The organism is Proteus hauseri, assembly GCF_040139125.1.
GTDB classification, from domain to species: Bacteria; Pseudomonadota; Gammaproteobacteria; order Enterobacterales; family Enterobacteriaceae; genus Proteus; species Proteus hauseri_B.
Window position 1 is genome coordinate 1 of record NZ_JBEEUB010000001.1, and the last position, 57,671, is coordinate 57,671.

The 57,671-nt window shown below is 37.8% G+C and carries 52 protein-coding genes, 1 tRNA gene and 3 pseudogenes (1 of these 56 running past the window's edge); 27 read left to right on the forward strand and 29 right to left on the reverse strand.

What is annotated here, in order from left to right:
• A partial coding sequence (locus ABN099_RS00005; protein ID WP_349461620.1) for a hypothetical protein occupies nucleotides 1-297 on the reverse strand: 297 nt, incomplete at its 3' end.
• A gap of 20 nt (nucleotides 298-317) precedes the next feature.
• A complete protein-coding gene (locus ABN099_RS00010) occupies nucleotides 318-1,925 on the reverse strand; it encodes a ShlB/FhaC/HecB family hemolysin secretion/activation protein (RefSeq protein ID WP_349461621.1) in 1,608 nt (535 codons plus the stop codon).
• A 543-nt stretch (nucleotides 1,926-2,468) separates the two neighbouring features.
• Between ABN099_RS00010 and ABN099_RS00015 the strand changes: the two genes are divergently transcribed.
• The 4 genes from ABN099_RS00015 (at nucleotide 2,469) to ABN099_RS00030 (ending at nucleotide 6,961) form a co-directional block, all read left to right on the forward strand.
• Nucleotides 2,469-4,337 carry an amidohydrolase gene (locus ABN099_RS00015; protein ID WP_349461622.1) on the forward strand — a complete coding sequence of 623 codons (1,869 nt, stop codon included), beginning with the start codon at nucleotides 2,469-2,471 and terminating at the stop codon, nucleotides 4,335-4,337.
• A 70-nt stretch (nucleotides 4,338-4,407) separates the two neighbouring features.
• The gene (locus ABN099_RS00020; RefSeq protein ID WP_349461623.1) at nucleotides 4,408-5,994 is read left to right on the forward strand and encodes an MFS transporter; all 1,587 of its coding nucleotides are present in this window, start codon (nucleotides 4,408-4,410) and stop codon (nucleotides 5,992-5,994) included.
• 180 nt (nucleotides 5,995-6,174) lie between these two features.
• The gene (locus tag ABN099_RS00025) at nucleotides 6,175-6,471 is read left to right on the forward strand and encodes a VF530 family protein (protein WP_349461624.1); all 297 of its coding nucleotides are present in this window, start codon (nucleotides 6,175-6,177) and stop codon (nucleotides 6,469-6,471) included.
• A gap of 109 nt (nucleotides 6,472-6,580) precedes the next feature.
• A complete protein-coding gene (locus ABN099_RS00030; protein ID WP_349461625.1) occupies nucleotides 6,581-6,961 on the forward strand; it encodes a VOC family protein in 381 nt (126 codons plus the stop codon).
• 82 nt (nucleotides 6,962-7,043) lie between these two features.
• Here ABN099_RS00030 and ABN099_RS00035 read toward each other — a convergent pair whose 3' ends face one another.
• Nucleotides 7,044-7,856, reverse strand: coding sequence for a sulfite exporter TauE/SafE family protein (locus ABN099_RS00035; protein WP_349461627.1), 813 nt, complete (start codon nucleotides 7,854-7,856; stop codon nucleotides 7,044-7,046).
• A gap of 143 nt (nucleotides 7,857-7,999) precedes the next feature.
• On the opposite strand from ABN099_RS00035, the gene ABN099_RS00040 reads away from it, so the two are divergent.
• The gene (locus tag ABN099_RS00040) at nucleotides 8,000-8,347 is read left to right on the forward strand and encodes a winged helix-turn-helix domain-containing protein (RefSeq protein WP_349461628.1); all 348 of its coding nucleotides are present in this window, start codon (nucleotides 8,000-8,002) and stop codon (nucleotides 8,345-8,347) included.
• Between the two features lie 88 nt (nucleotides 8,348-8,435).
• On the opposite strand, the gene arsC is transcribed toward ABN099_RS00040, so the two are convergent.
• The 6 genes from arsC to ABN099_RS00070 all read right to left on the reverse strand — a co-directional run bounded on the left by arsC (nucleotide 8,436) and on the right by ABN099_RS00070 (nucleotide 14,043).
• The gene (gene arsC, locus ABN099_RS00045; RefSeq protein ID WP_349461629.1) at nucleotides 8,436-8,861 is read right to left on the reverse strand and encodes a glutaredoxin-dependent arsenate reductase; all 426 of its coding nucleotides are present in this window, start codon (nucleotides 8,859-8,861) and stop codon (nucleotides 8,436-8,438) included.
• Between the two features lie 10 nt (nucleotides 8,862-8,871).
• A complete protein-coding gene (locus ABN099_RS00050) occupies nucleotides 8,872-10,161 on the reverse strand; it encodes an arsenic transporter (protein ID WP_349461630.1) in 1,290 nt (429 codons plus the stop codon).
• Between the two features lie 56 nt (nucleotides 10,162-10,217).
• Nucleotides 10,218-11,972 carry an arsenical pump-driving ATPase gene (gene arsA, locus ABN099_RS00055; protein WP_349461632.1) on the reverse strand — a complete coding sequence of 585 codons (1,755 nt, stop codon included), beginning with the start codon at nucleotides 11,970-11,972 and terminating at the stop codon, nucleotides 10,218-10,220.
• A 13-nt stretch (nucleotides 11,973-11,985) separates the two neighbouring features.
• A complete protein-coding gene (gene arsD, locus ABN099_RS00060; protein WP_349461633.1) occupies nucleotides 11,986-12,351 on the reverse strand; it encodes an arsenite efflux transporter metallochaperone ArsD in 366 nt (121 codons plus the stop codon).
• Nucleotides 12,352-12,398: 47 nt separating this feature from the next.
• Nucleotides 12,399-12,734 (reverse strand): metalloregulator ArsR/SmtB family transcription factor, encoded by a 336-nt coding sequence (locus tag ABN099_RS00065; protein WP_349461634.1) that lies wholly within the window; start codon nucleotides 12,732-12,734, stop codon nucleotides 12,399-12,401.
• A 142-nt stretch (nucleotides 12,735-12,876) separates the two neighbouring features.
• Complete coding sequence (locus ABN099_RS00070) at nucleotides 12,877-14,043, reverse strand: XylR family transcriptional regulator (RefSeq protein WP_349461635.1); 1,167 nt, start codon at nucleotides 14,041-14,043, stop codon at nucleotides 12,877-12,879.
• A 186-nt stretch (nucleotides 14,044-14,229) separates the two neighbouring features.
• Between ABN099_RS00070 and ABN099_RS00075 the strand changes: the two genes are divergently transcribed.
• The 4 genes from ABN099_RS00075 to xylB all read left to right on the forward strand — a co-directional run bounded on the left by ABN099_RS00075 (nucleotide 14,230) and on the right by xylB (nucleotide 19,761).
• The gene (locus tag ABN099_RS00075; RefSeq protein ID WP_349461636.1) at nucleotides 14,230-15,399 is read left to right on the forward strand and encodes a MalY/PatB family protein; all 1,170 of its coding nucleotides are present in this window, start codon (nucleotides 14,230-14,232) and stop codon (nucleotides 15,397-15,399) included.
• A gap of 6 nt (nucleotides 15,400-15,405) precedes the next feature.
• Nucleotides 15,406-16,881, forward strand: a complete 1,476-nt coding sequence (nhaC, locus tag ABN099_RS00080; protein ID WP_349461638.1) for a Na+/H+ antiporter NhaC — start codon at nucleotides 15,406-15,408, stop codon at nucleotides 16,879-16,881.
• Nucleotides 16,882-16,892: 11 nt separating this feature from the next.
• Entirely contained in the window at nucleotides 16,893-18,209 is a 1,317-nt protein-coding gene (gene xylA / locus ABN099_RS00085; protein ID WP_349461639.1) for a xylose isomerase, read from the forward strand.
• A 97-nt stretch (nucleotides 18,210-18,306) separates the two neighbouring features.
• A complete protein-coding gene (gene xylB / locus ABN099_RS00090) occupies nucleotides 18,307-19,761 on the forward strand; it encodes a xylulokinase (RefSeq protein ID WP_349461640.1) in 1,455 nt (484 codons plus the stop codon).
• 84 nt (nucleotides 19,762-19,845) lie between these two features.
• Here xylB and ABN099_RS00095 read toward each other — a convergent pair whose 3' ends face one another.
• The 6 genes from ABN099_RS00095 to yegD form a co-directional block, all read right to left on the reverse strand.
• Nucleotides 19,846-20,058 carry a Fic family protein gene (locus ABN099_RS00095; protein WP_349462222.1) on the reverse strand — a complete coding sequence of 71 codons (213 nt, stop codon included), beginning with the start codon at nucleotides 20,056-20,058 and terminating at the stop codon, nucleotides 19,846-19,848.
• Between the two features lie 6 nt (nucleotides 20,059-20,064).
• The gene (locus ABN099_RS00100; RefSeq protein ID WP_349461641.1) at nucleotides 20,065-20,439 is read right to left on the reverse strand and encodes a Fic/DOC family protein; all 375 of its coding nucleotides are present in this window, start codon (nucleotides 20,437-20,439) and stop codon (nucleotides 20,065-20,067) included.
• A gap of 3 nt (nucleotides 20,440-20,442) precedes the next feature.
• Nucleotides 20,443-20,907, reverse strand: coding sequence for a hypothetical protein (locus ABN099_RS00105; protein ID WP_349461642.1), 465 nt, complete (start codon nucleotides 20,905-20,907; stop codon nucleotides 20,443-20,445).
• A gap of 172 nt (nucleotides 20,908-21,079) precedes the next feature.
• Nucleotides 21,080-21,343: a DUF3811 domain-containing protein gene (locus ABN099_RS00110; RefSeq protein ID WP_349461643.1), complete on the reverse strand. Its 264-nt coding sequence runs from the start codon at nucleotides 21,341-21,343 to the stop codon at nucleotides 21,080-21,082.
• 194 nt (nucleotides 21,344-21,537) lie between these two features.
• The gene (locus tag ABN099_RS00115; protein WP_349461644.1) at nucleotides 21,538-22,563 is read right to left on the reverse strand and encodes a threonine aldolase family protein; all 1,026 of its coding nucleotides are present in this window, start codon (nucleotides 22,561-22,563) and stop codon (nucleotides 21,538-21,540) included.
• Between the two features lie 163 nt (nucleotides 22,564-22,726).
• Nucleotides 22,727-24,079, reverse strand: coding sequence for a molecular chaperone (gene yegD, locus ABN099_RS00120; RefSeq protein WP_349461645.1), 1,353 nt, complete (start codon nucleotides 24,077-24,079; stop codon nucleotides 22,727-22,729).
• Between the two features lie 431 nt (nucleotides 24,080-24,510).
• Between yegD and ABN099_RS00125 the strand changes: the two genes are divergently transcribed.
• Entirely contained in the window at nucleotides 24,511-24,990 is a 480-nt protein-coding gene (locus ABN099_RS00125) for a hypothetical protein (RefSeq protein ID WP_349461646.1), read from the forward strand.
• On the opposite strand, the gene ABN099_RS00130 is transcribed toward ABN099_RS00125, so the two are convergent.
• From ABN099_RS00130 to ABN099_RS00145, 4 genes are all read right to left on the reverse strand, one after another.
• Nucleotides 24,985-25,476: a substrate binding domain-containing protein gene (locus ABN099_RS00130; RefSeq protein ID WP_349462223.1), complete on the reverse strand. Its 492-nt coding sequence runs from the start codon at nucleotides 25,474-25,476 to the stop codon at nucleotides 24,985-24,987. The two genes, ABN099_RS00125 and ABN099_RS00130, sit on opposite strands and share 6 nt — an antisense overlap.
• Before the next feature lie 10 nt (nucleotides 25,477-25,486).
• Nucleotides 25,487-25,891 carry a DUF6122 family protein gene (locus tag ABN099_RS00135; RefSeq protein ID WP_349461647.1) on the reverse strand — a complete coding sequence of 135 codons (405 nt, stop codon included), beginning with the start codon at nucleotides 25,889-25,891 and terminating at the stop codon, nucleotides 25,487-25,489.
• 84 nt (nucleotides 25,892-25,975) lie between these two features.
• Nucleotides 25,976-28,288: a hypothetical protein gene (locus ABN099_RS00140; RefSeq protein ID WP_349461648.1), complete on the reverse strand. Its 2,313-nt coding sequence runs from the start codon at nucleotides 28,286-28,288 to the stop codon at nucleotides 25,976-25,978.
• Between the two features lie 92 nt (nucleotides 28,289-28,380).
• Nucleotides 28,381-28,453: transfer RNA gene (locus ABN099_RS00145), tRNA-Gly, on the reverse strand.
• Nucleotides 28,454-28,783: 330 nt separating this feature from the next.
• On the opposite strand from ABN099_RS00145, the gene mnmH reads away from it, so the two are divergent.
• Nucleotides 28,784-29,872, forward strand: a complete 1,089-nt coding sequence (gene mnmH, locus ABN099_RS00150; RefSeq protein ID WP_349461649.1) for a tRNA 2-selenouridine(34) synthase MnmH — start codon at nucleotides 28,784-28,786, stop codon at nucleotides 29,870-29,872.
• 135 nt (nucleotides 29,873-30,007) lie between these two features.
• Here mnmH and ABN099_RS00155 read toward each other — a convergent pair whose 3' ends face one another.
• Entirely contained in the window at nucleotides 30,008-30,754 is a 747-nt protein-coding gene (locus ABN099_RS00155; RefSeq protein WP_349461650.1) for a DUF4184 family protein, read from the reverse strand.
• A 142-nt stretch (nucleotides 30,755-30,896) separates the two neighbouring features.
• Here ABN099_RS00155 and ABN099_RS00160 point away from each other — a divergent pair.
• Nucleotides 30,897-31,310: pseudogene (locus tag ABN099_RS00160) on the forward strand (recombinase family protein); the annotation flags it as partial.
• Here ABN099_RS00160 and ABN099_RS00165 read toward each other — a convergent pair.
• Nucleotides 31,304-31,381, reverse strand: a pseudogene (locus tag ABN099_RS00165) (IS1 family transposase); the annotation flags it as partial. The pseudogenes ABN099_RS00160 and ABN099_RS00165 sit on opposite strands and share 7 nt — an antisense overlap.
• Nucleotides 31,382-31,429: 48 nt before the next feature.
• Between ABN099_RS00165 and ABN099_RS00170 the strand changes: the two are divergent.
• On the forward strand, nucleotides 31,430-31,882 hold the full coding sequence (locus ABN099_RS00170; RefSeq protein ID WP_349461651.1) for an acyltransferase: 453 nt from the start codon (nucleotides 31,430-31,432) through the stop codon (nucleotides 31,880-31,882).
• Nucleotides 31,883-31,928: 46 nt separating this feature from the next.
• On the opposite strand, the pseudogene tnpA reads toward ABN099_RS00170, so the two are convergent.
• Nucleotides 31,929-32,163: pseudogene (gene tnpA, locus ABN099_RS00175) on the reverse strand (IS200/IS605 family transposase); the annotation flags it as partial.
• A gap of 195 nt (nucleotides 32,164-32,358) precedes the next feature.
• Entirely contained in the window at nucleotides 32,359-33,591 is a 1,233-nt protein-coding gene (locus ABN099_RS00180; RefSeq protein WP_349461652.1) for an FAD-dependent oxidoreductase, read from the reverse strand.
• Between the two features lie 154 nt (nucleotides 33,592-33,745).
• On the opposite strand from ABN099_RS00180, the gene ABN099_RS00185 reads away from it, so the two are divergent.
• Nucleotides 33,746-34,936, forward strand: a complete 1,191-nt coding sequence (locus ABN099_RS00185) for an MFS transporter (protein ID WP_349461653.1) — start codon at nucleotides 33,746-33,748, stop codon at nucleotides 34,934-34,936.
• Nucleotides 34,929-35,891 (forward strand): HTH-type transcriptional regulator YidZ, encoded by a 963-nt coding sequence (yidZ, locus tag ABN099_RS00190; RefSeq protein ID WP_349461654.1) that lies wholly within the window; start codon nucleotides 34,929-34,931, stop codon nucleotides 35,889-35,891. Before ABN099_RS00185 ends, yidZ begins: the two co-directional genes overlap by 8 nt.
• 93 nt (nucleotides 35,892-35,984) lie before the next feature.
• Here yidZ and ABN099_RS00195 read toward each other — a convergent pair whose 3' ends face one another.
• Nucleotides 35,985-37,631, reverse strand: coding sequence for a DUF4139 domain-containing protein (locus tag ABN099_RS00195; protein ID WP_349461655.1), 1,647 nt, complete (start codon nucleotides 37,629-37,631; stop codon nucleotides 35,985-35,987).
• Between the two features lie 406 nt (nucleotides 37,632-38,037).
• Nucleotides 38,038-39,438: an amidohydrolase gene (locus ABN099_RS00200; RefSeq protein WP_349461656.1), complete on the reverse strand. Its 1,401-nt coding sequence runs from the start codon at nucleotides 39,436-39,438 to the stop codon at nucleotides 38,038-38,040.
• Nucleotides 39,439-39,609: 171 nt separating this feature from the next.
• Here ABN099_RS00200 and ABN099_RS00205 point away from each other — a divergent pair, with 171 nt between their 5' ends.
• On the forward strand, nucleotides 39,610-40,848 hold the full coding sequence (locus ABN099_RS00205) for a TerD family protein (protein WP_349461657.1): 1,239 nt from the start codon (nucleotides 39,610-39,612) through the stop codon (nucleotides 40,846-40,848).
• A gap of 100 nt (nucleotides 40,849-40,948) precedes the next feature.
• On the opposite strand, the gene ABN099_RS00210 is transcribed toward ABN099_RS00205, so the two are convergent.
• Nucleotides 40,949-41,404 (reverse strand): YaiI/YqxD family protein, encoded by a 456-nt coding sequence (locus tag ABN099_RS00210; RefSeq protein WP_349461658.1) that lies wholly within the window; start codon nucleotides 41,402-41,404, stop codon nucleotides 40,949-40,951.
• Between the two features lie 77 nt (nucleotides 41,405-41,481).
• On the reverse strand, nucleotides 41,482-42,348 hold the full coding sequence (locus ABN099_RS00215) for an EamA family transporter (protein ID WP_349461659.1): 867 nt from the start codon (nucleotides 42,346-42,348) through the stop codon (nucleotides 41,482-41,484).
• Between the two features lie 98 nt (nucleotides 42,349-42,446).
• Between ABN099_RS00215 and ABN099_RS00220 the strand changes: the two genes are divergently transcribed.
• From ABN099_RS00220 to ABN099_RS00265, 10 genes are all read left to right on the forward strand, one after another.
• Entirely contained in the window at nucleotides 42,447-42,929 is a 483-nt protein-coding gene (locus ABN099_RS00220) for a MarR family winged helix-turn-helix transcriptional regulator (RefSeq protein ID WP_349461660.1), read from the forward strand.
• Nucleotides 42,930-43,255: 326 nt separating this feature from the next.
• Nucleotides 43,256-45,397, forward strand: a complete 2,142-nt coding sequence (locus tag ABN099_RS00225) for a TonB-dependent receptor plug domain-containing protein (protein ID WP_349461661.1) — start codon at nucleotides 43,256-43,258, stop codon at nucleotides 45,395-45,397.
• A 53-nt stretch (nucleotides 45,398-45,450) separates the two neighbouring features.
• On the forward strand, nucleotides 45,451-46,287 hold the full coding sequence (locus tag ABN099_RS00230; protein ID WP_349462224.1) for a heme/hemin ABC transporter substrate-binding protein: 837 nt from the start codon (nucleotides 45,451-45,453) through the stop codon (nucleotides 46,285-46,287).
• Between the two features lie 15 nt (nucleotides 46,288-46,302).
• Nucleotides 46,303-47,649: a heme anaerobic degradation radical SAM methyltransferase ChuW/HutW gene (gene hutW, locus ABN099_RS00235; RefSeq protein WP_349461662.1), complete on the forward strand. Its 1,347-nt coding sequence runs from the start codon at nucleotides 46,303-46,305 to the stop codon at nucleotides 47,647-47,649.
• A 57-nt stretch (nucleotides 47,650-47,706) separates the two neighbouring features.
• Complete coding sequence (hutX, locus tag ABN099_RS00240; RefSeq protein ID WP_349461663.1) at nucleotides 47,707-48,195, forward strand: heme utilization cystosolic carrier protein HutX; 489 nt, start codon at nucleotides 47,707-47,709, stop codon at nucleotides 48,193-48,195.
• 6 nt (nucleotides 48,196-48,201) lie between these two features.
• On the forward strand, nucleotides 48,202-48,831 hold the full coding sequence (locus tag ABN099_RS00245; protein WP_349461664.1) for an NAD(P)H-binding protein: 630 nt from the start codon (nucleotides 48,202-48,204) through the stop codon (nucleotides 48,829-48,831).
• Nucleotides 48,832-49,061: 230 nt separating this feature from the next.
• On the forward strand, nucleotides 49,062-50,660 hold the full coding sequence (locus ABN099_RS00250) for an ABC-F family ATPase (RefSeq protein ID WP_349461665.1): 1,599 nt from the start codon (nucleotides 49,062-49,064) through the stop codon (nucleotides 50,658-50,660).
• Nucleotides 50,661-50,998: 338 nt separating this feature from the next.
• Nucleotides 50,999-53,179 (forward strand): TonB-dependent siderophore receptor, encoded by a 2,181-nt coding sequence (locus tag ABN099_RS00255; RefSeq protein WP_349461666.1) that lies wholly within the window; start codon nucleotides 50,999-51,001, stop codon nucleotides 53,177-53,179.
• 9 nt (nucleotides 53,180-53,188) lie between these two features.
• Nucleotides 53,189-54,343: an ABC transporter substrate-binding protein gene (locus ABN099_RS00260; protein WP_349461668.1), complete on the forward strand. Its 1,155-nt coding sequence runs from the start codon at nucleotides 53,189-53,191 to the stop codon at nucleotides 54,341-54,343.
• A gap of 2 nt (nucleotides 54,344-54,345) precedes the next feature.
• Nucleotides 54,346-55,461 carry a hypothetical protein gene (locus ABN099_RS00265; RefSeq protein WP_349461669.1) on the forward strand — a complete coding sequence of 372 codons (1,116 nt, stop codon included), beginning with the start codon at nucleotides 54,346-54,348 and terminating at the stop codon, nucleotides 55,459-55,461.
• A 61-nt stretch (nucleotides 55,462-55,522) separates the two neighbouring features.
• Here the strand turns inward: ABN099_RS00265 and ABN099_RS00270 are convergent, their stop codons facing one another.
• Entirely contained in the window at nucleotides 55,523-56,728 is a 1,206-nt protein-coding gene (locus ABN099_RS00270; protein ID WP_349461670.1) for an MFS transporter, read from the reverse strand.
• Between the two features lie 138 nt (nucleotides 56,729-56,866).
• Between ABN099_RS00270 and ABN099_RS00275 the strand changes: the two genes are divergently transcribed.
• On the forward strand, nucleotides 56,867-57,448 hold the full coding sequence (locus tag ABN099_RS00275; RefSeq protein ID WP_349461671.1) for a TetR/AcrR family transcriptional regulator: 582 nt from the start codon (nucleotides 56,867-56,869) through the stop codon (nucleotides 57,446-57,448).
• Between the two features lie 127 nt (nucleotides 57,449-57,575).
• On the opposite strand, the gene ABN099_RS00280 is transcribed toward ABN099_RS00275, so the two are convergent.
• Nucleotides 57,576-57,671, reverse strand: partial view of a TetR/AcrR family transcriptional regulator gene (locus tag ABN099_RS00280; protein ID WP_349461672.1) — the end only. The gene runs 501 nt beyond the window's last position; 96 of the gene's 597 nt are visible here — the last part of the coding sequence; the start codon falls outside the window, past its right edge; its stop codon occupies nucleotides 57,576-57,578.

The window sequence follows — 57,671 nt, forward strand, 5'->3', positions numbered from 1 at the left end:
ATTGGGATTAGCATTAACCAGCCCTGCTAATTGAGAACTAACAGGGCTTATTGCGTTATTAATAACAACGCCTGGTTTACCAATATTAAAAGCGTGAAATTGATTATGAGATATACCACCAGCATTAGGTGTGGCGATATTGATAATAGGAATAGATCCTTGCTGGCTAATTTGAATCTGCTTATTAGTAGGTGTAAGTGTAGAACTCCATGCGGGATGTAATGGATAAACGGCGATAAGATAAATAATGCCGTAAGTTAAAAAACGCTGTTTGCGAGAGATATCCTTTTTAGACATAAAAAACTCCTTTTTTTTGGCTAAATAGAAAACGCGACAGAACAATAAAAAGACCAGCGATCTGGTTCTAGTGATGAAGGGAAATAAAGCGATTTACCTATTAAGAATTGAGAAAAAAATAATGATGAATGATGCGTTAGCGATAAACCGATAGCCGCACCCACCAGCGAATGGCGCTCAGTGTGATATTTATCAGCTGCAATAAACCCGTAATCTAAAGCACCGATAAATCGCCATTGACCAATAGAAGAGTGTGCAAGCTTCCCATTAATTTCATTGCGCCAATAGAATCCACGATTACCATTTAGTGTTTTAGCTTGATATCCACGAATAGAATACAAACCACCAAGCGCTATCTGCTCAATGCTATAAAGATTGTCAGGGGTATATTGTGCGTAAAAAGAAGTTAAATAAGTCAGCTCATAAGGAAAGTAATGTTGATAACTACTACTTAGGCTTATTTTTCGGTAATTGCTACGAGGTGAATTTTTAGAATCTGACGATGCTCCGAAAAGTGAAACACCAAATTCAGCAGTAGGGTTAAAGGTAAAATATCCTTTTCCCACTACAGTACTATATTGAGGTGTTAATGATATTGCCGTTAACCTTGGGCTACTTATTGCTAGGGTTTGCTGAGCAAGTTGAGTGTGAGATTTCTTATGTTTTAAGGATGCTTGTAAGGTAAATCGCTGTTTATTATCACGATAAAGTAAGCGGCTAATATCAAATTGCTGATTAATATTTAGGCTATTATAGTCATAATCGTTATCTGCTATTTTATAAGGTTGTCGTGTGCTTTGGTGATAGAACTGATATTGATAAGACCAATAACCATATGGCACATTAATCGCAGCCAGATAATAGCGATTATGATGATGAGATTGATAGATATCTGTATTGCTATTGATAGCAAATGACCACTGCTCCCCTAGCCCAAATAAAGAATCGACCGTGATACTACTCGTTAATAGTGTTTTTCCTGTTATTTTTGAACCTAAATTATCAAGAGTAAACTGTGCACTAAATGGGAATTTTTTAGTTTTTTTCTTAATGGTAATATTTGAATAACCTGCGGTGGTTTCAGGATAAATATCAATGGTATATTTTGCACTTTTTAGCCGATTAAGCTGTTCAAGTCCTTGTTCAATATCGCGTAGATTAAGATAGTTATCTTTTTGCGTCGGAAATATCATTGAGGCTAAACGAGCAGGAGAATCTTCAATGTCAATTGAGTTAATACGACCTTCAATAACATTAATGATAAGTTGATTATGAGTAAGATCTTGCTCTGCTATAAAAGCTTGAGAAGTAATATAGCCCCGCTCTATATAGTGGTTAGTGATGCTGTTAGTGATATTTTGCATCTCACTTAATGTAAGACAACGTTGCTGATAAGGTGTAATAAGCCTAGCTGTCTCTTTCGGAGTTAATAAAGTAGAACCAGAAAGCAAAATAGAATTAATGATAAAACAAGGTTGATTGATATTATTATCTACTGGATTGGTTTCTAACGTGGGTATCTGGGGTGTTTCTAGTTTGCTTCGTTGATCTCGCTCTTGCATTAAGCGTTGCTTTTGTTCAATTTGAACGCTGTCACCATTAACTGGCAGAGTATTACTGTTCGCCAAACTATTTTCACTTATTAAAAGCCATAAACACGAAAATAATAATTTAATATATCTATGTAAATGTTTTCGTTGCATAACACCGTCATCCCTGAATATGAGATGGCATTATTACATACAGTATTAATCGGGGAGGTTATCAAAAAACAAAAGACGTATAAGCTTATGTTTTATATCTGCCATTATATTCTTTGGTTATATTTTAATTATTTTTAAGTATGATGATATTTATATTGCTAGCATATGACCATTTTTTTATATCTGTTCTTAATTTTAAAATATCTTAAAAATCAATGCATTAAAATATTTATTCAGATAGGTGATATAAGTCATTCATTTTTTTTGATTTCTTAAAACAAATGTTTTAAATGGTAATAATGCCAAATTAAGCTACAATTTTTATTAAATAAAACATATCTCACCTTTTAATAAACTCTCATTGTTTTTGTTAAAGAACTCGTTGCCTGTATTGTTTATATATTAATGTAATTCTCTCTCCTTTATTTAATAAAGAGTTAGTTTCTCTAAAATAGGAAAGCTATAATCATGAATAAAACTTTCGCATCTGAAATATTTATCAATGGTGATATTCATACCCTTGATCGAGAAAACCCAATCGCTCAAGCTATTGCTGTTAATGAGGGTAAATTTCTTTTTGTTGGCTCAAATGATGAAGCCATGCGGTTTAAAAATGCAGAAACAGAAGTTATCGACTTAAAAAATCACGTTATTATCCCCGGATTAAATGATTCACACCTTCACCTTATTCGTGGTGGATTAAATTACAATTTAGAACTACGTTGGGAAGGTGTGCCTTCTCTCTCTATTGCCCTTGAAATGCTAAAAGCACAGGCGCAAGTGACACCGTCACCGCAATGGGTTCGCGTTGTTGGCGGTTGGAGTGAATTCCAATTTGCAGAAAGGCGTATGCCAACGCTAGATGAGATAAATGCGGTTTCTCCTGATACCCCCGTGTTTGTTCTTCACCTTTATGATAGTGCGTTGCTAAACAAAGCCGCATTACGGGCGATTGGTTATACCAAAGATACTCCTAACCCCCCAGGTGGTGAAATTCAGCGTGATGAACACGGCAATCCAACGGGGTTATTAATCGCAAAACCTAACGCGATGTTGCTTTATTCCGCTTTAGCTAAAGGTCCTACCTTACCGCTTGATTATCAAGTGAATTCAACACGTCAATTTATGCGAGAGCTAAATCGCCTTGGTGTTACCAGTGCAATCGATGCTGGCGGTGGATTTCAAAATTATCCAGAAGATTATGAAGTGATTGCTGAATTAGCAAAAAATGAGCAGCTGACAATCCGCATTGCCTATAATTTATTTACCCAACGACCAAAACAAGAGCTAGAAGATTTTCAGCAATGGACATCAATGATCTCTCCTGGCGAAGGGACTGATTTTTATCGTCACAATGGTGCTGGTGAAATGTTGGTGTTCTCTGCGGCTGACTTTGAAGACTTTTTACAACCAAGACCTGTTCTGCCTGAAAATATGGATGCTGAACTTGAGAAAGTGATCCGCCATTTAGTTGAGCATCGTTGGCCATTTCGTTTACATGCAACCTATAACGAATCGATTAGTCGCATGTTAGATGTGTTTGAAAAAGTGAATAAAGATATTCCTTTTGATGGTCTACATTGGTTTTTTGATCACGCAGAAACCATCAGTGAGAAGAATATTGAGCGCGTTAAAGCATTAGGTGGTGGATTAGCTATTCAGCATCGCATGGCATTTCAGGGAGAATACTTTGCACAGCGTTATGGTTCTGAAGCAGTTAAACATACTCCGCCAATTGCCAAAATGCTAAATGCTGATGTTCCCGTCGGTTTAGGTACAGATGCAACTCGTGTTGCTAGTTACAACCCATGGACTGCCCTTTATTGGTTAGTTTCAGGTCGCACGGTAGGTGGTATGCAAATGTATGATGCCAATAACCGTTTAGATAGAGATACCGCATTAATGCTATGGACAATGGGTAGCTCTTGGTTCTCTAACGAGCAAGGTAAAAAAGGACAAATTAAAGCAGGACAACTTGCCGATTTTGTCGCCCTTTCCGCTAATTACTTTGCTGTACCAGAAGCCGAAATTAAAGCCATTGAGTCACTGTTGACGGTTGTTGATGGCAAAATTGTGTATGCCAACGACACATTTACACCGTTAGCACCGCCTTCTATTCCTGTTTTACCTGATTGGTCACCGGTGATCAAAGTGCCAGGGCATTACTCATATCTACAGCAAGAGACACAAAGCGCGGTGTTAACTCAGTTACACCAGTGTTGCGGTGCTTGTCATGTTCATGGACATCAACACGATATTGCACGTAAGTCGGGTATTCCTATCTCTGATGATAATGCCTTTTGGGGGGCGGTAGGTTGCTCTTGCTTTGCATTCTAATGTTTTAATCCCTTACTTATTATGACCAGCAATTATGTTGCTGGTCAGCTAAATAGAGAGAAGTATAACTATGGCAACGCAGCAAACTTCAGCATGGTCGCCTTTACGCAATCGTGTCTTTTTTATGTTATGGATGGCGACACTATTTTCCAATATTGGTACTTGGATGAACGATGTTGGTGCGGGTTGGTTAATGACTAATTTAAGTCCCGATCCCGTTATGATTGCCGCCATTCAAGCGATGACAACTTTACCGGTGTTTTTATTAGCTCTGCCAGCTGGCGCGATTGCTGATATTTTCGATAAAAGAAAACTGCTTATTATCGTTAATATTCTGATGCTATGTGCCGCTGCATTACTGGCAGTATTGGTCTATTTTAATGTAATTAGTATCGGTTGGTTACTGCTTATTACTTTTGTGCTTGGTTCTGGTGCGGCATTTTTAGGACCAGCATGGCAAGCGATAGTGCCGAGTATTGTACAACCTAATGAGTTAAAAGCGGGTATTGCCTTAAATAGCATGGGAATTAATATCAGCCGCGCTATCGGACCTGCTTTAGCCGGGATTTTGATTTCTCAAGTGGGGTTATATCTCCCTTTCTTACTCAATGCGTTAAGCTTTATCGCCATTATTTTTGCTGTATGGTGGTGGGAAGGTGAAACAAAATCAGAAGATAAGCTCCCTGCTGAATCTGTTGTTGCCGCAATGATTTCAGGCTTACGTTATGCTCGTTATAGCCCTGCTTTAATTAAAACCATTATTAGAGCGGCAAGCTTCTTTATTTTTGCGAGTGCTTATTGGGCAATGTTACCATTAGTTGCTAGGGTTTCATTGCAAGGCGATGCCACATTGTATGGCTTATTAACCACCAGCATTGGTATTGGTGCCGTATGTGGCGCATTTAGTTTATCGACATTACGTGAGAAATTTAGCACGGGTACTTTGATAGCCTTCGGCACTATAGGCACAGCACTTGTGCTCTTTATTTTTGCCAGTGCAACCTCAAAATATTTAGCCATTTTTTCTAGCTTTTTAGCGGGTTTTAGTTGGATCATAACGTTATCCACACTGATGGTATCAGCACAAACCGCATTACCAAATTGGGTTAGAGCCAGAGGGCTTGCACTCTATTTAACCGTATTTTCAGGCTCTATGGCATTAGGTTCTTTAGTTTGGGGACAAGTTGCCTCGCATACCTCAGTGACTATTGCGTTACTCTCCGCCATGGTAGGTATTCTTCTGGTGTGGTTATGTGTATTAAGAGTCAAACTTGAACATGACAATATTAATTTGCAACACTCTGACCACTTTGCGCTCTCTGATGAGCTAGTTGATAACGATCCTCTAGATAAAGGACCTGTATTAGTCTGCGTTCATTATCAAATTGAAGAAAAGGAACATGCTGAATTTCTGAATTTAATGAAAAAATTAAAAGTTATTCGCTTAAGAGATGGTGGATATTCTTGGGGACTATTTGCTTTATCAGAGACGACCAATGAATTTATTGAGACATTTATGGTTTCTTCATGGGCTGAACATCTTCGCCAACATGATAGAGCAACAATAGATGATAAGCAGCTACAACAACAGTTAGATAAGATTATTAGTAAGAAAAAAGTGACCCACTGTTTCTCTGCTTTTTCTACCTTCTCTTAATAAGTTATTAGTGAGCTTATTGGAAAGCTGACTCATTTATTCTCACATGCCTTATATTTTTACTTAATTTGTTTTTATAAGGTATGTGAGATCTTCCTATCATTGCCACACTTGTCACTTTCTTGTACTCTGCACCGCATCTCCTTTTCAACAATTTAATAAAGTTAGCTAGAGAATAGAATGACAGGACATGTTTCTAAAGATCCCCTACACGGTGTAACACTCGAAATGCAAGTTAATGCCTTAGTGGCTAAACACGGTTGGGCTAAATTAAGTAAGCTGATTAATATCAACTGTTTTAAAAATGATCCAAGTGTGAAATCAAGCTTAAAATTTCTTCGCAGAACGCCTTGGGCACGCGCAGAAGTTGAAGCGTTATACCTTGATTCACTGGAAGATGATATTGATGAGGTTATTGAAGTTATCGATCACCCAGATTGTGATCCTTGGGCAAATAGCCGGACAAACAAGCGTTAATATTAGTGGCAACGATTAAATCATACTAAAAAATCGATACTGACAATTTCTGTCACTCCAATATCGTAAGATAACGGCATAAGAGTAAATGCAATCTTAAGGAGTGAGTATGTTTAAGCCAAATAGTATTATTATCTATGCTGAGGATGTTAATAAAAGTACTGATTTTTATGCGAAAATTTTAAAATCAGAACCGCTAGAAAGTTATAGTGAGTTCTCGGTTTTTGCATTATCTTCAGATTTTATTTTAGGTATTCAATCAAAAGCTGGTATCGACCCTAAGCCTCAAGCTCATTTTGGGGGCTTTGAAATCTGTATGTCTGATATAGATAACGGTGAAGTAGATAAAATCTATCAGCAATGGTGCGAACTCAATGTTCAAATAGAGATGCCGCCTACACACTTAGACTTTGGCTATACCTTTGTCGCACTTGATCCTGATGGACATCGGTTAAGAGTATGTGCAACAGATACTACAAATATTGATTAGTAGCTGAGCCGTAATTGATATTGAATAGTCACTGATCCGTTATTAGGGGGAGTATTCCCCCTAATATAAAATTTGATTTCTTTTAATTTGATTTCATATGTTTGGCAGTTTTAACCGCAGAAATAAGCAGAATAACACCTAATGCACCAAGTAACAGATTAGAAGGAATAATACCTAAGAAAAGGCTTCCAATCCCGGCACCAATTAATGAACCCAGCAGCATCCATAAAAAGAAAGATTTCTCATTTTTAATCACACTAAATGAATTTGATTGGCTATAACGGAAAAAACCGACAATCATGGTTGGTAAACTAACTGCCAAAGATAAGCTACCTGCAAGTTTTATATCTGCACCAAATAAAATAACTATCGTTGGAATTAATAACTCGCCACCAGCAACACCCAGCAAAGCGGCGACAATACCAATAAGAAAACCACAAATTAAGCCGGCAATAAATAGAAGCACGCTACTTTCAAAAAGTGGTGTATGTGAATTACCCAACCCAATAAAAGCTTCGCTTAACATCACAATAGAGAGCATGATCAATAAGGCAATAATAATACTATTTAGTCCCTTTCTTGACATTGTCATTGCATGACCAGCAGCATACCAAGCACCGACTAAACTACCTGCCAATAAATTAACCACGATATAGCTATTGTCAAAAATAGTTTCTAAAGGAACGGTTTTCATTCTAAATATGAAAGACGCGGCAACAACAGCAAGGCTCATCGCTTTATTAAAAATAACCGCTTCTAACGTAGGTAACCGAAATAAACCAATAAGCACAGGTAAACGGAACTCAGCCCCACCTAAGCCAATTAAGCCACCTAAAGCACCAATTAAACCGCCAGAGAGTAATCCCTTACCATTACGAGCATCTATTTTACTCATGATTTTACATCACACCTTTCGTTATGTCGTTTTTGACATTACGATGTTACTCAATATTCTTAGATAAACAATATAAAATTTGGTGTTATTATATTGGCTTGATCATCGTCAAAAAGATAACTTGAAAAAGAATGGTAACAGCAATGAGCAAGAAGGATGTCGTGATTGTCAGACCAAGAATTTATATTGGTGAAAATATCTCTGTTGGGCCAGGAAAAATAGATCTACTAAAAAAAATTAACGTAACAAGCTCAATTGCCGCTGCCGCTCGCGAATTAGAACTTCCTTATAAACGAGCATGGTTACTTATTGATAGTTTAAATCAAGGTTTTGGTCAGCCAGTAGTTGCAACAAGTTCTGGTGGTAAGAAAGGCGGTGGTTCAGTGCTTACTCCATTAGGAATACAGCTTATTGAATTGTACGATGCCCTAGAAGAGAAAATTAATATAACAACCGCCGATGAGCTTAAAAATATACAGAATTTAGTTTAAGTGCTTAAGAATAAGAGGAGGTATAAATACCTCCTCTATTTATGTTGATGGAATATGTTTTACTGCCACCAGCGGTTAGTTTCTCAACTTAACTTACCCAATTACCTTTCTCATCAATCACTTTCTCGCCATCTTCTTTAGTAAAACTGCCCTGTTGTTTATTGGGCAAAATATCTAATACCGCTTCAGAAGGACGACACAGTTTTGTACCTAATGGTGTTACCACAATAGGTCGATTAATTAAAATGGGATGCGCTAACATTGCACTGATTAATTGCTCATCTGTTAGCGTGTTGTCTACTAATTTTAACTGTTCATAAGGCTCTACATTTTTACGTAAAAGTTCACGTACTGTGATTTTCATAGCGGCAATTAATTTTGTCAGTTCAGTTTTTGTTGGTGGCGTATCTAAGTAATAGATAATGCTCGGTTCAACGCCACTATTTCGGATTAACGCTAGTGTATTACGTGATGTGCCGCAGTTTGGATTATGATAAATAGTTATATTAGTCATTTAATTACCATTAATTTAAAAAAGATAAACGCACTGCTAATGCGATTAATGTGACGGTTAAAACAGGGATTGTCATAATAATGCCAGTTTTAAAATAGTAGCCCCATGTAATGGTCATATTTTTTTGTGATAAAACATGTAGCCATAACAGTGTTGCTAAACTGCCAATTGGTGTAATTTTAGGACCTAAATCAGCACCAATAACATTGGCATAAATCATGGCTTGTTGGATCAAACCCGTTGCGTTACTTCCCTCAATAGATAAAGCGCCAATTAACACAGTAGGCATATTGTTCATCATTGAAGATAAAAACGCAGTGATAAAGCCTGTGCCTAATGTGGCAACCCAAAGCCCATTATCTGCAAGAATATTGAGTGTTTCTGAAAGATAGTAAGTTAAGCCTGCATTTCTTAGCCCATAAACAACCAAATACATCCCTAATGAAAAAATCACAATTTGCCACGGTGCACCTTTTAATACTTTGGTTGTATTAATGGTTTTTCCTTTTGCAGCAATAAGATAAAGAACCAATGCACCCAACGCAGCAATTGCACTAATTGGAATGCCTAACGGCTCTAAAACAAAGAATCCCACTAATAAAAGTAGCAATACAAACCAACCGGCTTTAAAGGTGGTTTTATCTTTGATCGCGGAAATAGGCGTTGCGAGTTTTAACACATCATAGGTTTTCGGAATATCTTTACTGAAAAACCAATGCAGCATAATTAACGTAGCCACAATAGCCGCAATATCAACAGGCACCATAATTGAGGCGTATTCACTAAAACCAATATGGAAAAAGTCGGCAGAGACAATATTGACAAGATTAGAAACAATAAGTGGCAAACTTGCAGTATCAGCAATAAACCCAGCCGCCATAACAAAAGCTAATGTTGTGCCTTTGCTAAAGCCTAGCGCTAACAACATCGCAATAACGATAGGTGTTAAAATTAATGCTGCGCCATCGTTGGCAAATAAAGCAGCAACCACAGCACCTAATAAAATAATATAACTAAATAGTAATCGCCCTTTCCCTTTACCCCATTTAGCAACATGAAGTGCTGCCCATTTGAAGAAACCGCTCTCATCAAGAATAAGGCTAATAATAATAACGGCAACAAAAGTTGCGGTCGCATTCCAGACGATATTCCACACAATAGGAATATCTTGAAAGCTAATGACGCCACAACTAAGAGCAAGCATTGCCCCAATTGTGGCACTCCAACCAATACCTAATCCTTTAGGTTGCCAAATAACAAAAGTAATAGTGAGAATAAAAATAGATGCTGCGATAAGCATAATAAACCTCTGTTAAAAGGTGCGTTTAAACACCTTTTATTGATGATAAATAATGATTAATCAGCAAGCTTACTTAATGCTGAAACACCAACCGGTTCATCTTCAAGTAATGGCACAATAGCAATACGTTCTGCTAATGTTGAGGTTACTTTCTCTATTTGAGGTATCTCTTGTTGCGCTCTTGAAAGTAATAATGGCGAAGTTGTTTCTGTAATAGATAAACTATTATTAATTACCCATGCCCAAGGATAAATATCGGCTCTTTTTAAATCATTTTGTAAATTCTCAGCTTCAAGAATAGGCGTTGTTTCTGGCAATGTTGTAATAATTACCTTAGTACGTTTTGGATCTTGTAACTGCATCATTGGCGTTAAAAAATGCCCTTTATCGCCCATCTTTTTCGCAATTTCTTTATGATAAGCCCCAGTTGCATCTAATAAGAGCAATGTATGTCCTGTTGGTGCTGTATCCATTACAACAAAGCGTTTACCCGCTTCGCGAATAATACGAGAAAATGCCTGAAATACCGCAATCTCTTCAGTACATGGTGAACGTAAGTCTTCTTCAAGTAATGCCTTACCTTCTGCATCGAGATCTTTACCTTTCGTCTCTAATACATAATTGCGATAGCGTTCTGTTTCAGCAACAGGATCAATACGACTGACTTGTAGATTTGATAAGTGACCATTTAAGGTATTGTCGAGATGTGCAGCAGGATCTGACGTGGTTAAATGCACATCTAACCCCTGTTCTGCCAATTTTACGGCTATGGATGCAGCAATAGTGGTTTTACCAACACCGCCTTTACCCATTAGCATAATCAAACCATGTTTTTCTGCGGCGAGCGCTTTTACCAGTGTAGAGAGTGTGGGCAATGGAGTGTTTAGTTTTTTTGTATCCGCTTTTTCGGTGATCACTTGAGGTTGATTTAACAAAAGCTGTTTTAACGCTTCTATTCCTACCATATTCATAATTTGCAGGTAGAGCATATCTATTGGCAATAAACGAAGTACATCTGGCATATTATTTATCGCAACTTGTTCGCGTTGATATAACGCATATGACAGTTTGTCATTTTCAATCACAGCAGACTTAGGAAAAACGCCATTAATCACCAATTGTTGGTTTTTAATTCCCAAGTTTGATAGCTCTTGGTAGGTTCTTGCCACTTCACGTAAGGCAGCTGATTGTGGACGCGCAACTAATATTAATCGAGTAAGTTGTTTATCACTTAATGCTTCTACTGCCATGCCATATTGTTCACGCTGTTTTTCTAATCCTGACATTGGACCTAAACAAGATGCACCATCAGGGTTATCGCTAATGAAATCACTCCAAGCACCGGGTAGTTGTAATAAACGAATAGTATGACCCGTTGGTGCGGTATCAAAAATAATATGGTCAAATTTATCGGTAATATCTTTATTAGTTAGTAAACCGGTAAACTCGTCAAAAGCCGCAATTTCAGTGGTACAAGCCCCGGAAAGTTGCTCAGTAATACTTTGAATCACGGCTTCAGGTAAGCTATCTCTAATAGGATTAATAATTTTATTACGATACTCTTCAGCTGCCGCTTGAGGATCAATTTCTATAGCTGATAAATTAGCAACAAGGGAAATAGCTTTAATGCTATTGCCTATGGTTTGTGAAAATACCTGACCGACGTTAGAAGCGGGATCTGTACTCACTAATAATACTTTTTTACCTTCTTCTGCTAATTTAATAGCGGTTGCACAAGAGATAGAGGTTTTACCTACACCGCCTTTACCAGTAAAAAATAGATAATTAGGCGTGTTATCTAAGAATTTCATTTTATTTGTCCTATTAGCAGCAAGATTTGTTATTACCACAGCAAGCTTGAGCCCTGCCTATTTTTTCATCTGTCATTTGAATACCAAACCAACGGGCTAATTCATGACGTTTTGGATAACGCCCTGTTAATACCACTTCGCCATCAAGTAGAAGTAGTGGCAGTGAACCAGCGCCTGCGGTTTGCAAAAAAGCGTTGGCTTTTGCATTGTTTACAAATGCCAATGGTTCTTGGGCTAAATTAAATCGCTGTAGGTTAACGCCTCTCTTTTTCAGCCAATCAGCATCTGTTGCGAAATCGACTAATGCTTGGTCAACATCGGTTCCACAAACCCCCGTGCTACAACATAACGCGGGATCAAATACCTCTAATTTTTTCATAATAGCAACCTTATATATGTTTAAACGTATATGTATATTTAAAAAAATTAATTAGAACAGCTACCCATAGGCGCTTTGTTTTCTATCGCTTTTAATAACAGAGACACCCTATCTTTTTCAGTAGCATATGTCAGTTCGATAATATTTTTTACCCAAGGTAATAGTGTTGGAGATAGTCGGTAATGTACCCATTTACCCTGCTTAGAATCCAGCAATAATCCCGATTCACGCAGCATGGCAAGGTGACGTGAGGTTTTAGGTTGTGAGAGATTTAACGCTGTATAGATATCACAAACACAGAGTTCACCCGATGCCTTTAATAGCAATACGATATCTAATCGAGTTTCATCACCTAATAGTTTAAACAGTTGTAGTGGTGTCATACCGGCTCCTTTTAATCTTTCACTAAGGTATACCAAGTAAACATATACGTCAAATCGAATGTGATGGGGTTGGTAAAAGTATTGGTAAAATGATGGAGGATATTTTTAGTCTAAGAAGAAACCATCGCTAGAGCGTGATTAATTACTCATCCCTAAACTCTCTTGGCGTCATACCAAATTCTTTTTTAAAGATAGAGTAAAAATATTGCAATGAGGGATAGCCGCACATAACGGAGATCTCTTGTATTGCTAGCGTGGTAGTGATTAATAAATTCTGCGCTCGTTTGAGTTTCTCTTCATAAATAACCGTATGAATGGTTTTACCTACCTCTTTTTTAAAGCGTTGCTCTAAATTAGAACGCGACATATTTACTGCATCTAATACCTGCTCAGTTTTAATCCCTTTGCAAGCGTTGTAATAGATATAGTGCATTGCTTGAATAACAGTGGGATCGTTAAAGGAGTGAAAATCTGTTGAGCGACGCTCTACAATTTTAGCAGGAGGCACTAATACTCTTTGCCGTTTATCTATCTGTTGCCCTTCTAAAGATTGGTGTAATAGTTTGGCGGCTAAATAGCCCATTTGTCGTGAACCTTGAACCACCGATGAAAGCGCAATACGTGATAAATAGCGTGTCATATCTTCATCATCAATACCGATAATACTGATCTCTTCTGGCACATTAATATTTAAGTTGTCGCAAACTTGCAGAAGATGACGTGCTCTTGCATCTGTTACCGCAATAATGCCAGTTTGTGGTGGTAAAGTTTGGATCCAATCAGATAGACGATTTTGTGCGTGTTGCCAATTCTCTTGCGTAATATCCATCCCGTTATAAACAATACCGGGATATTTTTCTGAAGTGACCAGTTGGCGAAAAGCGTACTCTCTTTCATTAGCCCAATGAGAATACTCTTTTGCTGGTAAGCCATAAAAAGCAAAGTGTTTGAGCCCTTTCTGTTTTAAATGTAAAAAGGCTTGGCGAACTAATTCGTTATTGTCTGTTGCAATATAAGGAACTGGCGGATAATTTTCTGGATTATGATAAGAACCCCCCACGCCAATAACGGATAAAGGCGACTGGCTTAAATGTTTAGCAATGATCGGGTCGTCAAAGTCAGCAATAATACCATCACAGACCCAATGGTTAATATTATCGAGTCGAGTACGAAAATCCTCTTCAATAAAAACATCCCAATGACACTGTGATGCTTGAAGGTATTCCCCAACACCTTCAACGACTTGGCGGTCATAGACTTTATTGGCATTAAATAGCAATACAATTCGATAGTACTTATCTTTTTTCATTTTTATTTACCTAATTCCCCTATTTGGCATTAAACCATAGCTTTGATTTTGCAAGAACTTGCTTTCATTGCTATGTGATTGTTATCACACAAGCCAGATTTCGTAATAGCAAAGTAAAAAATAGGAATAACGAATAAGTAACACAACGCGTATTTTGTTTTAAACAATATTGCCGAGGGGATTTTCATGTACCTAAATAACTTTAATAAAACAATTTCTAGGCAAAATACCTATAGCGCAAAATGGTGCCATAGTAATGCAAATCTAATTCCATTATCTGTTGCTGATATGGATATTGCGGCACCTGATTTTATTATTAACAAACTCACTGAATTTAATCAGCTAGGCATTTATGGTTATACCGATCTTAGCCATGATTGGAATAACGTTGCAGCTAACTGGTTTAAAACGCAATATCAGTGGACGGTAAACCCAGAAACTATTGTTTTCTGCCCCCGGATTATTCAAGCCGTTTCTCTTTATATTCAAAACTTTACTCAAGTTGGCGATAAAGTCACAACATTGTCACCAGCTTACCATCCTATTAGTCATGCAGTAAGCGTAAATCAGCGCGAATTATTAGAAAGTACGCTTATTTATCGTGATAAACAGTATCAAATTGATTTTGAAGATTTAGAAAGTAAATTTAAACAGTCAGTCTGCTTTATTTTATTATCGCCACATAATCCTACTGGTATGGTATGGCAACGTGAGGATTTATTAAAAATTGCTGCATTAGCTGAAAAACATCAGGTATTTATTATTTCAGATGATGTTCATGCCGATTTTATTTTTGATAACGCTGTTTATTACCCTATTTCATCACTCAATTCTTATGTAGAACAGCACTCTTTTATATGTACTTCTCCGGCTAAAACTTTCAATTTAGCTGGGCTTGAAGTTGCCAATATTATTATTGGTAACCCGCAATATCGTGAAAAGTTTAAGCACTGTTTAATTGCTGCTGGTATTCATAATCCCGGCTATTTTTCAGTACCTGCCTTTTTGCAAGCCTATACCTTTCAAGGTCAACAATGGGTTTTGGAATTAAAGAATTATCTTGCTGATAACCGTCGTTGGGTAAAAGAACAGTGTGAACGTTATTTTCCTGATTGGGTTATTACTCAAAGCCATGGCACTTACATGTTATGGATTAATTATCAACAAATGCAGTTAACCGAAGAACAATTAAAACATTGGTTTGTTTCATTAGCCGAAGTAGAAATGAGCTGGGGAAGTGGATTTGGTGCCGCAGGGGATGGTTTTTTTCGTATTAATATCGCAACACCTCGTTCGACTCTGGAAAACGTTTTTACTCGGCTTATTCGTACCTTACCTTACGCCAGTTTGGAATAAATAAAAATGAAAACGCAAACGATAAACAGCCCAAGAACACCGACGCTGCTTGAGTCTCTCTTTCCTATTCTCACCATGGTGGTGTTATTAGGAGGTGGTTATGCCGCGTTTGATCTGCCTCCTGAACCGCTTATGGTGCTATCCACTGTTGTTGCTGCTCTATTAGTAAAACGGTTAGGTTATCGCTATGACGAAATCTTAACGGCTATCTCACAAAAAATTGCTAAAACGATGCCAGCCTTGCTGATTTTAATCAGTGTTGGTTTGCTAATCGGTACATGGATGATTGGTGGAACTATTCCTCTAATGATCTATTACGGCTTAAAAATGATAAGCCCGACCATGCTTTATGTTACTGCACTGCTGGTCACTTCACTGGTTTCAGTTTGTACAGGCACCTCTTGGGGCTCTGCGGGTACAATTGGTGTTGCCTTTATGGGCGTTGCCGTAGGTATGGATGCCAACTTAGCTGCTACCGCAGGTGCTGTGGTTGCTGGTGCTTATTTCGGTGACAAACTATCGCCATTATCAGGAGATACTAACCTTGCTGCAATGGCTGCAAGAATAGACCTGTATCAACATATTTGGCACTTACTCTATACCACGTTACCTTCGCTTATCCTAACCGCTATCGTTATGACGGTTTATGGGATGAATGGCGATTTAGCGGGCCAAGGTGTACCTGAAAAGGTGACTTTAATTACAGATGGGCTTGCTAGCGTTTATAACTTTAACCTTATTCTGCTTATTCCTGTATTAGTCATTTTATATGGCTCCATCACCAAAAAACCAACTATCCCAGTAATGTTAGCGTCTGCTGCTATTGCGATGTTCAATGCTTATCTGATCCAAGGGTTTGGTCTACACGATATCGTAAAAAGTGCCGTTGATGGCTTTAATGTCTCGATGATCCAAGGTAAAGAAGTCCCTGAGTTGTTAGGTAACTTGCTTAATCGTGGTGGTATGAACTCGATGATGAGCACCCTACTTATCTGTTTCTGTGCGCTCTCTTTTGCTGGCACATTATCGTTAAGTGGCGCGTTAGAAGTGATTGTTCATGCGCTGTTAAAAATGGTTCACTCTACAGGCTCTATGATTGTTGCAACCATCGTTTGTGGGTTAACCATGATTGGTGTGACGTGTAATGGTCAAATCTCCATTCTTATTCCTATCGAAATGTTACGTGGCGCTTATATCGAACGTGGATTACACCCTAAAAACCTTGCTCGTACTGTAGAAGACTCCGCCACTATCTTTGAACCTATTTTACCGTGGACTGCAGCTGGCGCTTATATGGCAGGTACGTTAGGTGTCGCTACCTTAAGTTACTTACCTTGGGCTGTTCTGTGCTGGAGTGGCATCTTCTTTGCCATGTTGTGGGGCTTTACGGGCTTTGGTATTGCCAAATTAACACCAGAAGAGCAGCAAGAAATGACTGCTGAGCTTGAATCACATTCAGAATTACAACTTGAAACTAAATAAGGACGGTCTTCATGTCTTACTTCGATAAAATTGAAAGAATTCAATATGAAGGTACTACCAGCAATAACCCTTTAGCGTTCCGTTATTATAATCCTGACGAGGTTATTTTAGGTAAACGTATGGAAGACCATCTAAGATTTGCTGCCTGTTATTGGCACAACTTCTGTTGGAATGGCGCGGATATGTTTGGTATTGGTACTTTTGACAGACCTTGGCAAACGCCAGGTGAAGCATTAGAGCAAGCCAAACGAAAAGCAGATGTTGCATTTGAGTTTTTCCATAAGTTGAATGTGCCTTTTTACTGTTTTCATGATGTTGATGTTATTTCTGAAGGTAGCAATATCAACGAATATATCAACAACATGGCAGCAATAACCGAGGTTTTAGCGCAAAAGCAGCAAGAGACTAACGTTAAGTTATTATGGGGTACAGCAAACTGTTTTACTCATCCTCGTTATGGTGCCGGTGCTGCAACTAATCCAGATCCTGACGTTTTTGCATGGGCTGCAACACAAGTTTGTGAAGCGATGAAAGCGACTAAAACCCTTGAAGGTGAAAACTATGTGTTATGGGGTGGTCGTGAAGGTTATGAAACGCTGCTGAATACAGATTTACGCCAAGAGAGAGAACAAATTGGTCGCTTTATGCAGATGGTGGTTGAGCATAAACATAAAATTGGTTTCCAAGGCACATTGCTGATTGAACCTAAACCACAAGAGCCAACTAAACATCAATATGATTATGATACAGCAACAGTTTATGGTTTCTTAAAGCAATTTGGTTTAGAAAAAGAAGTAAAAGTAAATATTGAAGCTAACCATGCGACATTAGCAGGACACAGTTTCCACCATGAAATCGCCACTGCAATTGCATTAGGTATTTTGGGTTCTGTCGATGCTAACCGTGGTGATCCACAGTTAGGTTGGGATACCGATCAGTTCCCTAATAGCGTAGAAGAAAACGCCTTAGTGATGTATGAAATTCTAAAATCAGGTGGATTCACAACAGGTGGTTTAAACTTTGATGCAAAAGTACGTCGTCAAAGTAACGATAAATACGATCTATTCTATGGTCATATCTCTGGTATGGACACCATGGCGATGGCACTGCGCATTGCCGCTAGAATGATCCAAGATGGTGGTCTTGATAAGTTCACCGCTCAGCGTTATTCAGGTTGGAGTGCTGAATTTGGTCAAAATATCTTACAAGGTAAACTAAGTCTTGACGATGTGGCTAAATATGCACAAACCAACACCTTAGCACCACAATTGCAAAGCGGTCGCCAAGAGATGCTCGAAAGCTTAGTAAACCGCTATATTTTTGGTTAACTCTATTTATGAAGCCAAAATATAAACACAGCGGATCTTCTGCTGTGTTTATTCTACAGTTTGTCGTTTATTAGATACCGTCTCATGAGGTCACTTTATGTATTTAGGGCTAGATTTAGGCACATCAAGCGTTAAAGCGATTATTATGAATGAGCAAGGTGATGTTATTGCTAGCCATTCAGTTTCTTTAGCAATATCACGCCCTCATCCTCAATGGTCTGAACAAAACCCACTCGCGTGGTGGCGTGCAACAGAAGAAGCGATTACGCAGCTTAGTCAAACCTATTCAATGGGAAATATAAAAGCGATAGGTTTAAGTGGTCAAATGCATGGTGCAGTTTTATTAGATGATCATCAAAATGTATTACGCCCTGCTATCTTATGGAATGATGGACGCAGCTTTAAGCAGTGCCAAACACTCGAAAAACAGTATCCTCAGTTTAAAAAATTAACGGGCAATTTGCTGATGCCGGGTTTTACTGCACCAAAAATTCAGTGGGTTGCTGAAAATGAACCTGAAATTTTTCAGCGTATTGCGCATGTATTGTTACCTAAAGATTTTTTACGTTGGAAAATGAGCGGTAATTTTGCCAGCGATATGTCGGACTCAGCGGGTACGCTTTGGTTAGATATGCAAAAGCGTGATTGGAGTGATGAACTGTTAGCAGCAACGGGGCTTTCACGACGCCAAATGCCAACCTTATTTGAAGGTAATCAGATAACCGGATATTTATTGCCAGAAGTGGCTAAAAAATGGCATATGAAGCAAGTCCCTATTATTGCTGGTGGCGGTGATAATGCCGCTGGTGCTATTGGTGTGGGTGTTTATCAACCGGCTCAGGCAATGTTGTCATTGGGAACATCTGGGGTTTATTTTGTTGTCAGCGAAAAATTTCTTCACAATACGGATAATGCTGTACATAGTTTTTGTCATGCATTACCGAATACATGGCATTTAATGTCGGTGATGTTAAGTGCGGCATCTTGTCTTGATTGGGTTTGCCAATTAACTGGTATTGATAATGTCGCGGCGATGTTTGAAGAGATTGAACAACATACCTTTGCCAGTAGTCCTCTGTTATTTCTACCCTATCTTTCTGGTGAACGAACACCACATAATAATCCTAATGCAAAAGGCGTGTTTTGGGGATTAACGCATGAGCATCAACGAGCTGATTTATGCCAAGCGGTACTTGAAGGTGTGAGTTTTGCATTACGCCAAGGTATTGAAGTGGCTGATAGTGCTGGGCAAATGGCGGATACGATTACATTAATTGGCGGTGGTGCTAAAAGCGTTTATTGGCGGCAATTACTTGCTGATATTACAGGTAAAACATTAGATTATCGCCAAGGTGGAGATATTGGTCCTGCGCTTGGTGCGGCAAGACTTGCTCAATTAGCCATTAATCCAGCGCACTCTTCAAAAATAATACTTTCTCAGCCTAAATTAGAATTACAACATACGCCAAATAAAGAAAAACATGCTGCGTATGAAAATAAATATCAGGCTTTTAAAAAACTATACTTATTAATTGAAACGATGGAAATATAGCAATATTGCGTCAATATCAGGGTAATAACACAAATTATTTATATTATTATATGGTAGCCTCTATTTAAAATTGGAGGCTACTTATTAATTAGGCAAAATAGTTACAATACGTTTAAAAATAGTTTCCATCGGCGTGTAATTAACGTTTACACCATCAATATTAGCTTTAATCCACTCATCTTGATTGATATCAGCCCAATTTAGATCATAGCTTGCAGCTAAGGCTAAATGTTCAAAAAACAAACGTTGGACCCTACCATTACCTTCTCTAAATGGATGGATCATATTAAATTCAATATAATATTAAGCTAGTTTCTCACAGAAATCATTTGTAGATAAATCCATTAACCAATTATTATTCTTTAATTGAGATAACAATCGATTTATTTCAGGCAGTATTCTAATACAAGTGCAGAAACGAGTACCGCCCTTTGAAATATCTATAGTAAGAACTTTACCTGCCCATTCATAGAGATTGGAGAAAAGTTGATAATGTAGGCTACAAATATAGTTGAAATCATAAGGAGGTTGATAAAATTTTATATTTTGAATAGTTAGGGCTGTAATTTCTCTTTCAGCTTGTTCTAATAAATCAATAGCTTGGATATTTAGCTTGTTTTTTAATGTTGGTGATTTGGGGTAACAATAACAGTCATTTGCAACATCATATTTATCCATAGCCTACCTTCTAGTATATTTTTTTAGAACACTTTCTAGTGAGATGGATTTGTCGGGAATAATGATATTGATCCCTTCAAGTTTTGAACTGTCACAAAATTTTTTAAGTTTATATTTCTCATAGTATTCGTATGGATCGAAACTATTTATAGAAAATAAATGTATTAAATGTTGGATCCTTAATTCAAGGGAGCGCCAGCTTCGAGCCTTTACATCAAACTGAAAAATGTTGGAAATAGAAACTTTGGCTTCAGAAAATGATTTACTCCTATCGATTAAATTATCATGATTTTTTATATTATTTATTGAAGTTCGAATTGAAGATATTTTTTTATAAAAAGAATTCCACTCATCAACATCTAATTTAGTACCAAGTTCATTTTCAATACATTTTTTTAGTTCATGATAAGCACCTAAGGCTTGTAACTCCTCAATGCTATTTGCCTTAAGAATAACTTTTGCTTTCATCTTAATTCACCAAATCTTGTTACTCCATAGTCTCACTATATCTTGTTTTAAGATTTAATGATAGTGACAAAAATGCTATAACTTATTGAAAATAATGTTTAATTAACTAGTTATTAAAATAAAACATAGCCCCCAAAAAAGCGTCAGGGCTGTGTTTTATTTTAGGAATTAGTTAGCGGTATCCACGGCTATGATTGTTAGATGACCAGCTATAGGTTGCATCGCTAGGAACTAGTTTGTCTTTTTTCTTTTGGGCGCGTACTTTCTTAGTGGCTTTTTCAACTTCGAGGGAGATTTCGGTAATAATGGAGTCTTTGACTTTATTCAATTCTGAGTTGGTTAATTCTCGTCCTAATTTCTTTCTTTCTTGTCCTATCCTGGTTTTCACTCGCATCTGTTGGGCATCAGTCATTTCTTGCATCGTCAGTTTTTTCATTATATTACCCTACTTATGTTGAGTTATGAGTAGTTAATATAACATCATTGAATTGCCTAACAATAATTAAATTTTTTAATTTAATGCACTTAGCTTAGCGTTTTCTGTTGTTTGGATATTTATAACAACAGCCTTATGCATTACAAGTTTAATAATGTAATGCATAAGTGATTAGGTATAATAGATTTAACTGACTAAATTAATTGAAAAAATGCAGCCTTAAAACTATCAATATCTTCTTGAGTTGTTGCCCATGAAGTACAAAGACGCAAACAACTTAAATTAGGATCATCTAATAACACTCGATGAAAAACAAATTGTTGGGTTAATTTATCAGCAATAGCATTGGGTAAAATAACAAATACTTGGTTAGATTCAGGTGGTGCTAAAAATTCAAATCCTTGCTGAGTGAAAAAGTCAGCTAACTGTGTTGCCATCTCATTAATATGCTTACCTAGCTTAAAATAGAGATCGTCAGTAAATAGCGCATAAAATTGAGCACCTAATAACCAGCCTTTCGCTTGTAAACCACCCTTTTGTTTTAGGCTAAAACGAAAATCTGATTTTAATGCAGGATTGCTGATAACTAATGCTTCAGCAGACATTGCACCAATCTTTGTGCCACCAATATAAAAAGCATCAGTAAGCGCTGCGATATCTTCTATTGTGAGGTCACTCTCTGCCGACATCAATCCGCCCGCTAATCGAGCACCATCAAGATATAACCATAAATCATGTTCATTACAAAATTGGCGTAGTGCCTGAATTTCAGACTTGCGATATACCGTACCAATTTCTGTCGCATTAGTAATATAAACAAGCTTAGGCTGTACCCAATGTTCATCATTATGTTCAGCAATGATTGGTTTGAGATGATCGGGTGTCAATTTGCCATCGGCTGAAAAAGTAGTAATAACTTTATGCCCTGTTGCTTCTATCGCGCCCGTTTCATGAGTGGCAATATGCCCAGTACTCACAGAAATAACCGCTTGATGAGGACGCAAAAAATGGGATATTGCGGTGAGATTAGTGATCGTTCCGCCATTAAAAAAGTGAATGTCAGCATCAGGTTTTTGTATACGTTGTTTTATTAATTCAGCTGCTTGATGACATAGCTTATCCATACCATAACCATCATAGCGTTGACCTACCATATCGGTGATCACTTTCATGACCGCAGGATGCGCAATTTCGTTATAGTCGTTTTGGAAGCGGTACATGTGTACTCCTGTTATATAAACTTTTTATGTGTTGTGTCATTTTATATTAAAAATAAAAGCGTCTCTTACATTCAACACAGTACTGAATGTAAGAGACGCTTTAATATATTGATAAAATCAATTTTTTTAAATAGGTTATTTACAATGATGGCTTAAAAGGTGATTACTTAAAGCAAATTTCACCCCAACGCGCAAGACCTGCGGTTACAGAGCCAAAATCATTCCCTTTTACGATAGGAATATTAGGTAGTTGTTGTTCTATTGCTTGGCACAACACGGGTGATCGAGCAGAACCCCCAGTCATAAAAATAGCATCTGGCTTAATGCCACCTTGTTGAACAGCATCATTCACCAAGTCGATCATTTTACTTTTTGGCGACTCAATAGCATCAATCATTTGTTGGCGTTCAATATTAATCTCAAGCGTTTCACTGAGTAACTTGATTTTTGCTATATAGTCAGGAGAATCTGATAATGCAATTTTAGCTTCTTCTGCACGCCGAACTAGGCTATAACCCATAGTTTCATTATAAACTTCAATTAAACGCGCTATTTTTTCAGGCTCTTGAGCATCTCGTTTTAACTGATTTAATACCGCTAAATTTTGACGAGAATAGAAATTCTTTTGTGCTTCGACGTTATTAATCGCTATAGGATCCCAAAAGTGCATCAGTGGGAGCTGAATACCCGATAACATTGAGCCCGTCATACCAAAATGAGGCATTAACTGTTTAAAAGCGAGATAAATATCGAGGTCGTTACCGCCAACACGTTGCCCGCTATGAGCAAGTAGTGTATTAGAGCGATCCGTTTTTCCTCGATAACTTGGTCCCATTTGAATTAATGAACAGTCGGTTGTACCACCACCAATATCAACAACCAGTACGGTTTGATCTTTCTCTAATGAAGCTTCGTACTCTAAGCCTGCGGCTACAGGTTCAAATTCAAACATAATATTCTTAAACCCAGCGCGTTTAGCGGCTCGAATAAGAATATTTTCAGCTTGCTTATTTGATGCATCACCACCTAACCCATTAAAGTTAATAGGTTTACCAATCACCGTATCGGTAATCGTTTCTTGTGTGCTTTTTTCTGCTTGATGCTTAATATTCGCCATCATGGCGCAAACTAAATCTTCAAAGAAACTAATTTGTATATCATGCAGACCAGAAGCGCCTAAAAAAGACTTAGGCGACTTAACGTAATAGACATCACGAGGGTCATGAAGGTATAAACTAAGTGCCGATTGCCCGAAAATAACATCCTCAGGTACTAACTCAATATCTTCGTCTCGATTAAATGCAATTGATTTTCTAAGTAATTGTTCACCTATTTCACTTGAAGGTTTGATATTTAAATGGCGAAATAAATGCTCAGAAACAGATTCGCGGGTTGGCGCACAAAGTGTTGATGGAATATAAAAATCATCACCTTCCAAAGGCAAAAGAGTTGGCTTTCCCTCTTTCATTATCGCAACAGAACAATTTGATGTTCCGTAATCAAAGCCAATAAACATTCAGCCTCCCCAACTAGACTTAGTATGAAAAAAAAGACTGAAAACTCTACCTTATGCTTTAAACAATTACCACCAGATAATCAGAAAATTAAACGATTATAAGCCACCTATATTTAGTAGCTATTTTCATCGGTTATTTTGTATTCTAATTTAAGTTTATCGAAAAGCTTTTCTAATGCTGATTTGATATTTTTTTCATCCGATTTTACTTTTTCGAGCAATATAAATTCAAAGGCGTGTTCACCATATTGCTCCCACTCTTTTTGTAATAACTTATTTCTGTTTAAATAAACACCAGCAGTGGATGGATTATCTTTATACCCGACCCGGGTAAAATAAGTGAGCCTTTAATTTAAAAATAGGATAATGAGGAGAAAATAAGAAAAAACTTGTAAGATTACGATAAGTTAATCAATAAGGTAGATAATAAAGTGAATACTCTTTATTTATGTGTCATCGGCATTTCAGGTTATGACGGTCCTAATTTTGTGCTTGGCATATTTGATGATGTAGCGCTAGCACAAGCGGCACAACAGGCTTTTATTCAAACCTATAAAACAGAAAACAATACGTTAGAGGTACTAACACAAAGAGAACGATGGATTGAATTAGAAGAGATAAAAATAAGCGAGCATCTTTGTGATATTTCTCAGACAGGCGCTTACTACTATATAGTTTCTCGTTTTAGTGAGGGGTTTGGTCAAATATATCGTGATATTGACGCTATTTTTGATAGTTATAATGACGCGTTAAATAAACTTCTGTTGCTAGAAAAAGCGTTCGATGAAGAAGAGGCTTCTTTTCCGGAATATTTTGCTATAGAAAAATTTGAGATCAATAAAATAAACGATAAAACAATACCACAGTGGCTTGCTGGCGACTTTTTTGGTGATGATAAGCATTGTTTATAGTGATGTTTTCTCGATAATTTGTTGATAGATACTCCTCTCACCGAATTGCTCTTTTAAGAAATCAATAAACAGCGCTATTTTTCGTGGTAAGTTTTTCTTTTCAGGATAAACTGCATAAATAAAGTGTTCTGGTAAATCAAAATGGGTCAATATAGGGATTAGCGGCTGTTCTAGAGGTGTTGAACGAGTAATAAACTGAGGAAGTAAAGCAATACCTATCCCTTGTAATACGGCTTGCAACAGAACTTCACTATTATTTGTACGAAAGCTTCCTTTGGGAACATGACTGTATTTTTTACCTTTTTGATAAAAAATCCACTCAAGACCTGCTTGATATAGCGAATATGATAAACAGTTATGCTGTTTTAAATCCATAACATGTTGTGGAACACCATATTTTTCAAGATAACGCTCAGAAGCGTAAAGTTGGCTAATACAAGGTGATAACTGACGAGCTATAAGTGATGAATCAGGAAGTTCACCTATTTAAATAGTTTTAGATAAACAGATTTGATTGTAAAGAATGATTGATTGGTTTATCGCAGCTTAGCGTTATAACGATATTTTGTTTTAATCCACCAAGGTAACAATCTACCGAGTCGGTAAATAAGTGAAATAAACACCCTACTGCAATGGCTTTAAATTTCCATGAAGGAACAAATAACAGCGCAACATAAATAATTGCAGCCCAAATGGTATGCAAGGGATGAAAACCAATACTACAGCGATCAGGGTCAAAAATAGGTGTAGCTAACAGATGATCAGCATCTATTACCATTGTAGATATCATTAATATAGAGGCTAATTTCCAGTTTTTTCGCCAAAAAATATAACCCAATAAAATGGGTACTAAGAAATGTAAGCTGTAGTGTAAAAGTGTTCTAACAATCTCAAATATCACTCAAACCTCATGTTCTCTTCCAACTGAATAATAGGTAACTCTCAACAAATTAAGTTACCTTTCTTTGAACACAACACCTTAACGTTATTTACGACTTGTTTCACCATTGGCTTTTAAGATGTGTTCCATCATCCAATGCTTTTCAGACCACCCATAAAAAATAAGATGAGGTGGTTTATCATCATAATTGTGATCATCAGGAGTATTTATAACCGAGATCAGTCCCTGCCAAATTGGCATAAATAATGTTTTAAAATATTGAGACTGAGTATCAATATAGTTATAAGCCCACTCAATAAATAGTTGCCGTTCTTCTGGCGATAAATAAGAGAGATAAAAGACTAATTGGCGCCAAGTATAAGCCGCCTGTTTTATAGCAATAAGCGAAGCGTGATATCCACGATAAGGTGCCTGTAAATTGCGCGAGATAATTTTTAGGCACTGTTTAGACATATCAAGTAAGAAAGGTTGTAGCTTAGGCGCAAGCATTAAATCATTAAAAATAGTGCTCAGGTTATGAGTTGTTAATACATAAAATTGCTCAAGAATACAGCCATTTATTGTTGGTGAATAAGAACCAAATTTTAAATTAGCTCTATTTTCACACCATTTAAGAATAACGCGAGATGTGGCGTAAGGATCATCAGGTTGTTTATTCGCAGCAATTAATGAGTCACAGAGTTCTTGCTTTAACTGGAAGTAGTCAATTCGATAATATTGCGAATACAAACTATAAGGTAAAGGTGTATTTGTGATATTAACCAATATGTTAGATATTTTTCTACTAAACATACCCATAAAAATATCAGCCGCTAACTCTTCACTCCATCGAATAGAGGAGTCTATTTTAGATGTTAGAGAACTTAACTCTTGTAATAATGGGTTAGGTAATTGTGTTTGTGGAAAATAGCGGAGATTTAATAATAGAAATTCGTTTAGTGCCTCTGTAAACACTATTTTATTTGATATTTGCTTTTCACGAAATTTATCAATCGTAGCAATCCAAGGCAGTTCTTCTAATTGCACTTGATGCTGAAGATCTAATAACAACAGAGAACGTCGTTGTTTAAATGCACGATAAATCTTTTCATAAAGGTGACGTAATGGAATATCCAATATGCCACCTGCACGAAGCCCTGCTGTAATTTGAGGAATGATCCCGCCCAAGGCTTCTGAAGAAGTAATTAACTTTTGTTCAATTAATTGACTTGCAGTGGTATTAAAACTGCGCATGGTCTTATGCACCAGCGAGTTAGGAATGGGGTAATGGAGCGGCACGTTAAATTTATTAGCTTCATTATCGGTAATACTCTCTATTGCGAGTGCTTTATTATCAAACCCATTATTAATATCCAAATCAGCGAGTCGATTTAAAATTACTCGACTTAATGTGTAATGCAATGGGGCTTGAATATCATATTGTTGCTTTTGTGACTTTTCATTACATTGTTTTGAATATGGCTGACCATATTTTTCAATATGGCGATGTAATAAAGTCGCAATATGAGGTGCCTGATATGGATTTAACTCACTCTCATCAAGAGATAATTGTTCAATCACCATACGTAGTTTTGCAAAGTCACCGTTGCGTTTCTCTGGTTTACGACAAAGAGAGTATTGCTGACGAAGTCGAGAATATTCAGCAATTAGATCTTTTGCCGATTGTCTCCATTTCGATGTAATTGAGATAATATGCAAATCTTGAATAATTTCAGATAATAACGCGACCATTTTCACTTTAAAAGGATGCCAAATCGTCACGGCTTCTTTTTGTGCTAGTACGCGTTGATTGGGTTTTATTCGTTTTAAATCATACTGAGTAATATCAAGATTTTGTACTCTTACCGTATTACTTGAAATAACCGGCAGTTCCATAACTTGTGGATAAAATCTTAACCTTGAGAACCAAGGAGAAACAATATTCAGAAGTTTTCTTGCGTGATCGAGGGCATTATGTTTAACGAGCCATGCTAATGTGAGTAATACACCTTCTTCGGGTACTGTAATAAGATAATTTTCATTATCTAAAAAGGCGTTAAGAGATGCCATTCCCTCTTCAGTTAAGTAGTAACTATTTAATGCAAGTCTCTTATTCTTTTGTTCTACTTTTATTTGCAGTTTATCTAATTGCGCTTGTTCATCTGAAGTTATCTCACCACCTGCCAACCAATTACCTGTTGCAAATCCCCCCTTTGCAACTTCAAGCGTTACCCATGATGGCACATCAGCAAAAGGTGTTCTGTTACCATAATCCACTTGCCCTTGAAGTATTTGGTATAAAACATCTTCCCACTGTTGTACTTTTTTATTATTTATTTCAGGTTGACTTAATATTTTCGCTAACTGAGATTGTGCATAAGCAAGTCCAACAGGTAATGAGTTTAGTTTATCAACCATGATATTCACCAAATTAGGAGGGTTTTTATTAATGATGATGGTGGTTTTAACGATGCTAATAGGAATAAAAGAGCAAAATTAATATAATTAGGGTCCAGAAGCAGGAATTGAACCTGCGCCCTTTCGGTCCGGAAGCCAAATGCTCTACCACTGAGCTATTCTGGAATTGAGCAAGAATTATAAATGATTACTAGAAAATATCATCTAAAACATATCTCTTTTTATGGAAAACTAAAAAACACGTACTTAAGTAAAACAATATGATGATAATACCTATTATGTATACAAGGGTTCTATAAAAGGAATAAAAATGAGGCGATCATAGATCACCTTAAAATCTACTCGTATTTGCTAAGCTGAATAACCAACATACAGGCGATCTTGCAGTAAAATAAGAACAATTGTGTGATAGCAATCTGATATTACGTGTCATCACAAGCGCTTAAGCGTATAGTAGTCAATCCTTCAGTCTGATTAGATACCACAGTTTTTATTATGGAATTAGCTTCTTCTGCTCAAAATATTCGAAAAATTCTTGCTACCAAAACCCCCATCATTGATGTACGCGCCCCTGTCGAATTTAATCAAGGTTCGATGCCTGAAGCGATTAATCTACCTTTAATGAACGACGAAGAGCGTGCTGCTGTCGGTACTTGTTATAAACAGCAAGGTTCGCAAAAAGCAGTAGAGTTAGGTCATAAATTAGTTAGCGGTGAGACTCGTGATAACCGACTAGCCGCATGGCGTGAAGCTTGTGAGCGTTTTCCTCAAGGCTATATTTGTTGTGCTCGTGGCGGTATGCGTTCTCATATTGTTCAAGAATGGCTAAAAGAGGCTGGCATCTATTTTCCGTTGATTGAAGGCGGTTATAAAGCGCTAAGGCAAGCCGTTATTGAAATAACGAATGAATTGGTACAGCGCCCTATTATACTGATTGGCGGTTGTACTGGTAATGGCAAAACAACATTAGTAAGAGCCTTACCTGAAGGTATTGATTTAGAGGGTTTTGCACATCACCGCGGTTCTTCTTTTGGTCGAACGTTGCAAGAACAATTTCCTCAAGCGACTTTTGAAAATCATCTTGCTGTTGATATGCTTAAAAAATCCCAACACCAAACTCGCTGGGTTCTTGAAGATGAAGGTCGTGCTATTGGTGCAAATGGTTTACCAGAAAGCTTACGTATTAAAATGGCAGATGCCTCATTAGTGATTGTTGAAGACCCTTTTGAGCAACGTATCGAACGATTAAAAGAAGAGTACTTTGATCGTATGACAGATGATTTTTTGACTGCTTATGGCGAAGAGAAAGGCTGGCAAGCTTATAGTGAATATTTGCACCATGGATTATTTGCTATTCGTCGTCGATTAGGTTCTCAGCGCGCAACCGAGTTAACTCAGTTATTAGATAACGCATTAATAGAGCAAAAAACAACAGGCAATACGGAAGCCCACTTTGCATGGTTAACGCCTTTGCTTAATGAATATTATGATCCTATGTATCGTTACCAACTAAGTAAAAAAGAAGACAAAATTATTTATCGTGGAACTTATAGCGAAGTTATGCAGTGGTTAACAAACAAGTAATTATTATTGCTAACGCTTGCTTGATAGCTAAGATCTTCTGTTATTAATGACGGATAGTAAATTTCATAAATTAACGCTGCTGCACCTAAAAATTATTTATTAATCTATTTTAAGGTGCAGTTTTTTATTGGCAGTTTAATTTTTCTGAGTTCGGCACAGTAATAACCCTAAAATAATCGTTATGCCAAAGAAAAACGGTACAGCAAGTGAGAGCTCAAGAAAAATAAAGCGGTTAATATTTATCCCATATCCTTTATCTGAAAGCTGAAGTGCTAAAGGCAGTGCGCATAATCCTGAAATCACTCCAATTCCCATTAAACGATAAAGTTTAATCCGATTTTCTTTTTTGCTCTGTATATCTTGCTTTTGTTGGTACTGAATATATTTCCAACATAAGTAGAGCAAGCCTAATACAGAACCAAGATGCTGAAGTACTTTATAAATTGCCAGCTCTTGTCCATTAGTCATTCCTTGCCAAATATGAGTTTGTAACACGGATAAAAGCCTTACAGCGGTGCCTGTTTCATGTGTAAATGAATCCCATATAATATGAGTTAATGCACCAATATATAAAGATAAGAGAAAGATCCCTATATCACGTAAGGTAAGTTGCATTGGATTATTTAATGGAATGGGGGAAACTCGTTTTAATGGATATCGTAATAAATAATTTAGGATAAAAATAAGCAAACACAGAGGTAATGCAGTATAGAACCAACCTAAAAGGTGGTGCGCTGTTGTTGAAGCTTGGTATAAGCCAAAAGAGTAAAGTAAATCGGGTGAAGTACTGCCTACAATTAATGCGGGTAAATTGAGGTTTTTTCCTATTCGAGACTGTTTTAACGGAAAAACAATAGCTGGGTGTGAAAACGTCCAAGGCATAGGAATATCTCTATTAAATTAAAAAATAAAGGCTAGTTTAGTGCCACTTTATCAGTAAATTAGCTAGGTTTTATCTGAGATCTACATCTCTAGATAACATATGGTTGGTGGTTGGTTTTGCTGCTATTGTTGATAACAATAGAAGGTGGAAGAAGGCGACGTCATATTGGTAAAAAAACTCGACCGTCTTGGCCGCGACACTGCTGATATGATTCACCAGATAAAAGCATTCGATACTCAAGGCGTTGTAGTCCGGTTCATTGATGACGGGATTAGCACCGACGGACCAATGGGACAAATGGTGATCACTATTCTTTCAGCTGTTGCACAGGCCGAACGCCAAAGAATTCTTGAGCGCACTAATGAAGGCAGGCAGGAGGCGAAGCTTAAAGGCATCAAATTCGGACACAAGCGAAGTGTAGACAGGGATGCCGTTCTGGAACTCCATCAGAAAGGTATTGGTAAAACTAATATTTCTCATCAACTCAGCATTGCACGTTCCACTGTCTATAAAATTCTCGAAGAGCAGAATCGGGTTGTGACTTCAACTTACTGATAATGTTTTATGTTCAGATAATGCCCAATGACTTTGTCATGCAGTTCCACCGATTTTGAAAACGACACTGACCACAACAATTCCAGTATGGGTCATCAATATTTGAAGGAAGTATTTGTATGAAATTTATGGAATGTGCTGTCCGGGATGTGATTCACGGGACTAATGTTCGTATTGTCAAACCTGCCAACATTTATGAATGTGAACTCAGGGACAATGTATTTGTCGGCCCCTTCGTTGAGATACAGAAAGGCTGTGTTATTGGCAGTGGAAGCCGGATACAGTCGCACACGTTTATCTGTGAAAACGTATCACTGGGTGAGAACTGCTTCATTGGTCATAACGTGACGTTTGCCAACGATCTGTTTCGGTCTGGTGCGCCGGACCCGTCACCTGATAACTGGATCACCATTTCCCTGGGGGATTCGGTTACTGTGGGCAGCGGAGCCACTATTCTGTCACCGTATATATGCAGCGGCTCCGTTATTGGTGCGGGTTCAGTTGTGGTGAAGCCGATTGAGATCAAAGGCATTTATGCAGGAAACCCGGCAAGGCTGATCAGAACATTATGACAGTAAAAATCCGCCTTTATAGAAGGCGGCATTGCTTTGGCGCCCCATAGGGGAATTTATTAAATAACCGTATTGCTGTTCTGCCCTTCAAATGACCCATCACTTCCGAGACGGATAGTTTCGGCAGGATCTTTACTAACAAATTGTACATGATCTAATTGAACATTTAGCTCTACAATATCAATGTGCAACTGTTCGCTTAATATCCTGAGCTGCCTATAAACCTCTTTTCCTACATTGTTCTTCAGTATTCGAAATCGGCATTTGGAGGTCCAAACTATATGGTATTGACAATGCTATAGCACATGCGATGCTTTTTCGAACCTACTCATGGTTAAATCCTTATCAGTTATGGGGATAACAGATTCGGATTTTCCCATGAGTAGCATTACTGGCAGAGCCAAAAAGCCGATAACCACGTCCATAGGACGTGGTATTCAGTTAGAAATGTAAAGGGCCGGAAACGGCCCTTTATATCAAAGATAGACCTGCGAGTATGGCAGGTGAACTGAAATGGTCTGCCGGGGATCGGTTTCCACCGCCGCCCGATATTCTGCGTCAGTAATATCACCTTTTTTCAGCAAATTACAGAGAGCTTCCTTTTCCAGCCCAGACAGTATCTGGATTCTGGCGATCCGAAAATCAAACAGGCTGTCCATTATACCCGGCTCCGGAACTGCGGGAGGATTGGCCAGATAGGCGGGTTTGACCACACTACTGATGATGTTCCAGTATCGGGAAAAGTCCCGGGCCGGATCAGGGAGAATACCCGCCTGCAGTCCGATCCGGATGGTTTCCAGCCAGCTGTCATAAAAGCGCTTAACATGAAGTGAAGCCATATGTTCAGCGCACCATTTGCGCATGGCGTCTTTTCCCGGAAGTGAGGACTTCCCGGAGAATACATTTATTACCCACTGGCTGATGACGTCAAAATAGGGAAACGCTGCCCCGAAACCAGCGGTATCCACCGGGGGATTAATAACGGCCAGAGAAGGAGCATCTGCCCAGAGAAAATGCTCATATAGCAGTGTCCTGTCAAATCCCGGAATGAACGAATAATCAGGCATTTCATAACCTGTACAGGTTATGATGACATCATATTTTTCCTGAGATGCGTCGACGAACTCAACATTTCCCTCTCTGGTGAAACGCTCTGCTTGGGGTTTAACTTTTATCAGCCCGGCGGCTACATTCGGTATAATTTTTTCGTTAACATGTACTGCGTTATTGTTTGCCATGAGGGGCAATAAACCGGATGCACGATAGGTCTGCATGTACTCAGGCATCAAGGTATCGAGATAACCGATAAAATCAGCATAACTCATGCGGCTCAGCAGACACCTGCCCAGATAGGAATGCATCATGTCATTCGGCCCTGTCAGGAATTGTCTTGGCAGATACAGTCCCATGTTTTTAACGGACAGACTCACGGTTTTGGCGAAGGGGACGAGGTCTGAGGCAATGTCAGCCCCACTGACTCCGCCGCCAATGACAAGGATATTCTTCCCTTCAAAGGTTTCCGGCTCCTGATATTCTCTCGACGTGATCAGCGTTCCGGAGAAGTTTTCCGTACCCGGCAGGACGGGTCGGCGGGGTTGCCAGAGTTCACCTGTTGCAATGATGACCCGGTCAAAAATCTCTTCCCGGTCATCACCTGCAAATATGCTGCGAATAACCCAGTGCCCGGCGGTTTTCCTGAGAGCAACCACTTATTTAAATGAAAATTGAGATTATCAATTAGCTTTCTTGTGGTCTATCGACCATTTTTCCAGAATGGAAATTTGCGATTCTTTTTTTGTCATTAGGTTTAGTTTGCTTATCTCACTAAAATAGCGCTTTATCTTTAATGATGAGCTATTTTTTATGATGAAATATATTATTTTTAGTTTCTGTATAGTGCTAATTTATCCATTAGGTGTTGATCTACATTTAACCGGGTTAACCGCTATTGCTGATGCTTTACAAGCAACAGAAGCTACTTTGCATATGGCATTTTCGATTTACCTTATTGGTATGGCATCAACAATGCTAATCGCTGGATGGTGTTCAGACAGCTTAGGACGTAAGCCTATTGCACTTTTAGGCACACTGATATTTATGCTGGCATCATTACAGTCTGGATTTTCGATAACGGAAAATAGTTTTTTAATCGCGCGTTTTTTCCAAGGTATTGGTGCCGGTTTTTGTTACGTTGTCACCTTTGCAATATTGAGAGATACATTAAAAGAACAACAAAGAGCAAAAATACTCTCAATGCTAAATGGAATAACCTGCATTGTTCCTGTATTAGCCCCGGTTCTTGGTTATTTAATTTTGCTGCGCTTTGAATGGCAAACGATGTTCTTTTTTATGGCGGGTTATGCCCTGCTTAATTTTGTATTTTGCCTTTTTGGTATTAAAGAAACAAAACAGAAGAAATGTACGAATAAAGGATCAGTTCCTGATTTAGTGGAAGGAAGCTTGGCTAATGAGTCGTTTTTAAATCCTTTATTTTTGAGTCGCCTGCTTATCTCTTGCTTAGGTATGGGGGTTATTCTTACATATGTGAATATCTCACCTATTGTTATTATGCAGAAAATGAACTACACAACAGGTCAATATTCTACATTGATGACGTTGCTCTCTATCGTAAGCATGACAACCTCATTTTTAATGCCCAAGATATTATCTAAATTTAGTTACTCTTCCATTTTGTATACTGGTTTAATGAGTTTTCTTTGTGCTGCCCTCTTTTTATTATTAGGATTAATACAACATAATTACTGGTTCTTTATCGCATTTGCTTTGTGTGGCGCTGGGTTTGCTCTGCTATTCGGTATTATAATGAGCCAAGCTCTTTCTCCGTTTAGCCAACGAGCTGGATTAGCGAGTTCCGTACTTGCTATCGCTCAGTTAAGTTTTGCTTCTTTATATATTTGGATTATGGGCTGGATAGAAATACCTGCAATTACAATGCTAATTGTTATTTTGCTAGCAAGCTCTATTATAGGTTTTATTCTATTACGCTTGTACGGTACTTCAAATAAATCCCAAGAGGTTGTTTGTGATGCATAAACCATTACATAAAATGGATTTAAACTTATTGGTGATCTTACAAATTCTTTTGCAAGAACGTAGTGTTACACTTACTGCTAAATGGTTATCTATTTCACCTTCAGCCGTGAGTAAAGCATTAGCTAAATTACGCGTTTGGTTTGATGATCCGTTATTTGTACGTAGCCCTCAGGGCTTAATTCCAACGCCATTAACATTAAGTATCGAAGAGTCTTTATCTGACTTTATTAATATTAGTCATCATATTACAGGTAAAAGTAATATTGATATTCCCCAAGGTCTTAGATTTCATTTAGTTATGGAATCGCCGTTACATCAAGTGATGTTGCCCCATTTTCCTCAGCAAATACTAAACCATTACCCTGGTTCAACGCTTCAAATTAGAAATTGGGAATATAATTCACTCGCCAGTATTATTGATGGCGATGTTGATATTGGGTTGGTTGGTAGAGAATATTATCCGCGCTCAAGGGAATTACTCGATTTATTACCTGATGTAATTGATTATGAAGTGTTATTTTCAGATACACCATTGGTTTATGTCCATAAAAATCATCCATTATTAAAAGAGACTTGGGATTTAGATACTTTTTTACGCTACCCTCATGTTAGTACGGAATATGATAAACGAAGCCATTGGGCATTAGATGATGTGTTAAGTGAGCATGGGCGTTTACGTAATATCGCGGTGACTTACACTTCTTTTGAACAATCTCTATTTATGGTGGCGCAATCAGGTCATCAATTAATTACTTGTGCGCCGGGTTATTGTTTGCACTATATCCGAAAGGCGTTACCTGATTTAATGACTCTTCCTATACCGTTACCTACAGCAGTATCTAGGCAGTTAGATTTACCTTTTATCCAGTTATGGCATAAAAGGCACTCACATAATGCGAAAATTTTATGGTTAAGAGAAACGATTAAAAATAGTGTTAATAAAATCGTAAAATAGCCATATTATCTGCAATAAAAAAGGTGCATTTCTGCACCTTTGCTTCATCTATAAAATAATTATTAACGTATTGTTTTACAGAACAAAAAATAATTATAGTCCATTTATATATCTATTTTTAGGATAAGAGAGCGTATAGTTTAATGGCAGCGTCTTCTCTTTTTTCGCTTGTAACTCTACATTCCATTTAATTTCGCCCGTCTCTTTGTCAAGAACACCCTCTTTATATTCTGCGTTGGTCACATTAATACTATTTTCTTGGCTTAATGGCAGTTGATCATAGACGGTTAATTTAATCGGCTTGTCATACATGTTTCTTATTTTGATTTGATAACTTTCTTTTAGCTCAATAGTTGAGCCAATAAAAATAGGTTCTTTTCTGGTTTTCTCACTATTTATACGGCTGATTTGAATGTTTTTATCGATGCCTAATGGAATATCTAACTGCTCTTTTAATTCTTCAGTATTAATATAAGCATTACCAACAAAATTATTCATATAATAGATATTGGCACTACCATTGAGTAAATTTAATGTGTTCCAATCTTTTACCCCAGCTTGTAAATAAACTTCTTCAGCTAATTTAGGCGTTGCTGAATATTGATAGTCGGCAGTGATATCTTTTTGATCAATAACCAGTGAGTTCGGTTTAGTGCTGTTCTTTAATGTATAAGGTAAGTCGATAGCATGACTTACATTAATACCATTGTTATCGGTCATCACATATTGGGCGACACCTTTATTTACTTTACCATCCAAAACATCTTCGTCTCGGTCTTGTCTCATCTCAGCCATCATTGGTGCAGGTGCTGCCATACTCTTACTTCTAAATTTTGCATTATCATTATAAAGTGATAAATACCAAGGTGTTAGTGTTGGTGATGTGATATTATCTGATGGATTTGTTGAGGTAAGAACCAGTTTAACTTTATCCCAGTTAATCCCTGTATTTTGAATAAGATCTGCTTTATATGTCAGGGTAATTGGTTTATCTAAACCTTGACTACGAATATCATAAGTCGGTGACCATCCTGCATCTGGCGTAATATAAGAGATACGCATTTTACTGGTTAAATTTTTTGTAGCGCCTAATGAAATAACAATTTGTGTTTTCTCTTGAGCAATAACAGGTGCATTAATCTCAATTTCTCTTTCTAGCTCTTGATATTTTTCAGTTAATTTGGCAATTTCATCACGTTCAAGACGTTGCTGATTTAAAATAGCTGCCATTTTTTGATGAATAAAATCAAGTTTTTGAGAAGATTGTTCTAAAGAGAGCGTATTTTGCTCGCCAAAAAAGTTTTTATCTTTTAATAATGTAAGTTGTTCATCACCAACATTAATATTGATATTAAGTTCTTCAATTTTTTTATTAATCTCTTTTTGCTGGTCCATTAGTGCAGTAATTGATGCTGGGTAAACGGGTGCAATAGGAATTTTTTTAACATTAACGGAGTTAATAATAACATCGTTACTGTCAAGATTAATTGCAAGGCTGCGTTGATTTATATTATTAGCGATATTGGATAATATCACTTCACTTTGCCCTGCCGATAAATTCAGTGTTACGCTATTTTCAATTTCAGCACCACGTAAAAATACGGTAGCTTGGTTAAGTTTCACATCTTGATAAACAATATTTTGTTCGTCTGCTGTTTTTTGTTCGTTAGCAATAGCACTAGATGCCGTGACAAAAGAGAGTAAAAAAAGTGATTGGGTTAATTTATTTGGCTTTATCATCGTTTATATTCCATCCATAGTAGATGTGGGGATTAATTATTGTTAACCTAAAAAATACCATTAAATAGTTTATTGAATAGTATTTCATCTTTCGCCAACTAGATAACAGAATAAACTTAAATATAAATAGTATTTTTCTATTTATACAATAAGTTATTGATCGTGATAGTATAAATTGAATCGAAGGATTTGTCTGAAACGAAAAAGCAGGATTAAGCATTAATATAAATATATTAAGCTATTTAAATATTTATCGGGTCACGGCTTAAATCTTTATTATTTTAAACTGTATCATACTCAAAATTAGACGGTTTGTTTTTACTAAAGAATAGCTTAGTGATAAAAAAGCGGGTGTAAGTTTTATTAACCCACCCGCTTAGTTTATTTATTAAAACCAAATATGGTTTTATTTAACTATTTCACCGCTTTCAATAACGGTTTTACGTACTTTATCAGAAAATTCTTGAGCTTCTTTAATAATGGTGTTTTCGTCTACCGTCAGCAATTTACGGTCTTGCATTAATATTGTGCCATCAACAATAGTATGACGAACATTGCCACCGTTAGCGCCATAAACTAATGCTGCATATGGGCTATACATTGGTACCATATTTGGCGCTTTAGTATCGACAACAATGATATCAGCCAGCTTACCAGATTCTAATGAGCCTAGTTTATCTTCCATATGTAGTACTTTAGCTGATCCCATCGTTGCGAGTTCAACAACGGTTAATGGTGGCATTGCAGCGCGATCTCTATTTTCTAGCTTATGAATTTTACCAACTAAATTGAGTTCATTCATAGTCGTCAATGTATTACTCGACATTGGACCATCGGTGCCTAAACCAACACGAACACCCTTTTCTAACATTGCCACTACGGGGGCTACACCTTTAGCTGATTTGGTATTTGCACTGATATTATGCGCTACGCCAACATCATATTTTTTTAGTAGTTCGATATCTTTCTCATCGACCATAATGGCATGAGCGGCAATCACTTTATTATTTAATGCACCAATATCTGCCATGTATTGCACTGGGCTTTTACCACCTGTACGTTTGGCAATTTCTTCCTTTTCACGGTCTGTTTCTGCTAAATGGATCATAACAGGAACATCGAGTTCAATAGATAACTTGGCAATTTTTTGTAGGTTTTCAGTGCTATTGGTATAAGGTGCATGAGGCGCAAAAGCAGGAGTTATTCGAGGGTGATCTTTATATTCTTTAATAAAGTTTACCGCGTACTGAATACCTTCTTCTGGAGTTTGTGCATCAGCGACTGGGAAATTAATAACAGATTCGCCTAATACAGCACGGTTCCCCATTTTATCCACCGTTTTTGCTACTTCATCTTCAAAATAATACATATCAACATAAGTGGTTACGCCGCCTTTCACCATTTCAATATTGGCTAAATTAGCGCCAACGCGAACCATTTCACGAGAGACCATCTTATTTTCTAATGGGAATATATAGCGATGAAGTCTATCTGGCACGTCATCGGCTAATGAACGAAATACGGTCATCGAGCCGTGAGTATGAGTATTAATAAGACCAGGCATAACAATATCGCCATCAACATCTAATACTTTATTGGCTTGGTACTCTTTAGCAAGTTCAGGACCACCAACCGCGATAATTTTATTTTCTTTTACGACGACGGTACCTTGCTCTATGATCTCATTTTGTTTGTTCATAGTAAGAACCGTACCATCGACTATCATCAAATCTGCCTGTTTGGCGGCATAACTAGAGAAAGAGACTGCCATAACAGCCAACGCAAGCATAGATTTAGAAAACGACATAATTACCTCTTGTCTTGATGGATAAATTTCTTGGGAAGTATAAATAAATTGATCGACTTTTGATATCAAATGCGCTTGAAGAAGATCACCAAATAAACAATTAATAAAAGTTATTATCACTGATATCATTTAAGTTATTGCAGTTATTTTTATTAATCAAGGAGCTGTTTAATGAATACCGCATTACAACCCGGTGAAAATAGAGCACTTAGTCAGAATAAAGGACAAGTCAAAGTAACTCATGCAATAGGTGAAAATCTTGATGTTAACCTGACCGCTTTCTTAATAACTGATTCAGGTAAGGTTATTGATGATAATGACATGGTTTTCTTTAATGCGCCTCAGCATCTATCCGGTGCAGCTTCTTTTATTCCGCCAATAACACAGGGAACGACAGTTACTCATAGTATTAATTTTGATTTGTCTCGTCTTCCTAGCAATATTACTAAAGTTGCAATTACGCTGACTCAAGATGGAAGTGCGGGTGGTTTTGCCGCAGTTAATCAATTACAAGCACAAGTCATCACTCAAAATGAGACACTAGCGCTAACTCCTAGCCTTTTTTCTCAAGAGACAGGCATTATTGTCTTAGAGCTTTATGTTAGAAATGAGCAAAATAAAGTACGTGCAGTATGGCAAGGATTTGCTTCAGGACTTGCAGGATTATGCAATCTTTATGGTATTGAAGTTGAAGAGCCAGCCCCTGTTGTTGCATCACCACCAACGCCCGTGAATATGCAAAAAAGTGTGGTGAAATTAACCAAACCAGATAGTAGCCATAGGGTGTCATTATTAAAAGGTAATGATGCGCCTAAGCGTATTTTAGTCAGTGCAACATGGATAGATAATGGGGATGGTAAGGATAACGATGACTTAGATCTTCGTGTGGGTATTTTGCGCCCTAATGGTCAAATGTCTATCATTCAAGCACCTGATAAAAGTGGTGCGTTTAATAGTGATCCTTTTGTCTTCCATACTGGTGATGTTGTTAGCGTGAGCCAAGAACAACCGGGTTGTGAAACCGTTGAAATTAACCCGGCTATTTCACAATTAATGGGCGGAAAAGTGGCATTAGTATGCAGTGTTTACTCTGCGGTTAGTAATGGCTGTGTTTCTGTGGCATCGCTAAAACCAACAATGCGTATGGAATATGGTAATCAAATTGTTGAATGTTCTTGTGAATACAAAAAAGGGTTCTTCAATAATATGATTTACACTTATGTCATTGGCATTATTGAAATTGATCTCGATAGCATTACATTAAAGCCGTCAGGAGTGACTTCTCGAGCAGGTAGTGAAGCAACACCTTGGTTAACACGAACGGGGAATGAGCTTAAATTAACGATGGATGGTCCTCATGTATTTAAAGGGAAAAAACCAAGTATTTTAGGTAGCAAACGTTATATATAAATGTGTCATAAAGTAGATATTTTCTACAGTTTATCCTAAAGAAAACGGGCAGTGATAAATATGCCCGTTTTTATTGCAGACGATGTGTATAGATATTTTTTTAAATTTTCTTTTTCTGCTGTAAAAACCATTTATCTAATTCATTAGCAAAAAGCTGGCGATCTCGTTGATTTAAGCTTGCTGGACCCCCAGTTTGAATACCACTGGCTCGCATTGTATCCATAAAATCACGCATAGTTAGACGTTCACGAATAGTTGCTTCACTATAACGTTCGCCTCGTGGATTAAGGGCAACAGCCCCCTTTTCTATGACTTCAGCCGCTAATGGTATATCGGCTGTAATGACTAAATCACCACTTTCAGCCCGACGTACAATTTCATTATCAGCAACATCAAACCCCGCAGGAACTTGTAATGTACGTAAAAAAGGCGATGCTGGTATGGTTAATCGTTGGTTCGCAACAAAAGTGACAATCATTTTTTCTCTATCTGCTGCGCGATATAACACTTCTTTTATCACTTTAGGACACGCATCAGCATCTACCCATATTGGCATAACAACTCTCTCTTGATTATTCTTTATTTAACATGACGTTTAATGCTTTTTAAAATAACACATTAATAAAAAATAAGTTATTTTAGCTTTGCTAAAGCACGTTTTTCTGATTGTTGATTAGCCCAAATACTGCCTAATATAATTGCCATCCCAATAAGTTGTAAGCTGCTTAATTGTTGTCCTAACAGTGCCCAACCTAAAATAACCGCGCTGAGTGGGCTTAAAAAGCCTAATGAAGCAACCGAGCTTGGTCCCAATAATGCTAATCCTCTAAACCAAAGAATATAAGTAATAGCACCGCCAATGAGTGTTAAATAGCTTAATCCAAGAAGATTAATAGTGGTTAATGAAGGTAATGCGGGCTCAAACCATAATGCCAAAGGTAACAACATTAATCCACCAGCGGTTAATTGCCATGCGGTAAAGGTGAGTGGTGTAACTGCGGGTTGCCAACGACGACTTAATACCGTGCCAGCTGCCATTGATAATGCACCACATAATCCTGCAATAATTCCGATAGGGTCAAGTGCAGCATCAGGAGTTAACAGAAGGATAGCAACACCGAAAATCCCACTTAATGCGGCAGAAATAGAGAGCCACGATAAACGACTTTGTAATAGCCAACGAGATAGAAAAAGTACAATTAATGGCTGAACCGCACCAACCGTTGCCGCAACACCACCGGGCAAGCGATAAGCTGAAATAAACAGCAGCCACCAAAATAGTGAGAAATTTAAAATACCCAAAATAGCAACCCGTAACCACCAAATACCTTGTGGCAGTTGCCTTATAATAATTAATAATAAAATTCCGGCAGGTAATGCACGTAGCGCAGCTAATGTCATTGGTACATTGGCGGGTAACATTTCAGTCGTAACAATATAAGTACTTCCCCACACAATGGGGGCTAGTGCCGTAAGAAAAAGGGTCATATATCGATTCATATATTTACTCAGGTAATTTGACTGCGGTTATTTATCTTGAGGTCAAGATAAAATGATAATACCTTGACGTCAAGATAAATAATTGCCATGATGAATGCATGGATAGAATCGATAGAATTACACAGCAATGGCAACGTGAAAGGCCTGATCTTGATGTTAGTCCTATGGGATTAATTGGTCGATTAGGTAATATCACCCTGCACCTTTCTCGTGAAATGGAGAAAGTCTTTAACCAATTTGGTTTAAATGGCTCTAGTTTTGATGTAATGGCAACATTACGTCGAGCCGGAGAGCCTTATACCTTATCCCCTGGCGAAATGTTATCTACCTTAATGGTGACATCTGGCACGATGACAAATCGTATTGACCAATTAGAAAAAGCAGGATGGGTAATTCGTAAAGTTAATCCTGAAGATGGACGTAGTTTTCTCGTTTCTTTAACGCCTGAAGGGCTTGAATTAATTAATCGGGTTATTGAAGCCCATGTAGAAAACCAAAAACGTTTAGTTGAAGGGTTATCCATTCAAGAGCAACAAACGTTGAATCAGTTGCTTAACGTTTTTCTGACTTCTTTAGAATAGTGGTTAATATCAACCTCTATTGCTATATCGCTATTCTCAATAGGCTTCTCTCTTTATTTAAATTTATAAACTAGTGTTAGTTAAGATAAAGATAAGCATAACAAGCACCTAGTTGTTTTTACTTACCCTGATCCCCTTTTTTGCTTAAAAACCCTCTTTTTTGTGCCATTTCTGTTTGTTTAATCAACTATTCTGCATAAGATCACGTTTTTACTTTGATCTACATCAAAGATGCATTCTGTTTACCATTTTCTGGTTGATGAATACCAAAAGTTAAATTATAAAGCGAATGATAATAATTATTGATCTCATTAGGATTCGCAATAATGCGCACTCAAACTAAATCTTGCTTGGTGTTATCTACACTCACTCTTGTGTTATCTCAATATGCAATGGCTAATTCTGCCCCTGCTCCTACAGAAAAGACGATGGTTGTTACAACAACACGTAGTGCAGCTTCATTATGGAATAGCCCAGCAACCATTCAAGTTATTGATAAAGAAAGTTTAATTAGTTCGACCTCATCTTCTATTGCCGATCAGCTACGTGATATTCCCGGTATCGAGGTAACAGATAATAGTTTGGCTGGTCGTAAACAGGTTCGTATTCGAGGAGAGTCTTCTTCTCGTGTGTTACTGCTAGTGGATGGACAAGAAGTGACTTACCAACGTGGTGGGCAAAATTATGGTGCAGGTATTTTGATTGATGAATCTGCATTAGAGCGTATTGAAGTGGTTAAAGGCCCCTATTCTGTTCTTTATGGCTCGCAAGCTATTGGTGGTGTGGTGAATTTAATTACTCAAAAAGGTGGCGATAAGCCCTTTGGCGGTAATGTTAAGGTGGTTTATGATTCCGCAACAATGGGCTGGCGTGAATCGGCATTAATTTCTGGTTCTGTGGGTGATTTTGAATATCGCCTAAATGGAAGTTACGCGGACCATGGTGATCGTGATACGCCAGATGGTCGTTTAGCTAATACGCATTTTAGCAATAACGGTCAAGGTGCATGGCTAGGTTATCGATTAGATAAACATAAATTTGGTTTGTCTCTTGATCGCTATAAGTTAAGTACACAATCTTATTATGCAGATGAAGGTCAATTTCAAGAGTTTAGTGTAAAAGTGCCTAAGCTTGAACGTGAAAAAGTGGGTCTATTCTATGATTATGATGTAGATGCTGATTATTTCAAAAAGCTGCATATCGATGCGTATACGCAACAAATTGAACGTCAATTTGAAAACAGAGTTGGTGTAGTTACGCCAACGGGCAGTCCAATGATTGGCAACTTGACCGTAAAAAATCGTACTCAATCTGAAGATACCCAAAACACTTATGGTGTTACTGTTCAAACCAATTTTACTTTGCCTGCCAATAATGAGTTGATCCTTGGTGCGCAATATCAGCAAGATAAAGTAAAGCAGACCTCTGTTGGTCAAACATCATCAAATAGCACCACCGGTTTTCCTCCTGCGGTTAATTATGACAAACAATCGCTATTGCATAATCGTAGTAAACAAACCAATGGTTCTCTTTTTGCTCAAAACGATTGGAAAATGGCAGATAACTGGTCATGGGCATTGGGTGCTAGGCAATATTGGTTGAAATCAGAGTTACAAGATGGTGATGAAACAGTAGACCACAGCAAAACAGGTATGAGTCATAAGATATTAGCCTCTGACTCTGTGAGAGATAGTGCATTTATTGTGTCATCCAGTGTGCGTTATTCTGGTTTTCAAGATACAGAGTTACGTCTCGCATTTGCTCAAGGTTATGTTTTCCCTACCCTTGTTCAGCAATTTATGAACACCACCGCAGGCGGTGCTGTCACTTATGGTAATCGAGACCTTGAGGCTGAACACTCTAATAATGTGGAATTTGGTGCCCGTTATAAAGGGAATAATTGGTATATTGATAGTGCCCTTTATTATTCAGAAGCTAAAAATTACATCACTTCAATTGCTTGTGCTGGTGAACGTATTTGCGAAGGTAATAGTAAAACGGGTCGAGCGGATTATTTCTATTATGACAATATTGATCGAGCCAAAACCTATGGCATGGAAGTCATGGCGCAATATCAAGGATGGTCAGTTACACCTTATATTTCCGCCAATATTATGCGTCGTCAGTTTATTAATCCAACGATAAAAACGTGGAATACAGGTGAGCCGGTTATAACTACTCGTGTGGGCGCTAAACATTTATTGATGTTTGAAAATATGAATCTAATATCTGATTTATATTTAAGAGCAGCAACACATGCCAAAGATGAAAGTAATGGTGACAACAAACAGCAATATGCTGGTTGGGCAACAGTTAACCTCGCTTTAAGCAGTGAGTTTGGTGAAAAAGATCAATATCGTATTAACGTTGATTTAAATAATATTCTGAATAAACGTTATCAAACGGCTCATGAATCTATTCCTGAAGCAGGCTTAAATGCTGCAGTTGGTCTGACATGGGTATTTTAATTATGAGAAAAATATTAATTACCTGTGTCCTCTGTTTTTTACCCTTTAATTTAATGGCAAAAGATAATGGAAAAAATGAGCGCTGGGTGGTTGCTGGCGGCTCTATTAGCGAATTAATTTATGCTATGAATGCTGGTGATAAAATTGTCGGTGTTGATGAAACCACATCTTATCCAGAACAGACCAAATCCCTACCTCATATTGGTTACTGGAAACAACTTAGTACTGAGGGTATTTTGTCATTACGCCCGACGACCTTTGTTACATGGGATGATGCTGAGCCTAAAATGGTATTGCGCCAATTAGCACAGCATAAGGTCAATGTTATTTCACTCCCCCGTACACCAGCCACGTTTGAACTAATGCTGGAAAATATTCGCACACTTTCGATTTCTCTTGATACACAAACCGAAGCAGAGGCATTAATTGCCGCATTGCAAACACGTTTGGCACTAGTTGCTGAAAAAAATCAGCAAATAAAGCAGCCTGTTAAAGTGATGTTTTTTCTCTCACCCGGTGGCGGTATTCCGCAAGTTGCAGGTAAAACCAGTGTTGCTGATGCTATTTTGACTCTAGCTGGTGGTAATAACATTGCAACGCATGAGAACTATCGTATTTATAGTGCTGAGGCGATTATTGCCGCAGATCCTGAAGTGATTGTTATCACAACACAGAGCCAAGAGAACCATACGGGTAATCTACGTTCTACCAATGGATTAGCCTCTGTTCCCGGTGTTTCAATGACTCAAGCGTGGAAAAATCAACGTATTATCGAAATCGATCAATCGCTTATTTTAGGAATGGGACCTCGTATTGTGGATGGCGTTGAATTATTGCATCAGCAGTTTTATCCATCAGCCTCAAATAACAACAAAAATAGTGCCAAGTAAGGCAGGAATGACTTAATGAAAGCAAATGTAGTTACACAGTCGATAATATCGTCTACAGAGATTGATTTTACGCCTCACTTTGCACTTGATGGTGATCCACCTTTTCGTGATCGTCACGCTACCATGCCATGGCGAGGCTCTGCACCTATTGCTAAAGAAGCCCAACAGTCGACTTGGCAAGCGTTGTTAAATAGTAAAACCCCCGCTTGTAAGCGATTGTTATATATTCATATTCCTTTTTGTGCAACGCATTGTACTTTCTGTGGCTTTTATCAGAACAATTATTATGAAGAAGCTTGTGCGCGCTATACTGACGCATTACTACGTGAGATATCAGCGGAAGCAGACAGCTTACTTTATCAATCAGCGCCTATACATGCGGTTTATTTTGGCGGTGGGACGCCTTCGGCTTTATCCGCAAAAGATCTATTTCGGGTCATTACTCATTTACGCCAATCACTCCCTTTAGCCCCGGATTGTGAAATTACCATCGAAGGTCGCGTATTAAATTTTGATGATAATCGTATCGATGCTTGTTTAGATGCTGGTGCAAATCGATTTTCTATTGGTATTCAAACCTTTAATAGCAAAATTCGTAAACGTATGGCGCGTACTTCAACGGGTACCGAAGCTATTACGTTTATGAAAGCACTATGCCAACGTGATAGAGCCGCGGTTGTCTGTGATCTACTGTTTGGCTTACCAAATCAAGATGCAGCCAATTGGGCTGAAGATCTAGCAATTGCTAATGATATTGGGTTAGATGGCGTCGATCTTTATGCTCTTAATTTATTGCCCAATACCCCATTAGGTAAAGCAGTTGAAAATCAACGAATAACAGTACCATCACCAATACAAAGGCGTGATCTTTACCTTCAAGGCTGCGACTTTATGGATAACATGGGTTGGCATCAAATCAGTAATAGCCACTGGGCAAGAACAACTCGTGAGCGCAATTTATATAATTTATTAATCAAACAAGGTGCGGATTGTCTTGCGTTTGGTTCAGGTGCGGGTGGTTCGGTCAACGGTTATTCATGGATGATAGATCGCACCCTTGATAGCTATTATCAGAAAATTTCAGCTAACCAAAAACCACTGATGATGATGAGCAAAACCACGGATAGCGGTTTTCGCTGGCGTCATGAGCTACAAGCCGGTATTGAATGTGGACGCGTTGATTTAGCAAAACTCAGCCCACAGGCAACGCTGCTCTCTCCGTTATTAAGTCAGTGGTATCAAGCGGGTCTTGTTGAAGATGACTTTCTTTGCATGAAACTAACCAATGAAGGTCGATTTTGGGCAAGTAATTTACTGACGTCATTACAGCAACTTATTTTGCAATTAAACACACCTCGTTAGTGTGTTAACGGTTTAATTACGATAAAAACTGACTAAATAAAAATGGAAATAATAACCATGAATACTGAATTACAACAATTTTTAATCACTGAACCTGATGGAACCTTAGAAACTATAGCTAAGCAGTTTAATACTACGTTATTAGAGGTTGTGAGACATTTACCATTACGCGCAGTGATGAGTGGCGCACAATTCGATACGCTATGGGATAATGTTATGCAATGGGGAAATGTGACAACATTGGTACATACACAAGACGTTATTTTAGAGTTTAGTGGTGAATTACCAAGTGGTTTTCATCGTCATGGTTATTTTAATTTACGCGGCAAAAAAGGCATGACTGGGCATATTAAAGCCGAAAACTGCCAACATATTGCGATGGTTGAACGCAAATTTATGGGAATGGATACGGCATCTATTCTGTTTTTCAATCAAGAAGGCATCGCCATGTTTAAGATTTTCTTAGGACGAGATGAACACAAACAACTACTACCAGAACAATTATCTGCTTTTCGTCAGTTAGCAAAACAATTAAACGAGGAGTAACTGAGCGTGAAAACATGGGCTATTTTTGGTGCTGGTGGTCAAGGTGTTGGTTCTCATATTGCTGATATTGCTATTGAACAGCAACGCCCTATTGTCGCTTTAGTTCGCAATGCGGATGCTGCACAGCGGTTAACTGATATTGGTATTAAAACGGTTATTGGTGATGCAACCGATAGTAATGCGGTGCAACAGCTGTTAAGTCTGGCAACTAATGAGGCAGATATCATTTCAACCATGGGTGGTGAGAATGATTACTTAGCCCATAGAACGCTGATTGATACCGCAGAAAAGATGGGTTTTCAGCGTATGCTGATGGTCTCTTCTTTAGGGTGTGGTGATAGCTGGGGTGCATTATCTGATCGTGCAAAAGCAGCATTTGGTCAGGCGGTAAGAGAAAAATCTCTTGCCGAAGTATGGTTACAAACAAGCCACTTTGATTATGCCATTGTAAGACCGGGTGGCTTACTTAATGGTGAGGAAACAGGAAAGGCACAGCTTTATCAATATGAAGAGACTCATGGCTTGGTGAATAGACGTGATGTCGCTAGATTAGTTGCACAATTATTAGAATCTGAACTATTAAATGACCAAGTCTATTCTGTTGTTGAACCCAATTTAGCGCCGCCTAAGAAGTAACATTTTTATCTTACTGATATCACGCTAATAGTATGGAAAAGAGATAACTTATGTCGGTTATCTCTTTTTTCTTACTCTGATTTATTATTTACACTCACTTTATGATAGGTTTTTATCTCACAACGCATTTCCTATTAAGTCATTTATCACTTTACTGTCTTAATGGGGGTAACTTGTGGCATAATGCCGCCCCATTACCTTTTGTCATTCACTAATAATGAGTATTCGTCTTGTTAATCAGCAATAATATCACTATGCAGTTTGGCTCTAAGCCACTGTTTGAAAACATTTCTGTCAAATTTGGTGGCGGAAACCGCTATGGTTTAATCGGTGCTAACGGCAGCGGCAAATCAACCTTTATGAAAATTCTTGGTGGTGATTTAGTACCAAGTAGCGGTAACGTATTTCTCGATCCTAATGAGCGCCTTGGTAAACTAAAACAGGACCAATTTGCTTATGAAGAGTTCACGGTACTTGATACTGTGATTATGGGACACACTGAACTTTGGGAAGTTAAGCAAGAGCGTGAGCGCATCTATAACTTACCTGAAATGAGTGAAGAAGATGGTTTACGTGTCGCTGATCTTGAAGTTAAATTCGGCGAAATGGACGGGTATACGGTTGAATCACGCGCAGGTGAATTACTGTTAAATGTGGGTATTCCACTAGAACAGCATAATGGTCCTATGAGTGAAGTTGCTCCAGGTTGGAAATTGCGTGTGTTATTGGCTCAAGCCCTGTTTGCTGATCCAGATATTCTGTTACTTGATGAACCAACCAACAACTTGGATATTGATACCATTCGTTGGCTTGAACAAACATTGAATGAACGCAACAGTACTATGATCATTATTTCCCATGACCGTCACTTCCTTAATATGGTGTGTACGCATATGGCTGACCTTGATTACGGTGCATTAGCTGTTCATCCGGGTAATTATGATGAATATATGTTTGCTGCGACTCAAGCGCGTGAACGTTTATTAGCGGATAATGCAAAGAAAAAAGCGCAGATTAACGAGTTACAATCTTTTGTTAGTCGCTTTAGTGCAAACGCCTCTAAATCGCGTCAGGCGACTTCTCGTGCAAAACAAATTGAAAAAATTCAATTAGCTGAAGTTAAAGCTTCTAGCCGTCAAAATCCATTTATTCGCTTTGATCAAGATAAAAAATTATTCCGTAATGCGCTTGAAGTGGAAAATATATCTAAAGGTTATGACGGCGATGCACCACTGTTTAAAAACGTCAATATGATGCTTGAAGTAGGCGAGAAAGTTGCCATTTTAGGTAATAACGGCGTGGGTAAATCAACATTAATCAAAACATTAGTGGGTGAATTAACGCCTGATACAGGCCGTTTAAAATGGTCTGAAAACTCAAATATTGGTTATTACGCGCAGGATCACGCTTCTGATTTTGAAGTGGATATGACGGTATTTGATTGGATGAGTTTATGGATGAGACCAGAAGATGACGAACAAGCCGTTCGTAGTGTTTTAGGTCGTTTACTCTTTTCTCAAGATGATCTTAAAAAATCAGTCCAAGTATTATCTGGTGGTGAAAAAGGTAGAATGTTATTTGGTAAGCTAATGATGCAAAAGCCAAACATTTTAATTATGGATGAACCAACCAACCACTTAGATATGGAATCGATTGAATCACTCAATATGGCATTAGAGCTATATCAAGGCACATTGGTCTTTGTTTCACATGACCGTGAATTTGTCAGTTCACTGGCAAACCGTATTATCGAAATCACACCTGAAAAAGTGACTAATTTCCAAGGAACTTATGATGAGTTCTTAGCGAAAAAAGGCGTTGAGAGCTAGGATGTTCTAGATTAACTAATCAATATAAAGCTAGGTTATAACGCCTAGCTTTTTTATTGAAAACTGAATATGTCTTTTTTACTTAAGATGATTCATCAGGCTCAATATTTATATAGATTGATTGCTTTTAAACCGCTCATAATACTTTTCACATCCCTATTTCACATCCCTATTTCACATTCCAATCTAATATCCCAATCTGAAAATACTTTTTCTGCGTTATTTTATAAATACAAATGAAAATGATTACTATTTATATTGACTGACAGTCGGTCGTTGTTGTATGTTACCGACCCTGAGTCAATCATTATCTATTTTTCATTTTTGATGGAATTATCATGTTGCTATTACCTCAAAATAGACATTGCAAAAACAAGCAATTTAAAAAAGTCAGCCCATATCCTATTGTTATTTCAGCACTGTTTACATTAACAGTCCCCTCTCTTGTACAAGCTGAAAATATTGAAAAAATCGTCGTAACTGCCGGTAGTGCTAGTGAAAATGATGCACAACCTTATGGTTACGTCGCTAAAAAACAGACCACGGCAACTAAAAGTGATGCTTCATTATTAGAAACTCCACAAATGGTTTCTGTTGTTAACCGTGCTCAACTTGATAATTTACCTTCAGAGTCTATTAGTCAGGCATTGCGTTATAGCTCAGGAATTGTGAGTGAGAAATTTGGCGCATTTGGTAGTGGTATTGATTATTCTAAAATGCGCGGTTTCGATGCAGATTACTATCTTGATGGGCTAAGAATGCTAGGAAATAGCGGTATTTGGGCACCACAAGTTGATAGTTGGAGCTTGCAAAGCCTAGAAGCCGTACATGGTCCTGCATCTGCGTTATATGGTCAAGGTGGTGCTGGCGGTGTAATTAATATGACTTCACGCCGCCCGACTGCTGCAACTCAGCATCAAGTTCAACTGCAAGCGGGTAACAATAACAATCATGGAATAAAGTTTGATACCACATCAGCCATTAATGACGATGAAACTTGGTTATACCGTGTTTCAGGATTAGCACTTGAACAAGAGTCGCAAATCCCCTCTTCACGCCAAACACGTTTTCTTATTTCACCCGCAATAACATGGAAACCTAATGATTCTTTTAATTGGACGCTATTGGGTCAATATCAAAAAGAGCCTCGTCTTGGCTATTACAATACCTTACCGGCACAAGCATTAGGATTACTGCCTAACCCTAATGGTAAGGTTGATCCTAATCGAAACTATAACAATCAAAGTCATGATAATTCCCATCGAAAACAACAAGCTATAACTTCATTACTTGAATACCAACTGAATTCTCAGTGGCAATTTAAGCAAAACAGTCGCTTTATGAAAGTTGATACTGAAATTAGTCGTGACTATACCCGCGGATTTTTACCCGGAGATCGTTTCTTAACGGCGGTATATCAAGAAGCACCTAGTAAATCAGAAACATGGGTAACCGATAATCAGCTCATAGGTAAAATTGCTACTTGGGATATTGAACATACGCTAATGGCTGGATTTGATTATCAGCATGGTTATATGACTAAAGATTGGTGGGGTTCTCAAACTGTAAGTTTTGACCCTTGGGCGGAACATCATAAGCCGGATTTCACGCCTTATCTTGTATCACGCACATCAACAAAACAGCAATTTGATCGCTATGGCTATTATCTGCAAGATCACCTCCGTTGGCAGCAATGGAATTTATTGTTAAGTGGACGCTATGATAGTGCTGATTTAGATACCCATAATCAAATATCAGGTGTGACACAAACTAGTCATAATACGGCATGGAGTCACCGTATTGGATTAAGTTATCAATTTAATAATGGTTTTTCACCTTGGGTAAGTACATCAGACAGTTTTGATCCTATTTTAGGTACAGATGCTGACGGTAAAGCATTTATTCCTATGAAATCAAGGCAATATGAAGCGGGTATTAAATATCAAGATCCTCAAGCTTCTCGTTTAGTGAGTGTTGCTGTTTATGAGTTAACTCAAGAAAACGTCACAACGCATAATCCTAGAAATCCAGATTATTATCAGCAATCAGGTGAAATTCGCTCGCGTGGGGTTGAATTTGAAAGCAAATTAGCATTAACGCCGCAAGTTAATATGATGCTTAATTATGCTTATACACACAATATTGTTACCTCAACAAGTGATCCTTCAACGCTAAATAAACATCCGGTTCAAGTGCCAACGCATACTGGCTCTGCATGGATAGACTACCGTTTTCATCAGCCTTATCTTGATGGTGCATTACTGGGCGCTGGTGTTCGTTATTTAGGTTCAACCTATGGTGATAATATCAACACTTTTAAAGTACCTGCTGTATGGCTAGGCGATGTGAGTTTCCGTTATCAATTAGCGGCAATGAACAGTGAGTTACAAGGATTAGAATTAGGATTAACTGTCAGTAATTTAACCAACAAATCCTATGTTGCCAGTTGTACTAGTTCTACTTATTGTAGTGTGGGTACTGATAGGGTTGTTCTTGGTGTATTGAATTACTATTTTTAGGATATGAACATGGATAACTATCGGCGTTCATTACTAAAAGGTGCCAGTGCATTCTCATTATTATTAGCAAGCCCTTTTCCTGTTTATGCCAAACAAAAACAGAGGGTGATTGTTGATATTTTAAAACGAGAAATCACACTGTCGAGTAATTTAAATAAAATCTATATTGCAGATAGCGGTTTATTTTTACTCTATGCCACCATTTATACAGGCGCTCTTTATGAGCGTCTTATTGCCATGCCTTCTGCATTTCGTACTGCTGATTTAAGTCTGTATCGTCAATATACTCAAACATTCCCTCAACTCTTAGCGCTTCCTGAATTTAGTGCTATGTCGAGTGGGCATTTTAATAGTGAGAGACTTATTTCATTAAAACCCGATGTAATTATTATCGCGGTGGGTACTTATCGTGCAATTAGCGTTAATGGCGTATTGGATTTACTGACGAAAGCCAATATCCCTGTTGTTGTGCTGGATTTAAGTATCGACCCACTTAATAACACTCCAATAAGCACAACCATAATGGGAAACTTACTTGCTAATACGCAACGAAGCCAAGCTATGAACCTGTTTCGTCAACAGCAATTAGCGCAAGTTTCTCAAGTTTTGCAACAGACGCCCTTTATTCGCCCTACGGTTTTATTTGAACGAGCCGCCGGTTTTACACCGGAATGTTGTCTCTCTTATGGCAATGGCAGTATGGGACAAATGTTACAGGTTGCTGGTGGTAAAAACTTAGGATCTGAATATATAAAAAGTACCTACGGTTTATTAAATCAAGAGACCGTTATCTATTCCAAACCCGACAAAATATTTTTAACGGGTGCTGATTGGAGTGGTTACAACCCTACCGGTGATTGGATTAATTTAGGTCCAGGTGCTGATTTACAACACGCTAAATTGCAGCTGCAAATATTAATGCAACGTCTTGCTTATAAAACACTTAGTGCTGTTAAAAATCAGCAGGTTTACGCTATTTGGCACTCTTTTTATGATAGTCCATTTGGTTTTATTGCGGTGTTACAAATGGCGAAATGGTTGCACCCTAAACGATTTTCTCACCTTGATGCTGATGCTATTTTTCATGACTATTATGAAAAATTCCTCCCTGTTGAGTGGCAAGAAGGCTATTGGGTGACATTGCTTGATAAAGAAAAGGAATAATTATGTTTGATATCTATTCACCGGATCCTCTGCGAACTAAAGTTGAAGCGCAATCATCAGGTAAACGCACTATTTTGTATTCTGCTAAGGGACAACCTAATTATATGTATATAGTGCCTCGTTTTAATTTAAATGAGGTATCAGATAATTTGGGTAATTCTGTTCACCCAGCTTTTATTGTGAATGAAAAAATAAAAGAGGCTTTCTTTTATGCCTGTTACCCCGCATCACTTCATCAAAATGAACTATTAAGTTTACCGAATCAAAAACCAGCAACCTTATTTGATTTACCTACCTTTCAGCAGCGTTCACAGCAAACCGGAAAAGGTTTTCATGTAAGTACTCACGCCGAATGGGCAGCGCTTATGCTTTGGTGTCGTCACCATAAAATGAAAGAAGATGGCAATACTGATTATGGTCGTAGTTTTTTACATCCAGAACAAGAAACCACGCGAGTTGATGGCAGACCTGCGGGTGATACCGATTTTACAACGGGTGATCCAACCACATTAACGGCACCTCAATGGACAAATTGGTATCACGATAATAGTGAATTTGGTATTAGCGATTTATGTGGCAACCTTTGGGAATGGCAAAGTGGGATGCAATTAGATGCGGGTGAAATTCAGATAATTAAAGATAATAATGCGGTATTTTGTGGTGATTTATCCGTTGAAGAACAGTGGCATACATTGAGTTTATTAACAGGAAACACACTTCCCCCAAAAAGTGAAAATAGTGCAAAATATGATGCACCTTCTGACTATTGTGATGGTAATGCTGGGCTTCCTATTTTATCTACTTCAATAAAACACTATAACGGAGAGCCTACAGATAACGGTTACCCCGCCGGATTAATGGATGGCGAATTCAATGCAATATCATCACAAAATAATTGTGCTGTTGCTGATATTTTTAAAATATTAGGATTATATCCAGCAATTAATCAACAAGATAACGATCAGGTTTATCTTCGTAATTATGGAAAGCGAGCATTAATGCGAGGTGGTGCGTGGTATTCACAACAATATGCTGGAATGCGAACATTGTGTCTTAGCCACGGTGCTAATCATATCAGTACTTCTGTCGGTGGACGTACTGCTTGGATTGATATTTAATTTAATGCCCCATCAAAAATTACAATATTGATGGGGTATTATTTATAAACATATCGCTATATTAAAGGTGTGATTTTCTACTCGAATTTAACCACTTATAGCCTAACAATGCCGTCAACATGACAAGTAAACTCGCTGTTATGGCAACCCATGAGCCCGAATAAGTACTAAAATAATCAACAACTTGTCCTGTTAATGCGGCGCCAATTGCTACACCAATATTTAACCCGGCTAGTAACCAAGTCATTCCCTCTGTTAGCTTATTTTCAGGTATCGCCTTCTCAATAAGTGACATCGTCACGATCATCATTGGCGCAAAGAATATTCCAGAAATAAACACAACCCCACTTAAGCTATATACAGAACCAATAATTGCTAAAGGTAATGTGGTGATAAAGGTAGCAATACCTCCTATTAACAATAAACGATGCAATGGGCTTGATAATTTTACTGCACCAAAAACAAGCCCTGCAATACAAGAGCTTACTGCATAAGCTGAGAGAACTAGGCTTGCTGTTGCGGGATTACCGTGTAAATCGGCAAAAGCGACACTGAAGATATCGATAGTACCGACAATAATGCCCATAAATACCATAATCAGTGCTAGGATTTTTACTAGAGGAAAATGAATAACCGAGCTAGTTTGCTCTGTAGATAATATAGTCGCGTCATTTTCAACAGTAGGTTCGCTATTTCGTTGCATAGCCAGTAAAAACACGCCAACAGAAAGAAGGTTCGTGGCAATAAATATTCCAGCTTGAGGAAAAAGAGTCACACTAAGAGCAACAGCAATAGGTGGACCAATAATAAAGGTCACTTCATCTAATACCGTTTCTAATGAATAAGCGGTTTGTAATTGAGTGTCACTTTTATAAATGGCTGTCCATCTGGCTCTTATCATCGCTGAAATACATGGCATAAAGCCCATTAATATTGCAGCAACAAAAAACAGGCTTATATGCCACTGAAACCAAGAGGTAAATAGCATCAAGCTAGTACCTAACACACTGATTAATGTGAAAATAGGTAAAACATTACCTTGTCCATAACTATCCACTAATCGTGAAATCTGTGGTGATAACATGGCATAAGTAAAAACAAAACAGGCAGAAATCGCGCCTGCTAGAGCATAACTTCCTTGAGTTTGGGAAATCATCATAATAATACCAATACCCATCATCGGTAATGGTAAACGTGCAACTAACCCCGCTAGGGTAAATGATACAGTACCTTGGTGACTAAACAGCTTTTTATAAGCATCTATCATACTCTTCCTCATTTTTATCCTTGCCATTTAGACAACAGATTAAGATAATACATACATTGTGTATGTATAAATCATATATACATACGAACTGAATGTAAATATACAAACAGATCGTATGTATATTATTTAGGAGGATAAATGGCAAGACGAACTCGCGCTGAAATGGAAGAAACCAGGATGTTATTATTAGAAACGGCGAGAAAAGTTTTTTGTTATCAAGGTTATGCTGATGCATCTATGGATGAATTAACGGCTCAAGCGGGTTTAACTCGAGGGGCGTTATATCACCATTTCGGTGATAAAAAAGGCCTGTTATTAGCGGTTGTGGCTCAAATTGATACTGAAATGGATGCTCGTTTACAAGCGATATCAGATACTACCGCTGACCTTTGGCTCGCTTTTTCACAACGTTGCCATACCTATTTGGCGATGGCACTAGAACCAGAAATTCAGCGCATTGTTATGCGAGATGCTCGTGCTATTTTAAGTGATAAAGCTTCAGAACCATCCCAAAGTTGTATTACCTCAATGAGTGCAATGATCACTCAACTTATTGCTAATAACATTATTAAAGCTACCGATCCTGAAACTTTGGCACTATTTATTTATGGTAGTTTAGAAGCCGCTGCACTATGGATTGCGAATAGTCATGATGGCGATGCACAATTAAAAAAAGCACAATCTACGCTAGATATGCTGTTAAATAGTTTACGAGTTTAATGTCTATTCTAGGTGTGCTTTTTGCACTAATAAGCCTAGATATCTCATATTATCAGCAACAAAAAAATTAGATATATTAGGGTAATTTCAAGTTGTAATTACCCTAATGACTTAGGTGTGTAGCCATTTAATTTAATAACTGGCTAAACTGTTGATAGAGCATTTCACCTAATGTATCTGGTGTATATTCTGTGCTGGTTTCTAAATTATCAACCGCAGCATG

What these genes read in the sequence shown, in the direction of transcription:
- ABN099_RS00275 (WP_349461671.1), top strand. Translation starts at nt 56,867, where the DNA reads ATGGCAAGACGAACTCGCGCTGAAATGGAAGAAACCAGGATGTTATTA.
- ABN099_RS00100 (WP_349461641.1), bottom strand. Translation starts at nt 20,439, where the DNA reads ATGGATAAATATGATGTTGCAAATGACTGTTATTGTTACCCCAAATCA.
- ABN099_RS00230 (WP_349462224.1), top strand. Translation starts at nt 45,451, where the DNA reads ATGGCAAAAGATAATGGAAAAAATGAGCGCTGGGTGGTTGCTGGCGGC.
- ABN099_RS00270 (WP_349461670.1), bottom strand. Translation starts at nt 56,728, where the DNA reads ATGATAGATGCTTATAAAAAGCTGTTTAGTCACCAAGGTACTGTATCA.
- ABN099_RS00070 (WP_349461635.1), bottom strand. Translation starts at nt 14,043, where the DNA reads ATGAAAAAAGATAAGTACTATCGAATTGTATTGCTATTTAATGCCAAT.
- xylB (WP_349461640.1), top strand. Translation starts at nt 18,307, where the DNA reads ATGTATTTAGGGCTAGATTTAGGCACATCAAGCGTTAAAGCGATTATT.
- ABN099_RS00040 (WP_349461628.1), top strand. Translation starts at nt 8,000, where the DNA reads ATGAGCAAGAAGGATGTCGTGATTGTCAGACCAAGAATTTATATTGGT.
- ABN099_RS00065 (WP_349461634.1), bottom strand. Translation starts at nt 12,734, where the DNA reads ATGACACCACTACAACTGTTTAAACTATTAGGTGATGAAACTCGATTA.
- ABN099_RS00035 (WP_349461627.1), bottom strand. Translation starts at nt 7,856, where the DNA reads ATGAGTAAAATAGATGCTCGTAATGGTAAGGGATTACTCTCTGGCGGT.
- ABN099_RS00115 (WP_349461644.1), bottom strand. Translation starts at nt 22,563, where the DNA reads ATGTACCGCTTCCAAAACGACTATAACGAAATTGCGCATCCTGCGGTC.
- ABN099_RS00030 (WP_349461625.1), top strand. Translation starts at nt 6,581, where the DNA reads ATGTTTAAGCCAAATAGTATTATTATCTATGCTGAGGATGTTAATAAA.
- mnmH (WP_349461649.1), top strand. Translation starts at nt 28,784, where the DNA reads ATGGAATTAGCTTCTTCTGCTCAAAATATTCGAAAAATTCTTGCTACC.
- hutX (WP_349461663.1), top strand. Translation starts at nt 47,707, where the DNA reads ATGAATACTGAATTACAACAATTTTTAATCACTGAACCTGATGGAACC.
- ABN099_RS00155 (WP_349461650.1), bottom strand. Translation starts at nt 30,754, where the DNA reads ATGCCTTGGACGTTTTCACACCCAGCTATTGTTTTTCCGTTAAAACAG.
- ABN099_RS00260 (WP_349461668.1), top strand. Translation starts at nt 53,189, where the DNA reads ATGGATAACTATCGGCGTTCATTACTAAAAGGTGCCAGTGCATTCTCA.
- ABN099_RS00140 (WP_349461648.1), bottom strand. Translation starts at nt 28,288, where the DNA reads ATGGTTGATAAACTAAACTCATTACCTGTTGGACTTGCTTATGCACAA.
- ABN099_RS00025 (WP_349461624.1), top strand. Translation starts at nt 6,175, where the DNA reads ATGACAGGACATGTTTCTAAAGATCCCCTACACGGTGTAACACTCGAA.
- ABN099_RS00265 (WP_349461669.1), top strand. Translation starts at nt 54,346, where the DNA reads ATGTTTGATATCTATTCACCGGATCCTCTGCGAACTAAAGTTGAAGCG.
- ABN099_RS00020 (WP_349461623.1), top strand. Translation starts at nt 4,408, where the DNA reads ATGGCAACGCAGCAAACTTCAGCATGGTCGCCTTTACGCAATCGTGTC.
- ABN099_RS00200 (WP_349461656.1), bottom strand. Translation starts at nt 39,438, where the DNA reads ATGTCGTTTTCTAAATCTATGCTTGCGTTGGCTGTTATGGCAGTCTCT.
- ABN099_RS00195 (WP_349461655.1), bottom strand. Translation starts at nt 37,631, where the DNA reads ATGATAAAGCCAAATAAATTAACCCAATCACTTTTTTTACTCTCTTTT.
- ABN099_RS00210 (WP_349461658.1), bottom strand. Translation starts at nt 41,404, where the DNA reads ATGCCAATATGGGTAGATGCTGATGCGTGTCCTAAAGTGATAAAAGAA.
- ABN099_RS00015 (WP_349461622.1), top strand. Translation starts at nt 2,469, where the DNA reads ATGAATAAAACTTTCGCATCTGAAATATTTATCAATGGTGATATTCAT.
- ABN099_RS00105 (WP_349461642.1), bottom strand. Translation starts at nt 20,907, where the DNA reads ATGAAAGCAAAAGTTATTCTTAAGGCAAATAGCATTGAGGAGTTACAA.
- yegD (WP_349461645.1), bottom strand. Translation starts at nt 24,079, where the DNA reads ATGTTTATTGGCTTTGATTACGGAACATCAAATTGTTCTGTTGCGATA.
- ABN099_RS00050 (WP_349461630.1), bottom strand. Translation starts at nt 10,161, where the DNA reads ATGCTTATCGCAGCATCTATTTTTATTCTCACTATTACTTTTGTTATT.
- ABN099_RS00255 (WP_349461666.1), top strand. Translation starts at nt 50,999, where the DNA reads ATGTTGCTATTACCTCAAAATAGACATTGCAAAAACAAGCAATTTAAA.
- ABN099_RS00220 (WP_349461660.1), top strand. Translation starts at nt 42,447, where the DNA reads ATGGATAGAATCGATAGAATTACACAGCAATGGCAACGTGAAAGGCCT.
- yidZ (WP_349461654.1), top strand. Translation starts at nt 34,929, where the DNA reads ATGCATAAACCATTACATAAAATGGATTTAAACTTATTGGTGATCTTA.
- arsC (WP_349461629.1), bottom strand. Translation starts at nt 8,861, where the DNA reads ATGACTAATATAACTATTTATCATAATCCAAACTGCGGCACATCACGT.
- ABN099_RS00205 (WP_349461657.1), top strand. Translation starts at nt 39,610, where the DNA reads ATGAATACCGCATTACAACCCGGTGAAAATAGAGCACTTAGTCAGAAT.
- ABN099_RS00185 (WP_349461653.1), top strand. Translation starts at nt 33,746, where the DNA reads ATGATGAAATATATTATTTTTAGTTTCTGTATAGTGCTAATTTATCCA.
- nhaC (WP_349461638.1), top strand. Translation starts at nt 15,406, where the DNA reads ATGAAAACGCAAACGATAAACAGCCCAAGAACACCGACGCTGCTTGAG.
- ABN099_RS00215 (WP_349461659.1), bottom strand. Translation starts at nt 42,348, where the DNA reads ATGAATCGATATATGACCCTTTTTCTTACGGCACTAGCCCCCATTGTG.
- xylA (WP_349461639.1), top strand. Translation starts at nt 16,893, where the DNA reads ATGTCTTACTTCGATAAAATTGAAAGAATTCAATATGAAGGTACTACC.
- arsA (WP_349461632.1), bottom strand. Translation starts at nt 11,972, where the DNA reads ATGAAATTCTTAGATAACACGCCTAATTATCTATTTTTTACTGGTAAA.
- arsD (WP_349461633.1), bottom strand. Translation starts at nt 12,351, where the DNA reads ATGAAAAAATTAGAGGTATTTGATCCCGCGTTATGTTGTAGCACGGGG.
- ABN099_RS00225 (WP_349461661.1), top strand. Translation starts at nt 43,256, where the DNA reads ATGCGCACTCAAACTAAATCTTGCTTGGTGTTATCTACACTCACTCTT.
- ABN099_RS00170 (WP_349461651.1), top strand. Translation starts at nt 31,430, where the DNA reads ATGAAATTTATGGAATGTGCTGTCCGGGATGTGATTCACGGGACTAAT.
- ABN099_RS00110 (WP_349461643.1), bottom strand. Translation starts at nt 21,343, where the DNA reads ATGAAAAAACTGACGATGCAAGAAATGACTGATGCCCAACAGATGCGA.
- ABN099_RS00075 (WP_349461636.1), top strand. Translation starts at nt 14,230, where the DNA reads ATGTACCTAAATAACTTTAATAAAACAATTTCTAGGCAAAATACCTAT.
- hutW (WP_349461662.1), top strand. Translation starts at nt 46,303, where the DNA reads ATGAAAGCAAATGTAGTTACACAGTCGATAATATCGTCTACAGAGATT.